The sequence below is a fragment of the Amycolatopsis thermoflava N1165 genome (assembly GCF_000473265.1).
GTDB lineage: Bacteria > Actinomycetota > Actinomycetes > Mycobacteriales > Pseudonocardiaceae > Amycolatopsis_E > Amycolatopsis_E thermoflava.
In genome coordinates this window covers 4,900,629-4,949,776 of record NZ_KI421511.1, presented here as the reverse complement: position 1 = coordinate 4,949,776, position 49,148 = coordinate 4,900,629, and the positions used below count along the sequence as shown (strand labels likewise).

At 70.3% G+C, this 49,148-nt stretch carries 42 protein-coding genes, 3 rRNA genes and 1 pseudogene (2 of these 46 cut by a window edge); 21 read left to right on the top strand and 25 right to left on the bottom strand.

The window, feature by feature from the left end; all coding sequences use genetic code 11:
- From AMYTH_RS0124355 to rrf, 3 genes are all read left to right on the top strand, one after another.
- Positions 1-1,337 (top strand): 16S ribosomal RNA (locus tag AMYTH_RS0124355); it begins 186 nt to the left of the window's first position.
- 277 nt (positions 1,338-1,614) lie between these two features.
- A 23S ribosomal RNA gene (locus AMYTH_RS0124350) occupies positions 1,615-4,729 on the top strand.
- Positions 4,730-4,805: 76 nt separating this feature from the next.
- Positions 4,806-4,922, top strand: a 5S ribosomal RNA gene (gene rrf, locus AMYTH_RS0124345).
- The 16S, 23S and 5S rRNA genes sit together here, the layout of an rRNA operon.
- A 107-nt stretch (positions 4,923-5,029) precedes the next feature.
- Here the strand turns inward: rrf and AMYTH_RS0124340 are convergent.
- From AMYTH_RS0124340 to AMYTH_RS0124330, 3 genes are all read right to left on the bottom strand, one after another.
- Positions 5,030-6,670, bottom strand: coding sequence for a phospho-sugar mutase (locus tag AMYTH_RS0124340; RefSeq protein ID WP_027932496.1), 1,641 nt, complete (start codon positions 6,668-6,670; stop codon positions 5,030-5,032).
- Positions 6,667-7,458, bottom strand: a complete 792-nt coding sequence (locus AMYTH_RS0124335; RefSeq protein WP_027932495.1) for a purine-nucleoside phosphorylase — start codon at positions 7,456-7,458, stop codon at positions 6,667-6,669. Before AMYTH_RS0124335 ends, AMYTH_RS0124340 begins: the two co-directional genes overlap by 4 nt.
- Before the next feature lie 308 nt (positions 7,459-7,766).
- Entirely contained in the window at positions 7,767-9,506 is a 1,740-nt protein-coding gene (locus AMYTH_RS0124330) for a serine/threonine-protein kinase (protein ID WP_037322663.1), read from the bottom strand.
- 127 nt (positions 9,507-9,633) lie between these two features.
- Here AMYTH_RS0124330 and AMYTH_RS0124325 point away from each other — a divergent pair, with 127 nt between their 5' ends.
- From AMYTH_RS0124325 to AMYTH_RS0124305, 5 genes are all read left to right on the top strand, one after another.
- Positions 9,634-11,505, top strand: a complete 1,872-nt coding sequence (locus AMYTH_RS0124325) for a methylmalonyl-CoA mutase family protein (protein WP_027932493.1) — start codon at positions 9,634-9,636, stop codon at positions 11,503-11,505.
- Positions 11,505-13,673: a methylmalonyl-CoA mutase gene (scpA, locus tag AMYTH_RS0124320; protein ID WP_027932492.1), complete on the top strand. Its 2,169-nt coding sequence runs from the start codon at positions 11,505-11,507 to the stop codon at positions 13,671-13,673. The genes AMYTH_RS0124325 and scpA overlap by 1 nt, the downstream gene beginning before the upstream one ends.
- Before the next feature lie 4 nt (positions 13,674-13,677).
- Complete coding sequence (gene meaB / locus AMYTH_RS0124315; protein WP_027932491.1) at positions 13,678-14,661, top strand: methylmalonyl Co-A mutase-associated GTPase MeaB; 984 nt, start codon at positions 13,678-13,680, stop codon at positions 14,659-14,661.
- Positions 14,662-14,703: 42 nt separating this feature from the next.
- Complete coding sequence (locus tag AMYTH_RS0124310) at positions 14,704-14,994, top strand: hypothetical protein (RefSeq protein ID WP_027932490.1); 291 nt, start codon at positions 14,704-14,706, stop codon at positions 14,992-14,994.
- Between the two features lie 164 nt (positions 14,995-15,158).
- A complete protein-coding gene (locus tag AMYTH_RS0124305; RefSeq protein ID WP_027932489.1) occupies positions 15,159-16,454 on the top strand; it encodes a M20 family metallopeptidase in 1,296 nt (431 codons plus the stop codon).
- A 411-nt stretch (positions 16,455-16,865) separates the two neighbouring features.
- On the opposite strand, the gene AMYTH_RS0124300 is transcribed toward AMYTH_RS0124305, so the two are convergent.
- Entirely contained in the window at positions 16,866-17,318 is a 453-nt protein-coding gene (locus tag AMYTH_RS0124300; protein WP_081617741.1) for a gamma-glutamylcyclotransferase, read from the bottom strand.
- A gap of 99 nt (positions 17,319-17,417) precedes the next feature.
- On the opposite strand from AMYTH_RS0124300, the gene AMYTH_RS0124295 reads away from it, so the two are divergent.
- From AMYTH_RS0124295 to AMYTH_RS0124280, 4 genes are all read left to right on the top strand, one after another.
- Entirely contained in the window at positions 17,418-18,821 is a 1,404-nt protein-coding gene (locus AMYTH_RS0124295) for an NAD(P)H-quinone dehydrogenase (RefSeq protein ID WP_027932488.1), read from the top strand.
- Positions 18,822-18,904: 83 nt separating this feature from the next.
- Entirely contained in the window at positions 18,905-19,408 is a 504-nt protein-coding gene (locus tag AMYTH_RS0124290; RefSeq protein WP_027932487.1) for a hypothetical protein, read from the top strand.
- Positions 19,405-19,932, top strand: a complete 528-nt coding sequence (locus AMYTH_RS0124285; protein WP_027932486.1) for a class F sortase — start codon at positions 19,405-19,407, stop codon at positions 19,930-19,932. The genes AMYTH_RS0124290 and AMYTH_RS0124285 overlap by 4 nt, the downstream gene beginning before the upstream one ends.
- A gap of 70 nt (positions 19,933-20,002) precedes the next feature.
- The gene (locus AMYTH_RS0124280; RefSeq protein ID WP_027932485.1) at positions 20,003-20,779 is read left to right on the top strand and encodes a VOC family protein; all 777 of its coding nucleotides are present in this window, start codon (positions 20,003-20,005) and stop codon (positions 20,777-20,779) included.
- Positions 20,780-21,488: 709 nt separating this feature from the next.
- On the opposite strand, the gene glpK is transcribed toward AMYTH_RS0124280, so the two are convergent.
- Together glpK and AMYTH_RS45660 are read right to left on the bottom strand one after the other, a co-directional pair.
- Positions 21,489-22,994, bottom strand: a complete 1,506-nt coding sequence (gene glpK / locus AMYTH_RS0124275) for a glycerol kinase GlpK (RefSeq protein WP_027932484.1) — start codon at positions 22,992-22,994, stop codon at positions 21,489-21,491.
- 51 nt (positions 22,995-23,045) lie between these two features.
- Complete coding sequence (locus AMYTH_RS45660; RefSeq protein WP_051362810.1) at positions 23,046-24,032, bottom strand: MIP/aquaporin family protein; 987 nt, start codon at positions 24,030-24,032, stop codon at positions 23,046-23,048.
- A gap of 152 nt (positions 24,033-24,184) precedes the next feature.
- On the opposite strand from AMYTH_RS45660, the gene AMYTH_RS0124265 reads away from it, so the two are divergent.
- The gene (locus tag AMYTH_RS0124265) at positions 24,185-25,897 is read left to right on the top strand and encodes a glycerol-3-phosphate dehydrogenase/oxidase (protein ID WP_027932483.1); all 1,713 of its coding nucleotides are present in this window, start codon (positions 24,185-24,187) and stop codon (positions 25,895-25,897) included.
- Positions 25,898-27,074: 1,177 nt separating this feature from the next.
- Here the strand turns inward: AMYTH_RS0124265 and AMYTH_RS0124260 are convergent.
- From AMYTH_RS0124260 to AMYTH_RS0124240, 5 genes are all read right to left on the bottom strand, one after another.
- Positions 27,075-27,713 (bottom strand): AMP-binding protein, encoded by a 639-nt coding sequence (locus tag AMYTH_RS0124260; protein WP_228684942.1) that lies wholly within the window; start codon positions 27,711-27,713, stop codon positions 27,075-27,077.
- Between the two features lie 108 nt (positions 27,714-27,821).
- On the bottom strand, positions 27,822-28,157 hold the full coding sequence (locus AMYTH_RS0124255) for a hypothetical protein (RefSeq protein ID WP_027932481.1): 336 nt from the start codon (positions 28,155-28,157) through the stop codon (positions 27,822-27,824).
- A complete protein-coding gene (locus tag AMYTH_RS0124250; protein WP_084022667.1) occupies positions 28,157-28,516 on the bottom strand; it encodes a DUF1707 SHOCT-like domain-containing protein in 360 nt (119 codons plus the stop codon). Before AMYTH_RS0124250 ends, AMYTH_RS0124255 begins: the two co-directional genes overlap by 1 nt.
- The gene (locus AMYTH_RS50940) at positions 28,513-28,974 is read right to left on the bottom strand and encodes a DUF1707 SHOCT-like domain-containing protein (protein WP_027932479.1); all 462 of its coding nucleotides are present in this window, start codon (positions 28,972-28,974) and stop codon (positions 28,513-28,515) included. The genes AMYTH_RS0124250 and AMYTH_RS50940 overlap by 4 nt, the downstream gene beginning before the upstream one ends.
- Before the next feature lie 9 nt (positions 28,975-28,983).
- On the bottom strand, positions 28,984-30,783 hold the full coding sequence (locus tag AMYTH_RS0124240; RefSeq protein WP_027932478.1) for an acetyl/propionyl/methylcrotonyl-CoA carboxylase subunit alpha: 1,800 nt from the start codon (positions 30,781-30,783) through the stop codon (positions 28,984-28,986).
- A gap of 179 nt (positions 30,784-30,962) precedes the next feature.
- On the opposite strand from AMYTH_RS0124240, the gene AMYTH_RS0124235 reads away from it, so the two are divergent.
- Both AMYTH_RS0124235 and AMYTH_RS48085 read left to right on the top strand, forming a co-directional pair.
- On the top strand, positions 30,963-31,586 hold the full coding sequence (locus AMYTH_RS0124235; protein WP_051362809.1) for a hypothetical protein: 624 nt from the start codon (positions 30,963-30,965) through the stop codon (positions 31,584-31,586).
- 23 nt (positions 31,587-31,609) lie between these two features.
- A pseudogene (locus AMYTH_RS48085) lies at positions 31,610-32,531 on the top strand (IS5 family transposase).
- On the opposite strand, the gene AMYTH_RS0124220 reads toward AMYTH_RS48085, so the two are convergent.
- The 4 genes from AMYTH_RS0124220 to AMYTH_RS0124205 form a co-directional block, all read right to left on the bottom strand.
- A complete protein-coding gene (locus tag AMYTH_RS0124220) occupies positions 32,528-33,847 on the bottom strand; it encodes a dicarboxylate/amino acid:cation symporter (protein WP_027932476.1) in 1,320 nt (439 codons plus the stop codon). The pseudogene AMYTH_RS48085 and the gene AMYTH_RS0124220 sit on opposite strands and share 4 nt — an antisense overlap.
- Positions 33,848-33,947: 100 nt before the next feature.
- Complete coding sequence (locus AMYTH_RS0124215) at positions 33,948-34,574, bottom strand: Maf family protein (RefSeq protein WP_027932475.1); 627 nt, start codon at positions 34,572-34,574, stop codon at positions 33,948-33,950.
- A 16-nt stretch (positions 34,575-34,590) separates the two neighbouring features.
- Positions 34,591-36,030: an MFS transporter gene (locus AMYTH_RS0124210; protein WP_084022666.1), complete on the bottom strand. Its 1,440-nt coding sequence runs from the start codon at positions 36,028-36,030 to the stop codon at positions 34,591-34,593.
- Positions 36,014-36,649: a PadR family transcriptional regulator gene (locus AMYTH_RS0124205; protein WP_027932473.1), complete on the bottom strand. Its 636-nt coding sequence runs from the start codon at positions 36,647-36,649 to the stop codon at positions 36,014-36,016. The genes AMYTH_RS0124210 and AMYTH_RS0124205 overlap by 17 nt, the downstream gene beginning before the upstream one ends.
- 375 nt (positions 36,650-37,024) lie before the next feature.
- On the opposite strand from AMYTH_RS0124205, the gene AMYTH_RS0124195 reads away from it, so the two are divergent.
- Positions 37,025-37,267: a dienelactone hydrolase family protein gene (locus tag AMYTH_RS0124195; protein WP_027932472.1), complete on the top strand. Its 243-nt coding sequence runs from the start codon at positions 37,025-37,027 to the stop codon at positions 37,265-37,267.
- Positions 37,268-37,275: 8 nt separating this feature from the next.
- Here AMYTH_RS0124195 and AMYTH_RS0124190 read toward each other — a convergent pair whose 3' ends face one another.
- Positions 37,276-37,923, bottom strand: a complete 648-nt coding sequence (locus tag AMYTH_RS0124190; protein ID WP_027932471.1) for a GntR family transcriptional regulator — start codon at positions 37,921-37,923, stop codon at positions 37,276-37,278.
- 59 nt (positions 37,924-37,982) lie between these two features.
- On the opposite strand from AMYTH_RS0124190, the gene AMYTH_RS0124185 reads away from it, so the two are divergent.
- Positions 37,983-39,227 (top strand): MFS transporter, encoded by a 1,245-nt coding sequence (locus tag AMYTH_RS0124185; protein WP_228684940.1) that lies wholly within the window; start codon positions 37,983-37,985, stop codon positions 39,225-39,227.
- Positions 39,228-39,276: 49 nt separating this feature from the next.
- Here AMYTH_RS0124185 and AMYTH_RS0124180 read toward each other — a convergent pair whose 3' ends face one another.
- The 6 genes from AMYTH_RS0124180 to AMYTH_RS0124150 are packed head-to-tail and all read right to left on the bottom strand — an operon-like array spanning position 39,277 to position 43,828.
- The gene (locus AMYTH_RS0124180) at positions 39,277-39,516 is read right to left on the bottom strand and encodes an acyl-CoA carboxylase epsilon subunit (RefSeq protein WP_027932469.1); all 240 of its coding nucleotides are present in this window, start codon (positions 39,514-39,516) and stop codon (positions 39,277-39,279) included.
- Between the two features lie 9 nt (positions 39,517-39,525).
- On the bottom strand, positions 39,526-41,166 hold the full coding sequence (locus AMYTH_RS0124175) for an acyl-CoA carboxylase subunit beta (RefSeq protein ID WP_027932468.1): 1,641 nt from the start codon (positions 41,164-41,166) through the stop codon (positions 39,526-39,528).
- Between the two features lie 47 nt (positions 41,167-41,213).
- Positions 41,214-42,206: a hypothetical protein gene (locus AMYTH_RS0124170; protein WP_027932467.1), complete on the bottom strand. Its 993-nt coding sequence runs from the start codon at positions 42,204-42,206 to the stop codon at positions 41,214-41,216.
- Between the two features lie 10 nt (positions 42,207-42,216).
- Positions 42,217-42,579: an SRPBCC domain-containing protein gene (locus AMYTH_RS49015; RefSeq protein ID WP_157360659.1), complete on the bottom strand. Its 363-nt coding sequence runs from the start codon at positions 42,577-42,579 to the stop codon at positions 42,217-42,219.
- Positions 42,576-43,517 (bottom strand): SRPBCC family protein, encoded by a 942-nt coding sequence (locus tag AMYTH_RS0124155; protein ID WP_027932466.1) that lies wholly within the window; start codon positions 43,515-43,517, stop codon positions 42,576-42,578. Before AMYTH_RS0124155 ends, AMYTH_RS49015 begins: the two co-directional genes overlap by 4 nt.
- Positions 43,514-43,828 carry an ArsR/SmtB family transcription factor gene (locus tag AMYTH_RS0124150; RefSeq protein ID WP_017986838.1) on the bottom strand — a complete coding sequence of 105 codons (315 nt, stop codon included), beginning with the start codon at positions 43,826-43,828 and terminating at the stop codon, positions 43,514-43,516. Before AMYTH_RS0124150 ends, AMYTH_RS0124155 begins: the two co-directional genes overlap by 4 nt.
- Positions 43,829-43,938: 110 nt before the next feature.
- Here AMYTH_RS0124150 and AMYTH_RS0124145 point away from each other — a divergent pair, with 110 nt between their 5' ends.
- On the top strand, positions 43,939-44,379 hold the full coding sequence (locus tag AMYTH_RS0124145) for a PPOX class F420-dependent oxidoreductase (RefSeq protein WP_027932465.1): 441 nt from the start codon (positions 43,939-43,941) through the stop codon (positions 44,377-44,379).
- On the opposite strand, the gene AMYTH_RS0124140 is transcribed toward AMYTH_RS0124145, so the two are convergent.
- Complete coding sequence (locus AMYTH_RS0124140; protein WP_027932464.1) at positions 44,376-44,984, bottom strand: TetR/AcrR family transcriptional regulator; 609 nt, start codon at positions 44,982-44,984, stop codon at positions 44,376-44,378. The genes AMYTH_RS0124145 and AMYTH_RS0124140 overlap by 4 nt on opposite strands.
- A gap of 72 nt (positions 44,985-45,056) precedes the next feature.
- On the opposite strand from AMYTH_RS0124140, the gene AMYTH_RS0124135 reads away from it, so the two are divergent.
- From AMYTH_RS0124135 to AMYTH_RS0124125, 3 genes are read left to right on the top strand one after another with little or no spacing between them, the layout of a single operon-like run.
- A complete protein-coding gene (locus tag AMYTH_RS0124135) occupies positions 45,057-45,578 on the top strand; it encodes a peroxiredoxin-like family protein (protein ID WP_027932463.1) in 522 nt (173 codons plus the stop codon).
- Positions 45,575-46,558, top strand: coding sequence for an LLM class flavin-dependent oxidoreductase (locus tag AMYTH_RS0124130; RefSeq protein WP_027932462.1), 984 nt, complete (start codon positions 45,575-45,577; stop codon positions 46,556-46,558). Before AMYTH_RS0124135 ends, AMYTH_RS0124130 begins: the two co-directional genes overlap by 4 nt.
- An 8-nt stretch (positions 46,559-46,566) precedes the next feature.
- Entirely contained in the window at positions 46,567-47,739 is a 1,173-nt protein-coding gene (locus tag AMYTH_RS0124125) for a serine hydrolase domain-containing protein (protein ID WP_027932461.1), read from the top strand.
- Here the strand turns inward: AMYTH_RS0124125 and AMYTH_RS0124120 are convergent.
- Both AMYTH_RS0124120 and AMYTH_RS0124115 read right to left on the bottom strand, forming a co-directional pair.
- Entirely contained in the window at positions 47,725-48,711 is a 987-nt protein-coding gene (locus tag AMYTH_RS0124120; RefSeq protein WP_027932460.1) for an NAD-dependent epimerase/dehydratase family protein, read from the bottom strand. The genes AMYTH_RS0124125 and AMYTH_RS0124120 overlap by 15 nt on opposite strands.
- Before the next feature lie 57 nt (positions 48,712-48,768).
- Positions 48,769-49,148, bottom strand: the 3' portion of a protein-coding gene (locus AMYTH_RS0124115; protein ID WP_027932459.1) for a winged helix-turn-helix transcriptional regulator. It continues 136 nt past the right edge of the window; only the last 380 of its 516 coding nucleotides appear in the window; its start codon lies beyond the right edge, outside the window — the gene reads right to left on this strand; it ends in the stop codon at positions 48,769-48,771.

The following is a 49,148-nucleotide window of genomic DNA, read 5'->3' as shown; positions in this document are numbered from 1 at the left end:
GCATNNTGNNGGGTGGAAAGTTTCGGCGGTACAGGATGGGCCCGCGGCCTATCAGCTTGTTGGTGGGGTAGTGGCCTACCAAGGCGACGACGGGTAGCCGGCCTGAGAGGGTGACCGGCCACACTGGGACTGAGACACGGCCCAGACTCCTACGGGAGGCAGCAGTGGGGAATATTGCACAATGGGCGGAAGCCTGATGCAGCGACGCCGCGTGAGGGATGACGGCCTTCGGGTTGTAAACCTCTTTCGCCAGGGACGAAGCGTAAGTGACGGTACCTGGAGAAGAAGCACCGGCTAACTACGTGCCAGCAGCCGCGGTAATACGTAGGGTGCAAGCGTTGTCCGGAATTATTGGGCGTAAAGAGCTCGTAGGCGGCTTGTCGCGTCTGCTGTGAAAATCCGGGGCTTAACTCCGGACCTGCAGTGGATACGGGCAGGCTTGAGTTCGGTAGGGGAGACTGGAATTCCTGGTGTAGCGGTGAAATGCGCAGATATCAGGAGGAACACCGGTGGCGAAGGCGGGTCTCTGGGCCGATACTGACGCTGAGGAGCGAAAGCGTGGGGAGCGAACAGGATTAGATACCCTGGTAGTCCACGCTGTAAACGTTGGGCGCTAGGTGTGGGCGACTTCCACGTTGTCCGTGCCGTAGCTAACGCATTAAGCGCCCCGCCTGGGGAGTACGGCCGCAAGGCTAAAACTCAAAGGAATTGACGGGGGCCCGCACAAGCGGCGGAGCATGTGGATTAATTCGATGCAACGCGAAGAACCTTACCTGGGCTTGACATGCACTGGAAACCGGCAGAGATGTCGGCCCCCTTGTGGCCGGTGTGCAGGTGGTGCATGGCTGTCGTCAGCTCGTGTCGTGAGATGTTGGGTTAAGTCCCGCAACGAGCGCAACCCTTGTCCTGTGTTGCCAGCGCGTAATGGCGGGGACTCGCGGGAGACTGCCGGGGTCAACTCGGAGGAAGGTGGGGATGACGTCAAGTCATCATGCCCCTTATGTCCAGGGCTTCACACATGCTACAATGGCTGGTACAGAGGGCTGCGATACTGTGAGGTGGAGCGAATCCCTTAAAGCCGGTCTCAGTTCGGATCGCAGTCTGCAACTCGACTGCGTGAAGTCGGAGTCGCTAGTAATCGCAGATCAGCAACGCTGCGGTGAATACGTTCCCGGGCCTTGTACACACCGCCCGTCACGTCATGAAAGTCGGTAACACCCGAAGCCCATGGCCCAACCCCGCTTGCGGGGAGGGAGTGGTCGAAGGTGGGACTGGCGATTGGGACGAAGTCGTAACAAGGTAGCCGTACCGGAAGGTGCGGCTGGATCACCTCCTTTCTAAGGAGCAACTCACTTCCATCCCTTGAGGATGGAGTGGCTGAGTCTAGTACCCGAGTGTGGTGCTGCTCAGACGCTCAAGGAATTGTGGACGGCTGGCTGATGCTCATCAGGGGATGGAGTTCCTGGTTTAGTACTGCCGGCAACGGTGTGGAACGACAGGAGCGAAGTCCGCTGGTGGGTGTTCATCTTTACGCTGTTGGGTCCTGAGGCAACACGGTGTGTTGTTTCTGGGTGTGGTGTTTGAGAATTGCAGAGTGGATGCGAGCATCTTTGTGGTCAAGTTGTTAAGGGCACATGGTGGATGTCTTGGCATCAGGAGCCGATGAAGGACGTGGGAGGCTGCGATAAGCCTCGGGGAGCTGTCAACCGAGCTGTGATCCGAGGGTGTCCGAATGGGGAAACCCAGCACCTGTTATGAGGTGTTACCCATACCTGAATATATAGGGTATGTGGAGGGAACGCGGGGAAGTGAAACATCTCAGTACCCGTAGGAAGAGAAAACACTAGTGATTCCGTGAGTAGTGGCGAGCGAAAGCGGAGGAGGCTAAACCGTGCGCATGTGATACCTGTCAGGGGTTGTGTGTGCGGGGTTGTGGGACCTGCCTTTCAGGAGCTGACACTCCTGGCATCGTGCTGCATGGCTAGTGGAACCGCCTGGGATGGTGGACCGGAGTGGGTGAGAGTCCCGTACGCGAAAGCTGTGTTGGTGTGGTGTGGTGGTGTTCCCGAGTAGCAGCGAGCTCGTGGAATTTGCTGTGAATCTGCCGGGACCACTCGGTAAGCCTAAATACTTCCTGGTGACCGATAGCGGACGAGTACCGTGAGGGAAAGATGAAAAGTACCCCGGGAGGGGAGTGAAAGAGTACCTGAAACCGTGTGCCTACAAGCCGTCAGAGCAAGCGTTTGTTTTGTGATGGCGTGCCTTTTGAAGAATGAGCCTGCGAGTTAGTGCTGCGTGGCGAGGTTAACCCGTGTGGGGTAGCCGTAGCGAAAGCGAGTCTGAATAGGGCGTGTGAGTCGCGTGGTCTAGACCCGAAGCGGAGTGATCTACCCATGGCCAGGCTGAAGCGAGGGTAAGACCTCGTGGAGGGCCGAACCCACCAGGGTTGAAAACCTGGGGGATGAGTTGTGGGTAGGGGTGAAAGGCCAATCAAACTCCGTGATAGCTGGTTCTCCCCGAAATGCATTTAGGTGCAGCGTCGCATGTTTCGTGGTGGGGGTAGAGCTACTGGATGGCCTAGGGGCCTTACCGGGTTACCGAAGTCAACCAAACTCCGAATACCATCACGTGAGAGTGCGGCAGTGAGACGGCGGGGGATAAGCTTCGTCGTCGAGAGGGAAACAGCCCAGAACACCGGCTAAGGCCCCTAAGTGTGTGCTTAGTGGGAAAGGATGTGGGGTCGCTTAGACAACCAGGAGGTTGGCTTAGAAGCAGCCACCCTTGAAAGAGTGCGTAATAGCTCACTGGTCAAGTGGTCCTGCGCCGATAATGTAGCGGGGCTGAAGTACACCGCCGAAGCCGTGTCAATAACACAATACATCCGCTTGGTTCTTTGGGAACCTTGTGTAGTGGTGTTGTTGGGTAGGGGAGCGTCCTGCATCCAGGGAAGCGGCCGTGGAAGCGAGTCGTGGAGGGTGTGGGAGTGAGAATGCAGGCATGAGTAGCGAATGCAGAGTGAGAAACTCTGCCGCCGGATGACCAAGGGTTCCTGGGTCAAGTTAATCTGCCCAGGGTAAGTCGGGACCTAAGGCGAGGCCGACAGGCGTAGTCGATGGACAACGGGTTGATATTCCCGTACCCGCGTATGTTCGCCCATGACGAGGCGCATGATACTAACCGCCCTGAACTGTGAGGCTCTTCGGAGTTGATCGGGGACGCGCGGGACCTGAGTGTGTAGTAGTCAAGCGATGGGGTGACGCAGGAAGGTAGCTCCGCCAGTGAGTGGTTGTACTGGTGTAAGCGTGTAGCCTGGGACATAGGCAAATCCGTGTCCCGTGTAGGGTGAGACGTGATGCGTAGCCGTTGAGGCGAAGTAGGGTGATCCTCTGCTGCCGAGAAAAGCCTCTAGCGAGAACATGTGCGGCCCGTACCCCAAACCGACACAGGTGGTCAGGTAGAGAATACTAAGGCGGTCGGGTGAACTGTGGTTAAGGAACTCGGCAAAATGCCCCCGTAACTTCGGGAGAAGGGGGGCCAAAGCACTTGAAGCCCTTCGCGGGCTAGGGTGAGTTGGCCGCAGAGACCAGCGGAAAGCGACTGTTTACTAAAAACACAGGTCCATGCGAAGTCGTAAGACGAGGTATATGGACTGACGCCTGCCCGGTGCTGGAACGTTAAGAGGACCGGTTAGCTCTTCGGGGCGAAGCTGAGAATTTAAGCGCCAGTAAACGGCGGTGGTAACTATAACCATCCTAAGGTAGCGAAATTCCTTGTCGGGTAAGTTCCGACCTGCACGAATGGCGTAACGACTTTCCGGCTGTCTCAACCACAGGCCCGGTGAAATTGCACTACGAGTAAAGATGCTCGTTACGCGCGGCAGGACGGAAAGACCCCGGGACCTTTACTATAGCTTGGTATTGGTTTTCGGTTCGGCTTGTGTAGGATAGGTGGGAGACTGTGAAGCGGGGACGCTAGTTCTCGTGGAGTCGTTGTTGAAATACCACTCTGGTCGGATTGGGAATCTAACCTAGGGCCCTGATCGGGTTCAGGGACAGTGCCTGGTGGGTAGTTTAACTGGGGCGGTTGCCTCCTAAAAGGTAACGGAGGCGCCCAAAGGTTCCCTCAGCCTGGTTGGCAATCAGGTGTTGAGTGTAAGTGCACAAGGGAGCTTGACTGTGAGACTGACGGGTCGAGCAGGTGCGAAAGCAGGGACTAGTGATCCGGCATCTCCTGGTGGAAGGGATGTCGCTCAACGGATAAAAGGTACCCCGGGGATAACAGGCTGATCTTGCCCAAGAGTCCATATCGACGGCATGGTTTGGCACCTCGATGTCGGCTCGTCGCATCCTGGGGCCGGAGTAGGTCCCAAGGGTTGGGCTGTTCGCCCATTAAAGCGGCACGCGAGCTGGGTTTAGAACGTCGTGAGACAGTTCGGTCCCTATCCGCCGCGCGCGTAGGAGACTTGAGGAAGGCTGTCCCTAGTACGAGAGGACCGGGACGGACGAACCTCTGGTATGCCAGTTGTCACGCCAGTGGCATGGCTGGTTAGCTACGTTCGGAAGGGATAACCGCTGAAGGCATCTAAGCGGGAAGCCTGTTCCTAGATGAGGTCTCCCACCCCTTTGTGGGTTAAGGCCCCCAAGAGACGATTGGGTTGATAGGCCAGACATGGACGCACAGTAATGTGTTTTTGAGTGGACTGGTACTAATAGGCCGAGGACTTGCCCACAAAGCTGCTACGCATCCGCTCTGCAACTCTGAAACACCACACCAGTCTGGAACACTCTGGTGTTGTTTCGGAGAGTTTCGGTGGTCATGGCGGCAGGGAAACGCCCGGTCCCATTCCGAACCCGGAAGCTAAGCCTGCCAGCGCCGATGGTACTGCACCCCCGCGGGTGTGGGAGAGTAGGACACCGCCGAACACAACTTGATACTCGAGGCCCCGGTTGAGAACTGTCAAAGGTTCTCCCGGGGCCTCGAGCTTTTTGCGGGCGCGGTGCTGCCCGGACGAGAGGGCAGCACCGCACGGTCAAGCCAGCAGAGCCTCCACATCGGCGCGCAACGCCGCCATCGTCGACGTCGCATCCACTCGCACCTCAGCCAGAGCCGCCTCCTCCGCCACCGGGCGCGTCACCTGCAGGTAGCACTTCAACTTCGGCTCGGTGCCCGACGGGCGGATCACCACCCGCAACCCACCGCCGGCGATGCGCAACGCATCCGTCTCCGGCAACAGGTCCTCCATCTCCACAGCCGCGCCGGCCAGCTCGGTCGGCGGCGACTTCCGCAGGCGTGCCATGAGCTGCCCGCGGACCGACAGATCCGTCACCCGCAACGACACCTGGTCCGTGACGTACACCCCGTGCGCGACGGACAGCCGGTCCAGCTCGTCGAGTAGCGACCGGCCCTCGGCCTTCACCTTCGCGGCCAGGTCACACGCGAGGGTCGCCGCGGCGATGCCGTCCTTGTCCCGCACGAAGTCCGGGTTCACACACAGCCCCAGAGCCTCCTCGTAGGCGAACACCAGCCCGTCGCCGGAGCGGGTCAGCCACTTGAAGCCCGTCAGGGTCTCCGCGTACCGGGCGCCGTGGGCCCGGGCGATGTCCCCCAGCATCGCGGCCGACACGATCGTCGTCGCCACCAGCGGGTCCGGGTTGCTCGTCGTCGACAGGATGTATTCGCCGAGCAGGACCCCGGTCTCGTCCCCGCGGAGCATCCGCCACTCACCGGTCGCGTCCGGCACGCCGACGGCGCAGCGGTCCGCGTCCGGGTCCAGTGCGATGGCGAGGTCGGCGTCGACCTCCGCGGCCAGCGCGAGCAGCAGGTCCGTCGCGCCCGGCTCTTCCGGGTTGGGGAAGGACACCGTCGGGAAGTCCGCGTCCGGGGCCGACTGCTCGGCGACCAGGTGCACGTCGGTGAAGCCGGCGCGGGACAGGGCCTCACGCAGGACCTCGGCGCCGACCCCGTGCAGGGCGGTCGCGGCGACCCGCAGCCCGCGGTGCGGCGACCGCGGGACCTGCGACACCCGGTACAGGTACTCGTCGAGGATCTCGTCGCCGAGCACGGTCGCCCCCGGCTTGCGGGGCACGCTGATCGCGCCGGGGGCCGCGGCGATCGCCGCCTCGATTTCGGCGTCGGCGGGCGGCACGATCTGGATCGCGACGTCGTCGTACAACTTGTAGCCGTTGTCGGCAGGCGGGTTGTGCGACGCGGTGATCTGGATGCCCGCGGCAGCGCCGAGGTGCTTCGTCGCGAACGCCACCAGCGGTGTCGGCAGGGGGCGGGGCAGGACCCGGACGTCGAACCCGGCCGCGTGCAGCACCTCGGCCGCCGCGGTCGCGAACTCCTCCGAGCCGTGCCGGGCGTCCCGGCCGACGACGACGATCCCGCCTGCCTTGCCGTGCGCGGTCAGCCAGGTCGCGACCCCGGCCGTGGTGCGGACGACGACGGCGGTGTTCATGCCGTTCGGTCCGGCCCGGACGGGGCCGCGCAACCCGGCGGTGCCGAACTCGAGCGGACCGGCCATTCGGTCCGCGAGGTCGGTCACCGCATCGGGGGCGCCGTTCATCGCAGCGGCGAGCACGGCCTGCAACTCCTGCCGCGCGGCCGCGTCCACGTCGTCGGCGATCCAGCGGATCGCGCGGTCGCGGAGTTCGGGGGTGAGGCGGCTCATGCGCGCGCGACGAGCCGGCGCAGCAGGGTGCCCATCTTCTCGGCCGACGCGCGTCCGGCCTCCAGGACCTCCTGGTGGCTCAACGGCTCGCCGGTCATGCCCGCGGCCAGGTTGGTGACCAGGGACAGCCCGAACACCTCGACGCCGGCGGCACGGGCGGCGATCGCTTCGAGGACGGTCGACATGCCGACCAGGTCGGCGCCGAGCGTGCGCAGCATGCGGATCTCGGCGGGGGTCTCGAAGTGGGGGCCGGGCAGGCCCGCATATACGCCCTCGGTCAGGCTCGGGTCGATCTCGCGCGCGAGGTCCCGCAGGCGGTGCGAGTACAGGTCGACCAGGTCAACGAAGTTCGCGCCGGTGATGGGGGAGGTCGCGGTCATGTTGAGGTGGTCGCAGATCAACACGGGCTGGCCGACCTGGTAGTCGTCCCGCAACCCGCCGGCGGCGTTGGTGAGCAGAACGGACTTCACGCCCGCGGCGGCGGCAGTCCGCACGTTGTGCACGACGCGGCCCACGCCCTTGCCCTCGTACAGGTGGGTGCGGCCCAGGAGCACCAGGGTGCGCTTGCCGTCCACGTCCACGGAGCGGACGGTGCCACCGTGTCCGACGGCGGTCGGGGTCTCGAAGCCGGGCAGCTCACCGAGCGGGATCTCCGCCTCGGGCTCGCCGATCACGTCCGCCGCGGGACGCCACCCGGAGCCCAGCACCACCGCGATGTCGTGCTTGGCGAACCCGGTGCGCTCCGCGATGGTGGCGGCAGCAGCCGACGCCACATCTTGTTCGGTCATGGAGCCATCTTCCCAGCGGCCTGCCACGGCCGTGCCCCAACCCGAGCTGGATGCCCCCCCCCCGCGCTGTCGCGCGGAAAAGGCGCCTTACGGCGCCGGAAGGTCACCTTTCGACCTCCCCCGCCCCCGATGCCTGATTGTGTTTCAGTCGCCGAGCAGGGTTGTCAAGGCGGGAAAGCGTGCCTTGACAACCCTGGTCGGCGACTAAAGATCGGCTGTGGATCGGGGGCGGGGGAGGTCTGGTTCGATGGTCGGTGCTGTTGCGTTGCCGGGCGGCGGTTGAGGAGTGGGGAAGGGCGGCGGCGCTGTTAGCCGGTCACCTGGAAGGTGGGCAGGATGCGGTCGTAGAGCGCGGTCTTCGCGGTCTCTTCCTGCTCCGTCGGCACCGTCACGCTCACCGCCCACAGGCTGGTGCCGTGCTTGAACACCTTCGCGTACGTCGTGCGGCTCACGGATCCCGCCGGGGCCCTGTCGATGGTCCGGTACATCATCGTCAGCCCGTCCTGCTCGGCGAGCTTCGCCCGGTTGACCAGCTTGAACTCGCCGTTCGAGCGGCTCTTCTCCAGCGCCTTGACGTAGTCGTCGATGTCGTTGCCGGGGAAGTACTTCGGGAAGTGGTTCACCGCCAGCATCTGCGAGCCGTCCGCCGAGACGAACTGGACCAGCGTCGACAGGGGCAGGTCGTCGCCGGCCTGGGAGCTCGTGAACCGCGTCCAGTCGGCGGGCACGTCGACCGTGAAGGTGCCGTCCTGGGCACCCTTGACGCTCGACGCCTCGCCCGTGCGCCGCTCGAAAACCGTGGGCTGCGGGACCGACGGGGCGGACGTCTCGTCCCGCGACGGTGGCGCCACCGGCTGCGCCCCGATCACCCGCGCCGCCACGAAACCGCCGAACGCGGCGGCCACGAACAGCACCAGCGAAGCCACCACGAGCAACACTGTCGCCGTCGTGCTGCGGCCCGCCGCGGCAGGCGCGGCCAGCGTGGCAGCCGGGCGGGGCGCGGCGAGCGTGTCGGTCGGCCGGGACTCCCCGAACGGCAACGGCCCGGGATCGGCGGCCAGCTCGTTGCTCGCCTCCGCGCGGGGCGGGCCGAACGGCAGGGGGCCGGGGTCGGCCGCCAGCTCACCGCTCGCCTCCGCCGCACCGTCCTCCAGCACGGGGCTCGCCGAGATCTCCCGGGTGTCGGTGGCCTCCTCGCGCTGACCGCTCGCCGCGGCGAACATCTCCGGTCCGAACAGGACCCGCGGCGCCTTCTCCAGGATCGGGTACAACTGCCGCCGCACCTGCGCCAGCGGCAACCGGTCCCGCGGCTCCTTCGCCATCAACGCGCTGATCAACGGAGCGAGCGGGCCCGGCGACGGCCGCGGCACCTCGCCCTTCACGACCTTCCCGATCGTCTCCAGCGGGTCGCCGTCCGCGTCGTACGGCGGGTGGCCCTCCACCGCGCAGAACAACGTCGCGCCCAGACCCCACAGGTCAGCGGCCGGGGTGACGGCTTTGCCGGAAGCCACCTCCGGGGCGATGTACGCCGGCGAACCCAGCGTCATACCGGTGCGGGTCATCGACGCGTCGGACACGTTCCGGGCGATGCCGAAGTCGGTGAGCTTGATCCGCCCGTCCTCGGCGACCAGCACGTTCCCCGGCTTCACGTCACGGTGGGTGATGCCCGCGTTGTGCGCGGCCCCCAGCGCCGCGGCCACCGCGTCACCCACCGCGGCGGCCTGCTCGACCGACAGCGGCCCGTGGTCGCGGATCAGCTCGGCGAGGCTGTGCGACGGCAGCAGCTCCATCACGACGAACGGCTCGCCGTCCTGACGTGCGACGTCGTGCAGGGTGATCACATTCGGGTGAGAAAGCACGGCGATGGCCCTGGCCTCGCGCAGCGTCCGCTCACGCAGCTCGTTCGCCTGGCCCGCGGTGACCCCGGGCGGCAGCAGGATCTCCTTCACCGCGACCGGCCGGTGCAGGAACTCGTCGTAGGCCGACCACACCGTGCCCATCGAGCCGGAGCCCAGCACGGAGCGCAGCCGGTACCGCCCGGCCACCACCCTGGTCTCCTCGCTCGAACTCACCACGGCACCATTGTTGCGGATGCGCGCTCGGTGACTGCGGGCGCTGCCGGGCCGCGAGCAGAGTCACAATCGTGCCCCTTGCCCGCCCCCTACCATCAGACCTATGACTCAGGCTGGGACAACGGCGCCCACCCCGGATTCACCGGACGAGCTGGCCCTCGCCGCCGAGTTCGGGACGCCGCGGCACGAGGACTGGCAACGCCTCGTCGCGGGGGTGCTGACGAAGAGCGGAGTGCTGCCGGAGGACTTCGACGGCGCCCCGGAAAGCCTCCTGACCAGCAAGACCTACGACGGCATCGAGATCCAGCCGCTCTACACCGCCGACGACGCCACCGCGCCCGCCGGGTTCCCCGGGCTGCCCCCGTACGTGCGGGGCGCGCGAGCCGAAGGCAACGTCGGCACCGGCTGGGACGTGCGCGTCCTGCACGGCGGCGCCGACGCGGCCGAGACCAACAAGGCCATCCTCGCCGACCTGGAGAACGGCGCCTCGTCGGTGTGGCTGCGCGTCGGTGGTGACGCACTGCCACTGGACGCCCTCGCCGACGCGCTCAACGAGGTCTACCTCGACCTCGCCCCGATCGTGCTCGACCCCGGCGCCGACTACGAGGCCGCCGCCGACGCGCTGCTCGGCCTGCTCGCCGAGAAGAACATCCCGGACAGCGAGGTCACCGGCACCATCGGCGCCGACCCGATCGCCCTGCGTGCCCGCACCGGCCGTCCGCACGACACCGCCCCCGCCGCCGCGCTCGCCGCCCGCCTGTCCGCCAAGCACCCGAAGCTGCGCACGCTGGTCGTCAACGCCCTGCCCTACCACGAGGCGGGCGGGTCCGACGCGCAGGAACTCGGCGCTGCCATCGCCGCCGGGGTGGCCTACCTGCGCGCCCTCACCGGCGCCGGGCTGAGCGTGGACGCGGCCGCCGACCAGCTCGAGTTCCGCTTCGCCGCGACCGCCGACCAGTTCCTCACCATCGCCAAGCTCCGGGCCGCCCGCCGCCTGTGGGCGCGGGTGTGCGAGGTGTCCGGCGCGACCGCCGGCCGCGGCATGCGCCAGCACGCCGTCACCTCGCCCGCGATGTTCACCCGCCGCGACCCGTGGGTGAACATGCTGCGCACCACGGTCGCCTGCTTCGCCGCCGGTGTCGGCGGCGCGGACGCGGTCACGGTCCTGCCGTTCGACTTCGCGATCGGGCTGCCCGACGCGTTCTCCCGCCGGATCGCCCGCAACACCCAGTCGATCCTGCTGGAGGAATCGAAGCTGTCCGGCGTGATCGACCCGGCGGGCGGCTCCTGGTACGTGGAGAACCTGACCGACGCGCTGGCCAACGCGGCCTGGCGCGAGTTCACCGAGATCGAGCGGCAGGGCGGCATCGAGGCGGTGCTGGACTCCGGCGCCCTCGCGGCCCGGCTCGCGGAGACCTGGGAGGCGCGGCAGAAGCGCCTGGCCACCCGCAAGGACCCGATCACCGGCGTCAGCGAGTTCCCGGACCTGCACGAGAAACCGGTCGAGCGCACCCCGGCTCCGTCCGTTGTGGACGAGGGCGGGCTGCCACGCGTGCGGTACGCGCAGGCCTACGAGGAGCTGCGGGACCGCTCCGACGCGCACCTCGCCGAGACGGGGGAGCGGCCGAAGGTCTTCCTCGCCACGCTCGGCCCGATCGCCGCGCACACCGCCCGCGCGACCTTCGCGTCCAACCTCCTCCAGGCCGGCGGCATCGAGCCGCTCAACCCGGGCGCGGTCGAGGACGTCGTCGCGGCCTTCCGGGACAGCGGCGCGACGGTCGCCTGCCTCTGCGGCACCGACAAGCTCTACGCCGAGCACGCGGCGGACACCGCGCGTGCCTTGAAGGAAGCCGGCGCCGCGCGGGTGATCCTCGCGGGCAAGGGGCAGTACCCGGGCGTCGACACGTACGTGCACGCGGGCTGCGACGCCCTCGCCGCCCTGGCCGCCATCCTCGACACGCTGGGAGTGAAGTGATGGCCATCCCCGACTTCACCGACGTCGAACTCGGCATCCCCGACCCGGGCAGCCAGACCGACTGGGCCGAGGCGCTGCACTCGAGCACCGGCAAGGGCGCCGACGCCCTGACCTGGGAAACCCCCGAGGGCATCGGCATCAAGCCGCTCTACACCGCCGAGGACACCGCCGGTCTGGACTTCCTGCGCACGTACCCGGGCATCGCGCCGTTCCTGCGCGGCCCGTACCCGACGATGTACGTGAACCAGCCGTGGACGATCCGCCAGTACGCCGGGTTCTCCACCGCGTCCGAGTCCAACGCCTTCTACCGCCGCAACCTCGCGGCCGGGCAGAAGGGCCTGTCGGTCGCCTTCGACCTGGCGACCCACCGCGGCTACGACTCCGACCACCCGCGGGTCGCCGGTGACGTCGGCATGGCGGGTGTGGCGATCGACTCGATCTACGACATGCGGCAGCTGTTCGACGGCATCCCGCTGGACAAGATGAGCGTGTCGATGACCATGAACGGCGCGGTGCTGCCCGTCATGGCGCTCTACATCGTGGCGGCCGAGGAGCAGGGCGTGCGGCCCGAGCAGCTGGCCGGGACCATCCAGAACGACATCCTCAAGGAGTTCATGGTCCGCAACACCTACATCTACCCGCCGCAGCCGTCGATGCGGATCATCTCCGACATCTTCGCGTACACCTCGCAGCGGATGCCGCGGTTCAACTCGATCTCCATCTCCGGCTACCACATGCAGGAGGCCGGGGCGACCGCCGACCTGGAGCTGGCGTACACCCTGGCCGACGGCGTCGAGTACATCCGCGCCGGGATGGACGCGGGCCTGGAGGTCGACAAGTTCGCGCCGCGCCTGTCGTTCTTCTGGGCGATCGGCATGAACTTTTTCATGGAGGTCGCCAAGCTGCGGGCGGCCCGGCTGCTGTGGGCGAAGCTGGTCAAGCAGTTCTCGCCGAAATCCGAGAAATCGCTCTCGCTGCGCACGCACAGCCAGACCAGCGGCTGGTCGCTCACCGCGCAGGACGTGTTCAACAACGTCATCCGCACCTGCGTCGAGGCGATGGCCGCCACCCAGGGGCACACGCAGTCGCTGCACACCAACGCGCTCGACGAGGCGCTGGCCCTGCCGACCGACTTCTCCGCGCGCATCGCCCGCAACACCCAGCTGCTGCTGCAGCAGGAGTCCGGCACCACCCGCGTGATCGACCCGTGGGGCGGCAGCGCGTTCGTCGAGAAGCTGACCTACGACCTGGCGCGCAAGGCGTGGGGCCACATCAGCGAGGTCGAGTCGGCAGGCGGCATGGCCCGCGCGATCGACGCCGGCATCCCGAAGCTGCGCATCGAGGAGGCCGCGGCCCGCACCCAGGCGCGGATCGACTCCGGCCGTCAGCCGGTGATCGGCGTCAACAAGTACCAGGTGATCGACGACCAGCAGATCGACGTGCTCAAGGTGGACAACGCCGGGGTGCGCGCCCAGCAGCTGGAGAAGCTGCGGCGGCTGCGCGAGGAGCGCGACGAGGACGCCACGCAGGACGCGCTGCGCCGTCTCACCGCGGCCGCGGAAGGCTCGGGCAACCTGCTGGAGCTGGCCGTCGACGCGGCCCGCGCGAAGGCGACGGTCGGGGAGATCTCCGACGCGCTGGAGAAGGTGTGGGGCCGCCACGCCGGGCAGATTCGTACGATCTCCGGGGTGTACCGCGACGAGGTCGGGAAATCCGGGAACGTGGAGAAGGCACGCGCGCGGGTCGAGGCGTTCGCCGAGGCCGAGGGGCGCCGTCCGCGCATCCTCGTCGCCAAGATGGGGCAGGACGGGCACGACCGCGGCCAGAAGGTGATCGCCACGGCGTTCGCCGACCTCGGCTTCGACGTCGACGTGGGCCCGCTGTTCTCCACGCCGGCCGAGGTCGCGCGCCAGGCGATCGAGGCGGACGTGCACGTCGTCGGCGTGTCCTCGCTGGCCGCCGGTCACCTGTCGCTGGTGCCCGCGCTGCGCGAGGAGCTGGCCCAGCTCGGGCGCGAGGACATCATGATCGTGTGCGGCGGCGTCATCCCGCCGCAGGACTACGACGAGCTGCGGGCCGCGGGCGCGTCGGCGATCTTCGGGCCGGGCACGGTCATCGCGGACGCCGCGCTGGACCTGCTCGACCAGCTCGAGCAGCGGGAGTCCTGAACCCTTGCCGCGCAAGATCGACGTCGGTGCGTACGCAAAGGGTGTGCTCGCGGGCGACCGCGGCACCCTGTCCAGGGCGATCACGCTGGTCGAGTCCCAGCGGCCGGACCACCGGCAGCTCGCCCAAGAGCTGCTGGTCGAGCTGCTGCCGCACGCCGGCGGCGCGCGGCGCGTCGGGATCACCGGCGTGCCGGGGGTCGGCAAGTCGACCTTCATCGATCAGCTCGGCACCGACCTGACCGAGTCCGGCCACCGGGTCGCGGTACTCGCCGTGGACCCGTCGTCGACCCGGACCGGCGGCAGCATCCTCGGCGACAAGACCCGCATGGCGCGGCTGGCCAACGACCCGGCCGCGTTCATCCGGCCGTCGCCGACATCCGGCACGCTCGGCGGCGTCGCCCGCGCCACCCGCGAGACGATCGTGCTGATGGAGGCCGCCGGGTACGACGTCGTGCTGGTCGAGACCGTCGGCGTCGGGCAGTCCGAGGTGACCGTGGCGAACATGGTCGACTGCTTCCTGTTCCTGACGCTGGCCCGCACCGGCGACCAGTTGCAGGGCATCAAGAAGGGCGTGCTGGAGCTCGCCGACGTGATCGCGGTGAACAAGGCCGACGGCGAGCACGAGCGCGACGCCAAGCGCGCCGCGCGGGAACTGGCCGGGGCGCTGCGGATGATCTACGGCCCGGACGCCGCGTGGACGCCGCCGGTGCTGACCTGCAGCGGGCTCAACGACATCGGCCTGGACACGGTGTGGCAGCAGATCGAGCGTCACCGCGAAACCCTGGCGGGATCCGGCGAGCTGGACCGCAAGCGCAAGCAGCAGCAGGTCGACTGGACCTGGGCCATGGTGCGCGAACAGCTGCAGGCCCGCCTCGCCGAGCACCCCGGTGTGAAAGCGCTGGTACCCGAGGTCGAGGAGGACGTCCGGGAGGGCAGGCTCACCGCCACGCTGGCCGCGCAGAAGATCTTGGACGCCTTCTCCGCGTGAGTCTCCTTGTTGACGGGTAACCGAACCGGCACACTGGGCAGCATGGTCAAGGTGCGTGCCGTGCTGGCGGGTCTGATGCTGACGACGATGGTCACGTTCGCCGTGCCCACCGCGCCCGCGCTCGCCGCGCCGGTGTCCGTGCACGTCGCCGCCGACGTGGTGGCGCAGCAGACCACGGACCCCGGGCCGCGCATCAACCCCGACGAGAACAGCAAGGCCAACCAGGAGAAGACGAAGAACAAGATCATCGTCGGGGTGCTCGCCGCGGTGCTCGCCGCGATCGTCCTCTGGGGACGGAGCGTGCGGCGCAAGAAGCGCAAGGCCTCCAGCTGACCGCACGCGGCGCATTCGGTTACGCCGTATTCCGTAGTGCCGCTCGCCGCAGATCCACTACCGGCCGTCGCCCAGCGTGAGATCCGGTTCGAAGATTGCTCCTTGCATGGTGCAGGATTGCGTCAAATGGGTTACGTAGTTCTCGGTGTGTATGGAGGTGCGGCGTGACCGTGCTGGACTCCCGCCCGGAGGTGCCCGGTGATCACGGTGGTCGCCCTACCTCGTTCGAGGCGTCGCACGCGCTGATCACGGCGGATGGCGTCAGCATGGCTCCCGTGACCGATCTCGGTGCGGGCCGGGGCCCGTTCTGGCTGGACGAGTGGCTCGAGCGCGGCGGCACGGACCTGGTCGCCTGGCGCCGTCACATCCACGCCCACCCGGAACTGGCGCGCCACGAGTTCGCGACCACCGAGCTGATCTGCGACATCCTGCGCTCGGCCGGGCTGGACCCGGAGATCCTGCCCGGCGGCACCGGTGTGGTGTGCGACGTCGGATCGGGTGACCGCTGCGTCGCGCTGCGGGCCGACATCGACGCGCTGCCGCTCACCGAGGCGACCGGCCTGCCCTACTCGTCGACGGTGGACGGCGCGGCGCACGCATGTGGACACGACGCGCACACGGCGATCCTGCTCGGCGCGGCCAAGGCCCTCGCGTCGGCGCCCGAGCTGCCCGGCCGCGTGCGGCTGATCTTCCAGCCCGCCGAGGAGGTCATGCCCGGCGGTGCGCTCGACGTGATCACCGCGGGTGGTCTGGACGGCGTCGACCGGATCTTCGGCCTGCACTGCGACCCGCGGGTCGAGGTCGGCAAGATCGGCACCCGCGTCGGCGCGCTGACGTCGGCCGCCGACCTGATCGAGCTGCGGCTGACCTCACCCGGCGGGCACACGTCCCGGCCGCACCTCACCGCCGACCTGGTGCACGCGCTCGGCGTCGCGATCACCTCGCTGCCGTCGCTGCTGTCCCGGCGGGTCGACCCGCGCTCAGGCACCGTGCTGGTGTGGGGCGCGGTGCACGCCGGGCAGGCCGCCAACGCGGTGCCCGAGGAGGGCGTGCTGCGCGGCACGCTGCGGACGGCCGACCACGAGGTGTGGAAGGCGCTGGAGCCGCTCGTCCGGTCGTCGGTGGAGTCGCTGCTGACGCCCTACGGGGTCGGTTTCGAGCTCGACTACCGCCGCGGGGTGCCGCCGGTCGTCGGCGACGAGGACAGCACGGCGCTGCTGCGTGCCGGCATCGAGGCGGCCCTCGGCGACGATGCGGTGACCGGTACGGAACAGTCGTCCGGCGGCGAGGACTTCGCCTGGTACCTGGAGCACGTGCCGGGCGCCTTCTGCCGCCTCGGCGTGTGGTCCGGCGAGGGCGACCAGCGCGACCTGCACCGCCCCACGTTCGAACTGGACGAGTGCGCGCTGCACGTCGGCGTCCGCGTCCTGGTCCACACCGCACTGGCCGCCCTGGCCTGACAACCGCGAGTTCTGCGTGCACAGTTGTCCACAGGGGCGCCGAGTTGTCCACAGATGTTGTGTGCCGCCTTCCGGGAGGCACTCTCTGCGACATTGTGGACACATGCAGCTACCGAATGGTGTGGCGAACGAGGTCGCGCGCGGGCAAGGTTGCCAGGCGGTGAGTGTTAGAAGGTCCAGGGCTGGGCGTGGGCGAATTCGGTGAGCAGGCTGCGGTTGAAGCGTTCGGCTTTGCCGGTGGTCCAGGGGCAGCCGGATTCGATGCAGCGGCGGCGGTAGACCAGGGCGTCGGCGCGTGTGATCGCGGCGTGCTCGCGTTCCAGGCAGGTGGGCTCGCGAGTTGAAGCCGAATGTAGAACTCAGCGCCGTGAGCGTGGGACTCGCGAGCTTGAGTGTGGGACGCGGCGGGGGTCAGGATGTGATGCCGCGGCAGGGGCGGGTGCGCAGGTCGTCCACGTAGTCCGTCGGCGCGCCTGCCGCCTCGGCGGCGTCGGCGAGCACGCCCAGGTACCGGGCCGACGGCAGACCGCCCTCGTAGGCGTCCAGCACGTACAGCCAGGCCAGCGCGGAGCCGTCCATCGTCTGCACGCGCAGCCGGATCTTGTTGTGCATGCCCAGCTCGCCGCCTTCCCAGCGGTCGAGCAGCGCCTCGTCGAGCGGCGTCACGTCGTACAGCACGACGAAGACCCGGGAGCCCGGGTCTTCGACGATGGTCGCCAGGGCGCCTTCCCAGCCGAGGTCCTCGCCTCCGAAGGTCAGCCGCCACCCCTCCAGCCAGCCCGTGCCGGCCATGGGCGAATGCGGCGCCCGCTCCATCATCTGATTCGGATCCATGTTGGACCCGTAGGCGGCATACAACGGCACGCGCACAGCCTAGCCGCCCATCGCTCACCCGACCGGACGTACTCCAGGTGTCGCGGCCTAAGGTTGTGGATGAGGTGCGCGTAAGGAGGAGGAGACCACGTGACCAGGATCGTGATCATGGGCGGCGGACCGGCGGGCTACGAGGCGGCGCTGGTGGCCGCACAGCACGGCGCCGACGTCACGATCGTCGAGAAGGACGGGCTCGGCGGCGCGTGCGTGCTCTACGACTGCGTCCCGTCGAAGACGTTCATCGCCTCCTCCGGCGCCCGCGCGAACATGCACGGCCTGGGTGAGCTGGGGATCATCACCGACATGGCCGACACGAGCGTCGACCTGCGCACCGTGCACGGCCGGGTCAAGGGCCTCGCGCTCGCCCAGTCCGCCGACATCCGCGCCCGCGTGCAGCGCGAAGGTGTGAAGATCCTCACCGGTGAGGGCCGGTTCGACGACGACGAGCCCGGCCTGGCCACCCACAAGGTCCGCGTCACGAAGGCCACCGGCGACGTCGACGTGCTCGACGCCGACGTCGTCCTGATCGCCACCGGCGCCACCCCGCGCGTGCTGCCCGGCGCGGTGCCCGACGGCGAGCGCATCCTCGACTGGCGCCAGCTCTACGACCTGCCGGAACTGCCCGAGCACCTGGTCGTGGTCGGGTCCGGGGTGACCGGCGCCGAGTTCGCCTCCGCCTACACCGAGATGGGCGTCAAGGTCACCCTCGTCTCCAGCCGCGACCGCGTCCTGCCGCACGAGGACGCGGACGCCGCCGCCGTGCTGGAGGAGGTGTTCGCCCAGCGCGGCAACACCGTCGTCAAGCACGCGCGGGCCGAGCGGGTCGAGCGCACCGAGAAGGGCGTCGAGGTCCACCTGCAGGACGGCCGGATCATCGAGGGCACCCACGCGCTGATGACCGTCGGCTCGGTGCCCAACACCAAGGACATCGGCCTGGAGCGGGTCGGCATCGAGCCCGGGCCCGGCGGGTTCATCACGGTCGACCGGGTGTCCCGCACCAGCGTTCCCGGCATCTACGCGGCAGGCGACTGCACCGGCGTGCTGATGCTCGCGTCGGTGGCCAGCATGCAGGGCCGGATCGCGATGTGGCACGCACTCGGCGAGGGTGTGGCGCCGATCAAGCTGAAGACGGTCGCCGCGAACGTGTTCACCCACCCGGAGATCGCGACCGTCGGGATCAGCCAGAGCGCGATCGACTCCGGCGAGGTGCCCGCCCGGACCATCATGCTGCCGCTGGCGACCAACGCGCGGGCGAAGATGGAGGGTCTGCGCCGCGGTTTCGTGAAGCTGTTCTGCCGTCCGGCGACCGGCGTGATCGTCGGTGGCGTGGTCGTGGCGCCGACGGCGAGCGAGCTGATCCTGCCCATCGCGCTGGCGGTGCAGAACCAGCTGACGGTCGACCACCTGGCGCTCACGTTCGCGGTGTACCCGTCGCTGTCCGGCTCCATCACGGAGGCCGCGCGGCAGCTGATGCGGCACGACGACCTGGACTGACGTCACGGTTGGGTGTCGGGGGCCAACCCCGGCACCCCGCGGCACGCCTTAAGGGCCATCAGCTCTACCGCCGTGAGGCCGCCATGAGAACAACCGCCATCGCCGCCGGCTTCTTCGCGACCCTGGTCGCCGCCACGCCGGCGTTCGCGCAGACCACCACCACTTCGCCGGAGGAAACCACCTCGGCGGAGGAAACCACTTCGGCGCCGATTCCTACTTGGTTGAAGCTGTCCGCGTACAGCGGGCACGCCGGCGAGCAGGTCTCGGTCGCCGCCGCCTGCGACGCCGAAGCCAGTCCACTCACCACTCGAGCCCTGCGGGTGACGCAACCGCTTGCGGCGAACGCGGAGGGTCATCAGCCGTGGGCGTTGTTCGCCGAAACGGTGATCCGCGATGTGTCGGAAGGCTCCTATCCGGTGTCGTTCCACTGCGGTGGGGAACCGGTGACCGTTTACTTCACCGTGCTCGACCGGGATTCCTCCCCCGCGCCGGGAAAGGTGGACCGGGGCTCCGCGCCGAGCCCGGGGCAGACGCGAGTCGTGCCGCGCGGCGCGCCGCAGACCGGTGACGGGTCGCTGGCGCCGTGATCCGGGCAGCGTTCGCCGCGCTGCTGGGCCTGCTTCTGCTGTGCGGTTGCGCCGCATCGCCGGAGCAGGCCCGGCCGGTCGCGGCTCCCGTTGCCGTGGAGATCCCGGCGATCGGGGCGCGCTCGACGCTGATCCCGTTGGGGCTCAACGAGGACGGGACCGTGCAGACGCCGCCGGTGACCTCGCCCGGGCAGGCCGGCTGGTATTCGCAGGGACCGGCGCCGGGGGAGCGCGGGCCCGCGGTGATCCTGGGCCACGTTGACGGCAACCGGCAGCCGGGGATTTTCGCGCGGTTGCGGGAACTTTCGCCCGGCGACCGGGTTGAGGTGTCGCGTGTGGACGGTTCACGGGCGGGTTTCGTGGTGATCCGCGTGGAGCGGGTGCCGAAAGCGGAGTTCCCGACCGCCGCGGTGTACGGCGACACGGCCGGGCCGGAGTTGCGGCTCATCACGTGCGGCGGCGTGTTCGACCGGGCCGCGCGGAGTTACCGGGACAACGTGATCGTGTACGCCGTTCTCGGCTGACCCGTTTTTGTCGGGGGTGGGTGCCAGACTGTGACCACTGGCACAACTCCTGGTGGAAGGGATGTTCGAGATGACTCTGCGCGACACCGCTTGGCCCGAGGGCACACCGGCGTGGGTCGACCTGATGGTGGCCGATCCGAAGCGGGCGGCCGAGTTCTACGGTGCGCTGCTCGGCTGGCGGTTCGCGGACCAGGGCGAGGAGTACGGGCACTACACGATCGCGACGCTGGAGGGCAGAGCCGTGGCCGCGGTCGGCCCGTTACCACCCGCGGTGGACGATCAGGGCGCGGCGTGGACGACGTACCTGGCGGTCGCCGACGTCGACAAGACGACCGCGAAGATCAGCGAGGCAGGCGGTCAGGTGCTGCTACCACCAGGCGATGTCGGCGATTCGGGCCGGATGGCGCTAGCGGCCGACCCGACGGGTGCGGCGTTCGGCCTCTGGCAGGCGAAGGGGCACATCGGCGCGAGAATCGCGAACGTGCCGGGCACCCTGGTGTGGAACGAGTGCATGACGCGCGACTTCGATGCGGCGAAAGCCTTCTACGGCCGCGTGTTCAGCTATCGCTTCGACGACCTGTCCGGCGACGGCTTCGTCTACGCGGCGCTGAAGGTGGACGACCGGACGGTCGGCGGACTGGGGCAGCTGCCACCGGAGGTCCCGGCGCGCGTGCCGCCGCACTGGTCCGTCTACTTCGGAGTGACGGACACCGACGAGGCGCTGACGAAGGCGGAGTCCCTGGGCGCCCGGCGGTTGACGGAGCCGCGGGACTCGCCGTACGGGCGGATGGCCCAGGTGCTGGACGACCAAGGAGTGCCGTTCACTCTAATCGCGGTGGAGCCCTGAGCGAAGCGCGGTAGGAGGTTCGGTCAGGGAGGGGATGCCGAGGATTTCGACGAGCTGAGGGGTGGAACTGCACCCGCGGGGGTTGCGCCGTGCTGCGTGAGGGCGCTTCGCGCGAGACGGCGGCGCTGCGGTGGTCGACAACAGGCCGCGCTCGTCGCGCGATCTTGCGGTTCAGGCCGAGCGCACTGTGCGACAGCGCGCGAGGTTCCTCTGCGTCGAGCCGCAGCCTCGTGCTGGGCTGCGCGGCCGCTTCGCGCCGAGCGGCAGCGCTTGGGTGGGCGGGAGGCGTGCCGGGCTGCACCGCCGCGCTTGGGGTGCGCCGTGCCGTGGCGTCGTGCCGCCCCGCCCCGCTGCGCCGCGCTGGGCGGGAGCGCTGCCGGGCGGGTGGACCGTGCCGGGCCGTAGCGCTATACAAAACGGCGGCGCGGTGCTGAGCCGCACGCGCGGCACAGCGCAGCCCTTCGCGGTGCCGCCCTGCGGCTCTGCGGCGCCTGCCGCCGCGCCGACCCGGGCCCCTGCGTCGGCTCGGCGCCGGCCCGCCCTGCGGCTCTGCGGCGCCGCCCGCGGCTCGGCGCCGCCCGCGGCTCGGCGGCGGTCTGCGGCCTGCCGCCGCTGGCCGAAGGGTGTGGCACCCGAGCGCGCCGGGGGTGAGGCGCGCGCCTCCCGCCGCAACCCTCACAGGGCAACGGAAAGCGCGCGCCGCGATCCGTCACTCCACCCAGTCGAAGGTCTTCGTCACCGCCTTCTTCCAGTTGTGGTACTGCGCCTCGCGGTGCTGGGCGTCCATCGACGGGTTCCACTCCTTGTCCTGGGCCCAGTTGTTGCGGATGTCGTCCTCGCTCGCCCAGAAACCCACCGCCAGGCCGGCGGCGTACGCGGCGCCGAGGGCCGTCGTCTCCGCCACCACCGGGCGGATCACCGGGACGTCCAGGATGTCGGCCTGGAACTGCATCAACAGCTCGTTCACCACCATCCCGCCGTCGACCTTCAGCGACTTCAGCGGCACACCCGAGTCCGCGTTCATCGCCTCGATCACCTCGCGCGTCTGGAACGCCGTCGCCTCCAGGACGGCCCGCGCGATGTGCCCCTTGTTCACGTAGCGCGTCAACCCGGCGATCACGCCACGCGCGTCCGACCGCCAGTGCGGCGCGAACAGGCCCGAGAACGCCGGCACGAAGTACGCCCCGCCGTTGTCCTCCACCGTGCGCGCCAGCTCCTCGATCTCGGCAGCGTTGCTGATGATCCCGAGGTTGTCCCGCAGCCACTGCACCAGCGAACCGGTCACCGCGATGGAACCCTCCAGCGCGTAGATCGTGTCGTTCGACCCGATCTTGTAGCAGACCGTCGTGAGGAGGCCGTTCTCCGACATCACCTTCTCCGTGCCCGTGTTCAGCAGCACGAAGTTGCCGGTGCCGTAGGTGTTCTTGGCCTCGCCCGGCGACAGGCACGCCTGCCCGAACGTCGCGGCCTGCTGGTCGCCCAGGATGCCGGCGATCGGCACACCCGACAGCACCCCGCGCGGGCGCACCTTGCCGTACTCCTCGGACGACGAACGGATCTCCGGCAGCATCGACATGGGAATCCCCATGTCCGCTGCGATGTCGGCGTCCCAGCTCAGCGTGTCCAGGTCCATCAGCAGCGTGCGCGACGCGTTCGTCGGGTCCGTCACGTGCACCCCGCCGTCCGGGCCGCCCGTCATGTTCCACACGGTCCAGGTGTCCATGTTGCCGAACACCAGATCACCGGCCTCCGCGCGTTCCCGCGCGCCCTCGACGTTGTCCAGGATCCACTTGACCTTCGGCCCGGAGAAGTACGTCGCCAGCGGCAGACCCGTCTTCGGCCGGTACCGCTCCTGGCCGCCGCCGAGCTCGCCGAGCTGGTCGACGATCCGGTCGGTGCGGGTGTCCTGCCAGACGATCGCGTTGTAGACCGGCTTGCCTGTCTTCCGGTCCCACACCAGCGCCGTCTCGCGCTGGTTCGTGATGCCCACCGCGGCGATGTCCCCGGCCTGCAGGTCGGCCTTGGCGAGCGCGCCCGCGGTGACCGCGCGCGTGTTCTCCCAGATCTCTTCCGCGTTGTGCTCGACCCAGCCGGCCTGCGGGAAGATCTGCTCGTGCTCCCGCTGGTCGACGGCGACCACCCGCCCGGAGTGGTCGAAGATCATCGCCCTGGTGGACGTCGTGCCCTGGTCAATGGCGGCGACATATGAGGCCATGGGACTCCTCCCGTTGATTTGCCTGCCTTTGGGCTATTCGGATCGCTGCACCTACCGCCCGGACCGGGTCTGGTCCGTCTCGGGCAGGACGTCCCCCTCGGCCCGGGTGCCGTCGCCCGCCTCGCTGTCGGCGGAGCCGGGAACGCGGCCGGGCGGCGGCGTCGGCTCGGCACCCGGCGCCGGCCGGACGGCCAGCACGCTGCCGATGAAGAAGTCGTAGACCAGCACACCGACCACCCCGCCGACGAGCGGTCCGACTATCGGAATCCACCAGTACCAGCTGAACCAGTCCCCGTTGCCCGGGAAGGCCGCGTCCCCCCACCCGGCGACGAACGCCAGCAGCCGGGGCCCGAAGTCGCGGGCCGGGTTGATCGCGTACCCGGCGTTCGTCCCGTAGGTGAGGCCGACCGCGACCACGACCAGGCCGACCACGAACGGGGCGAGGTTGGCCGACGGTGGTTGGTTGCGGGCGTCGATGAGCGCCGCGATGATGGCGACGAGGATCGCCGTCCCGACGATCTGGTCGACCAGCGGCCCCCACACCCCGTCGCCGAAGTACTTCGCTGGGAACGTCGCGAAGATCGAGAACGTGCCCACCGAACCGTCCCGGCCCGTGGGCGGGTTCTGCGACGCGAGGAACGCGTCGATCGCGTCGTGGTACACCCCCAGGACCAGTGCCGCGCCGGCGAACGCGCCGACCACCTGGGCCGCCCAGTAGGGCAGGACCTTCGCCCAGGGGAACTGGCGGCGGACGGCCCAGGCCAGGGTCACCGCCGGATTGATGTGGGCCCCACTCACCCCGCCCGCCACGTAGACGGCGAAGACCACCGCGAGGCCCCAGCCCCACGCGATGATCAGCCAGTTGGCGGGCCCGAAGTCGACGCTTTGCCTGCCCGAACCCGGCAGGCCGACCACGGCCACGGCCACGGATCCGCAACCGAGGATGATGAGGATCGCGGTGCCGAGGAACTCCGCCAGTAGTTCACCCGCCGTGGTCTGCCGCATCCTCGTCCAGGGACGGGCTGTCCGGTCGGTCATGACACACCTCCCAATGCGCGAGACGACGTTGTCCCGAACGTCACATGGTGCTCGCCCGTCGACCGAACGACAAGCGCTTGCGCGGTGAGGACGTGCGGAAACGTGTCATGCTGGGTGGGTGCAGCGGACGTTCACGAGGGAGGGGAACCGGAGTGACTGAGGCGAAGCTGGGGCCGGAGGCGAGGGAGGAGACCTGGCGGCGGCTCGGTGCGGAGACGTTCGACCTCGTGGTGATCGGCGGCGGGGTGGTCGGCGCGGGCACCGCGCTTGACGCGGCCACGCGCGGCCTGCGGGTCGCCCTGGTCGAGGCCCGTGACCTGGCGTCCGGCACGTCGAGCCGGTCGAGCAAGCTCTTCCACGGCGGGCTGCGGTACCTCGAACAGCTGGAGTTCGGCCTCGTCCGCGAGGCGCTGCGCGAGCGCGAGCTGATGCTCACCCGCATCGCGCCGCACCTGGTGAAGCCGGTCAGCTTCCTGTACCCGCTGCAGCACCGCGTCTGGGAACGTCCCTACACCGCGGCCGGCCTGTTCCTGTACGACACGATGGGCGGCGCGCGGTCGGTGCCGGGGCAGAAGCACCTCACCCGTGCGGGCGCACTTCGACTGGTCCCCGCGCTCAAACGCGACGCCCTGATCGGGGGAATCAGGTACTACGACTCGCAGGCCGACGACGCCCGCCACACCATGACCGTCGCCCGCACCGCGGCGCACTACGGCGCCGTGGTCCGGACCAGCACGCAGGTCGTCGGTTTCCTGCGGGAGGCCGACCGGGTGTCCGGCGTGCGCGTGCGCGACGTGGAGGACGGGCGCGAGACGGAGGTCCACGCGAACGCGGTCATCAACTGCACCGGGGTCTGGACCGACGAGCTGCAGCGCCTGTCCGGCAGCCGCGGCCGGTTCCGGGTGCGCGCGAGCAAGGGCGTGCACATCGTGGTTCCGCGCGACCGGATCGTGTCGGAGTCCGGGCTGATCCTGCGTACCGAGAAGTCCGTGTTGTTCGTGATCCCGTGGCGCAACCACTGGATCGTCGGCACGACCGACACCGACTGGCACCTCGACCTGGCGCACCCCGCGGCCACGAAAAACGACATCGACTACATCCTCGAGCACGTCAACTCGGTGCTCGCGACGCCGCTGACGCACGACGACATCGAGGGCGTCTACGCCGGACTGCGGCCGCTGCTGGCCGGGGAGAGCGAGGAGACGTCGAAGCTGTCCCGCGAGCACGCGGTGGCGCGCGTGGCGCCCGGGCTGGTCGCGATCGCGGGCGGCAAGTACACGACGTACCGGGTGATGGCAGCGGACGCGGTCGACGCCGCGGCGCCCGACCTGCCCGGCCGGCTGCAGCCGTCCATCACCGACAAGGTGCCGCTGCTCGGCGCCGACGGCTACCACGCGCTGGTCAACCAGGCCGACCACCTCGCCGCGCAGCACGGCCTGCACCCGTACCGGGTCCGGCACCTGCTCGACCGGTACGGCTCGCTCGTGCACGAGGTGCTGGCGCTGGGCGACGGCAAGCCGGAGCTGCTGCGGCCGATCGAGCATGCCCCGGACTACCTCGGGGTCGAGGCGGTGTACGCGGCCAGCCACGAGGGCGCGCTGCACCTGGAGGACGTCCTCGCGCGGCGCACTCGCATCTCGATCGAGTACCCGCACCGCGGCGTGGACTGCGCCGAGGGGGTGGCTCGGATGGTCGCCGACGTGCTGGGCTGGTCCGAGGAGACGGTGCGGCGCGAGGTCGAGGTGTACACCGCGAGGGTGGCCGCGGAGCGGGACTCGCAGACGCAGCCGAGCGACGAGGCAGCCGACAAGCGGCGGTCGAGCGCGCCGGAGGCGCGGGCCCTGTTGACCGCGCCGGTGGGGTGAGCTTTCGCGGCTGAGGTGCACCGCTGGGGCGACTGCCGCCGAGCCCCGGCCCGTCGCGGCTGGGCTGGCGGTGCGGCTGAGCGGTGGGGCGCGGATGACGAGCATGGCCGGGCGTTGGGGCTACGGCTTGCTGTGGGAGGCCCGGGCGCCGCTGGTTGGTGGGAGTCGGTGGTCGTGCCGCGAGTGCGGCGGGTGAGTGCGGGCGTGTGGCCGCGGGCAGGTTGGCGGCTGTGGTTCGCGGCCTCGTCGTGATGGGGCTGGTGGCTGGTTGGTGGGGGTTCGTGGTCGTGCTGCGAGCGCGGCGGGTGAGTGCGGGCGTGTGCCCCCCCGGGCAGGTTGGCGGCTGTGCTTCGCGGCCTCGCCGCGACGGGGGCTGGTGGCTGCTTGGTGGGGGTGGGCGCGCGGCATGCGTGGCGTGTGCGTGCGGTCAGGTCGGTTGGGTGCGCTGGGGGCTGTGGCTCGCGGCCTCGCCGTGATGGGGGTTGCCGGCCGCTTGGTGGCAGGCTCGCGATCGCGCGAGAGGCGCGGCGGGCGGTGGCCCGCGTGGCCTTGCCGCGAACGGGCCGAGTAGGGGCGCTTGGTGGCGGGCGCGCGATGGCTGCGGGCCGCGGGCAGGGCGGCTGCGGCGGTAGCTCGTGGCGCGGCCCCGAGAAGGGCCGCGGCCTGATCGTTGCCGGGGCTTGCCCGCCGCTTTCTGGAAGGCGTGCGGGCGTGCACTGCGAAGTCGCGGGGCGGCGGGGCGCGAGCGTGCCGAGGCCCGGGGCCGTGGCCGCGGCCTGTCGCGGGGTGGGTGCCTGCCGCGGCGCAGCCTGAGCGGGCCGCGGCCTGCTGCGAGCGGGCTTGCCCGCCGCGTGCGACAGGCGTGTGGGGCGCGCTGTGCCTGCGCGGCGGTGACCTGCGTCGCGGGGTGGGGGTCTGCCGCGTCGCAGGACGAGCGGGCCGCGGCCTGCCGCGAGCGGGGCTTGCCCGCCGCGTGCGACAGGCGTGTGGGGCGCGCTGTGGCTGCACGGCGGTAACCTGCGTCGCGGGGTGGGGGCCTGCCGCGTCGCAGCTCGTGCGGGCCGCGGCCTGCCGTGAGCGGGGCTTGCCCGCCGCGTGCGGCAGGCGTGCGGGGCGCGCTGTGCCTGCGCGGCCGTAACCCGCGTCGCGGATCGAGCGGGCGCGAACGAGAGGTCTGTCAGGCTTCGCCGGCGAGGTTGGCTGCTGCGAAGCTTCCGGTTCCCGTCGCGCGCTCGTGCAGGACCACCGTGTCGCCGGCGAGCAGGGCTTTGCACGTCAGCCGGTTGCCGATCGGGTGCGACAGGGGCGCTATCAACAGCACCCGCTGCGGTCCGTCGGCGTTCGGCTTCGTCGTGCGGGCCATCTCCTCGTACACGTCCCGGTAGCAGACCAGGTTCGTGCCGTCGCCGGAGAACATCGTCTCGATCGAGCGCGGCAGCGGGGTCTCCTCGTCCCGCCGCGTGGCTCGCGCGTCGCGGGACGTCACCAGCGGGCCTGCCGGGTCAGTGGTCAGCACGTGGTCGACCTCGAGCAGCTCCAGCAAATCGGAACGACCCTCGTCGATGTGCACCACGCGAGCCCCGAGCAACTGGGAGGCGAACTGCAGGAGAATTGTTTCCGGCGCGTTTCCGCCGGTAATTGCGACCAGCTGCCCGGGGACGATCCCCTCGGATTTCAAAGTCGCATGCAGCCGCCGTAATGTGTCAAAGGTCTCCCGATACGTCATCGACCGGCCACGATGGGCGAAAGCGATCTGGTCGCCGCCATCTAACAGCACGTCGAGGATGCGGGTCAGAAAGACGCTGGACTCGCCCACGTTCCCCCCGTTCAGCGCTGAATCGGAATCTGAATCCAGATCACCACAACCCGCGACGGCGCGCGAGGAATTGTGTCAGCGAGCACAAGAGGACTGGGCCACATCCGGCTACGGACGCCGGACCGCCAGCCCGAGCGCGCCCGCCGCGAACCGGGCGACGGCGGCCACGGCGTCCCGCTCGGCCACCTCGTCGTCCGGAGAGGTCCAGACCTCGATGGTGCCGTCGGTGCCGAGCACGACCTCGCCCAGCATCGCGCCGGTGCGCGGCTCCGCGATCACCCACGCGTAGCTCTCGTCCCGCGCCCACTCGCGCGCCCGCCGCGCGACGTACTGACTCGGCGCGGTCACCCCGGCCGCCGTCAGCGCAGGGCGGTCGTCCAGCTGGTCGTCGGACCGCAGCTGCCGCAGGTAGTACCGGCCCGCGTTGATCTCCACCGGCTCCATCAGCGCCGCCAGCTCAGCACGACCGCCATCACCACCGGCACCAGCAGCACCACCCACATGCCGCGGGTCAGCACGAACGCCGCCACCGCCGCGATCACCAGCAGCGGAAGCAGCCCGAGCCCGACCTTCCGCGCGGGCGGCCGGGCGGGCACAGGCCGGTCGAGCACCCGTGGCCGGGGCGCCGGCAGGTCGGCGAACAGCGGCACCAGGTCCGACCGGGTCCGGGCCGCGGCGACCTGCGCCGAGCGCCGCCCGAACTCGTCGATGTCCAGCCTGCCGGTGCGGACGTGCTCGGACAGGGCGTCCATGGCCTCCGTGCGCTCGGCGTCGGACAGCCGCAGGTCCGGCTCGTCGCTCACCGGCGCCGGTCCCGCCGGTCGTAGGCGCCGTGCCGGTCCCGCTCCCAGTCCTTGCCCCAGAACGCGCTGGCCGCCGCGGTGAACACGAACGGCAGGGCGATCCACCACCAGACACCGGTGACGATCGACAACGAGACCGCCGCGACCCACAGGAACGGCACCGCGGCCGCCGCCACCCGTTGCGACGTCGGGCGCTCGGTCCACTGCGGCGGCCGGTCCGGCTTCTTCTCCACCGCCTTCGCCTGCCGCGGCTGCTCGAACACCGGGTGCGGCTCGGGCAGGTCCGCGAACAGCTCGGCGAGGTCCCGCCGCGTGCGGGCGGCGGTGACCTTCGCCGAACGGTCGCCGTACTCGTCGAGGTCCAGGCGCCCGGCGCTCAGGTGCTCGCCGAGAGCCTTCAGCGCGGACTCCCGGTCGTTGTCGCCGATGCGCAGATCGGGCGAGGGAACCTCGGTCACCCCGTCAGATTAGTCCTTGATTTCGAGCAGGGAAGCGCCTTGCGTGACAGCGGCGCCGACCTCGACGGAAAGTCCGGTCACGGTGCCCGACTTGTGGGCGGTGACCGGGTTCTCCATCTTCATCGCCTCGAGCACCACGAGCAGCTCGCCCGCCTCGACCTGCTGGCCGTCCTCGACCGCGACCTTGACGATGGTGCCCTGCATCGGCGCGGCCACGGTGTCACCGCTCGCCGCGGCCTTCGTGCCACCGCCCCGCTTGCGCGGCTTGGCCTTCGCGGCGCCGCCGCCCTTGCCGCCGCCGCTCGCCAGCGCGAGGTCACCGGGCAGGGACACCTCCAGGCGACGCCCGCCGACCTCGACGACCACCGTCTGACGCGGCTCGGCGTCCTCCTCGGCCTCCGCGGCCGCGGTGAACGGCTCGATCTGGTTGTCGAACTCGGTTTCGATCCAGCGGGTGTGCACCGAGAAGCCGTCCTCGTCGCCGACGAACGCCGGGTCGCGCACGATGACGCGGTGGAACGGCAGGACCGTCGCCATGCCCTCGACGACCATCTCGTCCAGCGCGCGGCGGCTGCGCTCCAGCGCGTTCTGCCGGTCGGTGCCGGTGACGATGACCTTGGCCAGCATCGAGTCGAACTGACCGCCGATCACGCTGCCGGTGACCACGCCGGAGTCGACGCGCACGCCGGGACCCTCGGGGAAGACCAGCTTGGTGACGGTGCCCGGCGCGGGCAGGAAGTTGCGCCCGGCGTCCTCGCCGTTGATGCGGAACTCGATGGAGTGGCCGCGCGGCTCGGGGTCTTCGGTGAACCGCAGCTTCTCGCCCTGCGCGATGCGGAACATCTCGCGCACCAGGTCGACGCCCGCGGTCTCCTCGGACACCGGGTGCTCGACCTGCAGGCGGGTGTTGACCTCCAGGAACGAGATCGTCCCGTCCAGGCCGACCAGGTACTCGACCGTGCCGGCGCCGGAGTAGCCGGCCTCCTTGCAGATCGCCTTGGCCGACTCGTGGATCGTGCGGCGCTGCTCGTCGGTGAGGAACGGCGCGGGCGCCTCCTCGACCAGCTTCTGGTGGCGGCGCTGCAGCGAGCAGTCCCGGGTGCCGACGACCACCACGTTGCCGTGCAGGTCGGCCAGCACCTGCGCCTCGACGTGGCGCGGCTTGTCGAGGTAGCGCTCGACGAAGCACTCGCCCCGGCCGAACGCGGCGACCGCCTCGCGGGTGGCCGACTCGAACAGCTCGGGGATCTCCTCCTTGGTGCGCGCGACCTTCAGGCCGCGGCCGCCACCACCGAAGGCCGCCTTGATCGCGACGGGCAGGCCGTGCTCGTCGGCGAAGGCGATGATCTCCTCGGCGCCTCCCACCGGGTCCTTGGTGCCCGGGACCAGCGGGGCACCGGCCTTGAGCGCGATGTGCCGCGCGGTGACCTTGTCGCCGAGGTCGCGGATCGCCTGCGGGCTCGGCCCGATCCAGGTGAGGCCCGCGTCGATGACCGCCTGCGCGAAGTCGGCGTTCTCGGAGAGGAAGCCGTAGCCGGGGTGGACGGAGTCGGCGCCGGAGCGCTTGGCCACGTCGATGAGCTTGTCGATGACGAGGTAGCTCTCCGCGGCCGTGGTGCCGCCGAGGGCGAACGCCTCGTCGGCGAGCTGGACGTGCGGCGCGTCCCGGTCGGGCTCGGCGTACACCGCGACACTCGCGAGCCCGGCGTCCTTGGCCGCTCTGATGACGCGGACCGCGATTTCACCCCGGTTGGCGACGAGGATCTTCGTCACCGGTCCGCCCTGGGTCGCGCTGGCCTGCTCGGGCACGCCCTTACCTCCATCTGGTCCTTCACGCAATCCCCCCGGAGCGTCGCGCGGCGCTTCCGCGGGCCTTTCCCGGAGTTTACGGTGGAGTAGTCGTGCTGCGGTGAGACCCGGCTCACGCTTACCCTGAAGGGGAAAGGGGTGGGCACGTGGGCAGGGGACGCGCGCCTCGATCGGTTGTCGTGACCGCGGTCGTGGCAGCCGTCGTGGCGTTGTCGGCGCTGGTCACCGTGCGGTTGCTGCGCGAGGACGGGGCGAGTGCGCAGGCGCCGGTCGGAGGCGCCGGGAGCACCGCGGTGACAGCGGGCGCGGACTGCGGCGAGGGCCCCTGCCAGGTGGTGGCGCGGGCGACCGTGGACGGCAAACCGGTCGAGCTGCTCGCCGATTCCCAGGGCGGCAACGGGCGATTTCAGGCGGGCGCGAACGCGATCGAGGTGACAGTGACCGCGCTGGGCGGGCGGCTGGACGCGAACTCGTTGTCCTGCGTGAGCGGCGCGGTGTCGGCCTGCCTGGTGCACGCGCGGCAGGAAGGCGCTTCGATCGCGCAACTGCTCGTCGACCGCGCCGGGACCTGGCGCTCGGTGGACAAGCCCTACTACTCCAGCGGCGGGGTCGTGCGCCTGGACGACGTCACCGGCGACACCGCGCCCGAGGTGGTGGTCGTGCAGACGTCGCCGGTGCTGGCGCGGGTGTTCGCGCTCGACGGCAGCGCACTGGGCTGCACCCGGCGCTACACCTCGGTCAGCCAACTGCGTGGCTGGCCCGAGGTGCAGCTCAACCCGGGCGACCTGCGCGCCTGCGGCTAGGGCGTGTCTGACAAAGATCGCGGTTGGTGGCTGGGATGCTGCTGGTCGTGTCGCGGTTTCGGATGCTCTCGGATGAGCAGTGGGTGTTGATCGAGGATTTGTTGCCGGCGCGGACGGGGAGGCCGGGGCGTCCGTTTTCGGATGCGCGGGCGATGGTGGAGGGGATCATCTACCGGTACCGCTGTGGGCTGGCGTGGCGGGATGTGCCGGGAGTGTTCGGGCCGTGGCAGACGATCTGGACCTGGCACCGGCGGCTGGCCCGGGAAGGCATCTGGGATGTGGTGCTGCAGCGGCTCCAGGCCTTCGCGGACGCGGCTGGGTTGATCGACTGGTCGGTCTCGGTCGACTCCAGCATCGTGCGGGCGCATCAGCACGCCACGACCATCACCCGCCACACAGGGGGCTGGATCGAACTACACGAAACCCGGGATCGAGCCGCCTGACCACGCCATCGGCCGCTCCCGCGGCGGCTGGACTACCAAGATTCACCGTGTCGTCGACGGGAACGGGCGGGGACTGGTCACCCTGCTGACACCAGGCCAGGCCGGGGACTCACCGATGTTCGAACCGCTGATGGCCCACCTGCAGGTGCCCCGCTTGGGCGGCGGGCGAGCACGGACCCGCCCCAACCGGGTGCGCGCAGACAAGGCCTACTCCTCCCGCGCCATCCGCAACCACCTACGCAGGCGGGGAATCCAGGCGGTCATCCCCGAACCGGCCGACCAAGCAGGACACCGCAAACGCCGCGGTTCCCGCGGCGGACGACCACCCGCCTTCAACGAGGTCGACTACCGCGGACGCAACGTCATCGAACGCAGCTTCAACCAGCTCAAACAATGGCGCGGCATCGCCACCCGCTACGACAAGTTGGCCACGCTCTACCGCGCCGCCATCCTCATCCACGACGTCATCACCTGGACAAAGACATTGTCAGACACGGTCTAGGCGTGCGCCGGCTGCGGGGCGTCGAGCAGGGGCGCCGCCGTGGGGGAGTTCAGGACCTCGTCGTCGAGGAGGCCCTCCGTGCGCGCGATCCACGTCGGGATCGCGATCTGGCCCGCCACGTTCGTCGCCGTGCGCATCATGTCCAGGATCGGGTCGATGCCGTAGATCACGGCGATCCCGGTGGCGATCACCTCGGGCGGCAGGTTCAGCGTGCTCAGCGTCAGCGTGAGCATCGTGAACCAGCCGGTCACCCCGGCGGTGGCGATCGCGCCGAACACCGCGACCACGACGATCAGCAGGTAGTCGCCGAAGGACAGCGAGATGCCGAACAGGTTCGCGATGAAGATCGTCGCCACCGCGGGGTAAACCGCGGCGCAACCGTCCATTTTGGTCGTCGTGCCGAGCGGGACCGCGAAGCTCGCGTAGCCGGGGTCGACGCCCAGGTTCACCGCGGTCTGGCGGCTCAGCGGCAGCGTCGCGCCGGACGAGCGGGACACGAACGCGAACTGCAGCGCCGTCCACGACTTGCGGAAGAACACCGCCGGGCTCACCTTGCCGACGAACCGCAGCAGCAGCGGGTACACGCCGAACAGCACCAGCAGCGTGCCCGCGTAGACGGCGACGATCAGCGACAGCAGCGGCCGCACGAACTGGTCGCCGTAGGTGGCGAACGCGTTGCCGATCAGGCCGAGCACACCCAGCGGCGCGAGGCGGATGATCCAGCCCAGCACCTTCTGCACGATGTCGAACACCGCGCGGTTGAAGTTCACGAACGGCTCGGCGCGGTCGCCCAGCGCGTACGCGGCGAGGCCGACGGCCAGCGACACGAGCACGACCTGGAGGATCTCGCCGTCGGCGAAGGCCTCGAACAGGTTGCTCGGCACCAGGTTGTTGATCAGGTCAAGCCACGAGCCCTGGTCGCGCGAGGCGAGCTTCTCCACGGTCGATGGCTGGGGCTGCAGCGAGACGCCGCTGCCCGGGTTCACGATCTTGCCGATGACGATGCCGATGAGCACCGCGATCAGCGAGGTCGTCGCGAACCACAGCACCGTCTTGCCGCCGAGCCGGGCCGCGGTGCGGGCGCCGCCGAGGCCGCGCAGGCTCACGATGCCCAGCACGATGGCGGTGAAGACCAGCGGCAGGACGGTGACCTGCAGCAGGTTCGTGAAGATCGACCCGATCGTGTCGAGGGTCGTGACGAGCCAGTCCTGGCCGGTCTGCTTCGCGAGGACGCCGAGCAGGGCGCCCACGACGAGGGCGACGACCACGATCAGGCCGAAGACCTTGGGTTTTGTGTAGGTCCGTAACAGGGACACGAGTTCGCTCCGGGGCGTGAAAGTCACTGGTTGTGCCGCGTGTGGTCAACACGTGGCGTCACCGGACTCTTCCCCATGCCCCCTTCGTGTGGGGGAGTTCTCAGGATGTGGGAGACCAGAGGTCGGTCACGCTGACCCCGACCTCCGCGAGCAGCCGCCGGGTCAGCGGCAGGCTGATCCCGATCACGCTGGACGGGTCGCCGTCGATGCCCTCCACGAACCACCCGCCGAGCCCGTCGAGCGTGAACGCCCCGGCCACTCGCAGCGGCTCGCCGGTGCCGACGTAGGCGTCGATCTCGGCCTCGGACGGCGACGCGAACCGCACCCGCGTGGTCTGGGTGCCGACGGCCTGCTCGACCTTCTCGCCGCCCTTGACCAGCAGCACCGCGTGGCCGGTCAGCAGGTCGCCGGTGCCGCCCGCCATCTGGGCCCAGCGCTTGCGCGCGGTCTCCGCGTCGCCCGGCTTGCCGAGCATCTCGCCGTTGAACGAGAGCATCGAGTCGCAGCCGACGACCACCGCGTCCGCGTGCGTGCGGGCGACCTCGGCCAGCACGGCCTCGGCCTTCGCGAGCGCGAGGGCGGTGACGAGCTCTTCGCGCGACGGGTCGGTCAGGGCCGCGGCCACGGCGTCCTCGTCGACGCCGGAGACCACGACACTCGGTTCGATGCCCGCGGCGCGGAGCACCGCCAGGCGCGCGGGGGACTGTGAGGCCAGAACGAAGTGCACGTCGGGAGGGTATCCGTCAGGCTCGCGTGGCGGCTGGGGCGGGCGCGGGCCGCGGAGCCGGGCGGCGCATGGCGGCCGCCGCGATGATCCCCAGCAACAGCACGGCCACCGGCAGCAGCAACGTCTCGCGCGCCGCGTCCGTCAGCGCTTGCGGGGAGTTCCCGCCGCTGCTCGCCAGGCCCGCGCTGATCCGGGCCTGCAGCAGCACGCCGCAGGCCGCGCTGCCGAGCACGCCGCCGACCTGACGGGCCGTGTTGAAGATGCCCGACGCGGTGCCTGCCAGCCGCGGCTCGACCGAGCTCATCGTCACGTTGCTCATCGGCGCGAACACCGAGCCGATGCCCACCCCGCACAGCAGTAGGCCGGGGAAGGTCACCCACCAGGTGCTCGTCTCGCGCGCCATCAACGCGATCAGCCCCAGGCCGGCGACGAGCGCGACGATCCCGAAAAACACCAGGTACTTCGGGTTCGTCCGGTCCGACAGGCGGCCGATGAACGGCGCGATGATCCCGGACAGCAGCGACATCGGCGCCGTGACCAGCCCGGCCTCGGTGGGGGAGAGCAGCAGCACGTCCTGCACGTAGATCACCAGCGGCAGGAACATCGCGGTCATCGAGAAGCCGATCGTGACGGCCGTCAGCGTGCCCGCGGAGAAGTTGCGGTTGGCGAACACCCGCAGCGGCAGCAGCGGCTCCCGGCGGTTGTAGCGCTGCCACACCACGAACCCGGCCAGCAGCAGCACCCCGGCGGCGATCACCTCGGCCACGTTGACCGGGCCGGCGACCGTGCCCCAGTCGTAGTGCTGCCCGTTCTGCAGCCCGAAGACCAGCAGCGACAGCCCGGCGACCGACAGCACGATGCCGGGCAGGTCGAACGAGTGCGAGTTGCGCGGCTGCCAGTCCGGCACCAGCAGCGCCGCGAGCACCAGGCCCACCACGCCGACGGGCACGTTGACGAAGAAGATCCACTCCCAGCCCAGCTGGTCGACCAGCACGCCGCCGAGCAGCGGCCCGGCGATCGTGGCCAGGCCGGCCACCCCGCCCCACATGCCCATCGCCGGGCCGCGCTTGGCGGGCGGGAACAGGTGCGTGATGAACGCCAGCGTCTGCGGCGTCATCAGCGCGGCGCCCAGCCCCTGCACGGCGCGCGCCGCGATCAGCATCTCGGCGGTGCCGGACAGGCCGCACCACAGCGACGCGAGCGTGAACACCGCGAGCCCGGCCAGGTACAGGCGCTTCGGACCGAAACGGTCGCCGAGCCTGCTGGTGAACAGCATCGGCACGGCGTAGGTGAGCAGGTAGACGCTCATGACCCAGACGATGGCGTTGAGGTCGGTGTTCAGGCCCTTCACCATCGAGGGGATCGCGATGGACACGATCGTGGTGTCCAACAGGATCATGAAGAACCCGATGCACAGCGCGATCAACGCCGCCCACGGGTTAGCTCGCTCGGTCATCGGATCTGTCCTCAGTGGATTCGGCAGGGACCGCGTGGAGGCGGTCCGGGTGGCAGTCGCCCGTCCAGTCGAGACGGCCGCTGGTGATGTCGTCCACCAGCTGCCGGGTCCACTCCAGTTCGAAGCGAACCTGCGCGGTCGTGTAGCGCCAGTCGACCCAGTGGATCGCGGGCACCTCGTCGACCAGCCTGCGCGTGATGACCTCCTGCGCCGCGGCCTTCGCCTCCAGGTGCAGCAGGCGCATCTGCAACTGCTCCAACGCGGCTTCGCGGCCGAGGTCGTCCATCGCGCCGAGGCCGCTGAGGAACTCGGGGTGCTCGTTGGCGATCGTGCCGAGCATCGTCTTGGCGCGGTCGACGAACGCGTCCCGGCCCTGTTCGGTCAGCGCGTAGACGGTGCGCTCCGGGCGACGGCCGGCGCGCTGGGTCTCGACGATCTTGATGTGTCCGGCGGCCAGCAGGCGGTCGACCGTGTGGTACAGCGAGCCCGCCTTCACCGCGACCCGGTTGTCCAGGTGGCGGTCGCGCATCAGCTGGGTCATTTCGTACGGGTGCATCGGCCGCTCGTGCAGCAGTTCCAGTACGGCCATCGCCATCGGAGTCAGTTTCGGGGAAGCCATGATCGCTCCAGACCGGTTATTCCATGTGGACTATATTGTGTGGAAGTCTGGCTGGGCAAGCTGGGCCGACTGGTACTCAGAACGCTCGCGACGAAGAACATACGAGCGGTGCGGCCGTAGAACCGTTCCTCGATCGCCCGGACCGGCCGCGTGCACCACCTGGAGCAGCCCGCCGGTCGTGAGGACCTGCACGTGATGGGCGACCGTGCTCTTGGGGCGTTACCACGCGGCCGCGAACTCGCTCACGGTCGCGGCTCGCTCGCGCAGCAACTGCAGGATCCGAGTGCGCAACGGGTGCCCGATCGCCTCCACCTGGGCCGGGCTGGTCAGCGCCCATCCGATCGTGACGCCGAACGAGAAACCCGGCGTACACGAGTGCCGGTCCCAGCGCCTCAGCCTCGGCGATCCCCGGACTACGAGCCGGCCGAAGCCGACGAGTACTTCGAGGAGGACCTGCCCTCGGCGCGTGAGCTCGCCAGTTCCACCCCGCACGCGGAGTTGTTCGTCTACCCCGGCGACCAGCACCTCTTCGCCGACTCCTCGCTTCCCGCGCACGCCGCCGAAGCGGCGGGGACGCTCCTGGACCGCGTGCGGGCTTTCCTCGCGTCGGTGCCTTAGCGGCGGGGTCAGTGCGCGGCTTCGTCCCGGACGGCGGCGATGTGGTTGCCGATCAGCGCCTGCAGGGGCTCGGCGTCGCCGTCGGCGAGCAGGTCGCAGATGCGCTCGTGCTCGGCCAGGATGATCGGCGGGCGCACCGTGTTGTCCCGCAGCGCGGTGTTGACCATCCGCAGCTGGCGGTCGCGCAGGCCGGAGTAGAACTCGGCGAGCAGGGCGTTGCCCGCGGCCTCGACGAGCGTCGCGTGGAACTCGCGGTCGAGCTGGGTGAAGCGGGCGGTGTGCTCGGGCATCGACACGGCGCGCTGCTCGTCGAGCACGGCGCGCATCTTCGTGGCGACCTCGCGGTGCGTCCCGGCGGCGATGATCTTCGCGGCCGCGTGTCGCTCCAGGAAGATCCGGGCCTCGGCGATGTCGTGCACCTCGTTGGGTGACACCGGGACGACCAGCGCGCCGCGCTTCGGGTAGAGCCGGAGCAGGCCTTCGGCGGACAGCCGCAGGAACGCCTCGCGGACCGGGGTGCGGGACAGCTCCAGCGCCTCGGCGACCTCGCCCTCGCTGATCAGCCGTCCGCCTTCGAGGCGGCCGTCCAGGATGCGGTCCTTGGTCCACTGGTAGGCCCGGTCGCCGGCCGCCTGTGAGCGGTCCCTCGTTGACATGCGCGCATCGTAGCCAGGAGGCTGATAGATACAAGATAGATGCAACAGGAGGTGATCCGGTGGCCGCGGGCAGGGCTTGGCTGATGTGGGGGCTGGGGGCGCTGTGCTACCTGACTGCGTTGTTCCACCGGATGAGCCTCTCGGTCGCCGGTCTCACCGCCCAGGAGCGGTTCTCGATCGACGCGACCGGGCTGGCCGCGTTCTCCGTGGTGCAGCTCGTGCTCTACGCGCTGCTGCAGGTGCCCGTCGGCGCGGCCGCCGACCGGTTCGGGCCGCGGCGCCTGCTGGCGCTCGGGATGGCGCTGATGGCCGCGGGGTCGATCGTGTTCGCGCTGGCCACGGCCTACCCAGCCGCGATGGCGGGCCGCGCGCTGATCGGCGCCGGTGACGCGTTCCTGTTCGTCAACGTGCTGCGGCTCGCGCACAACTGGTTCCCCGGCCGCCGGTACGCGCTGGTCGCGGCGCTCACCGGGATGATCGGCGGGCTCGGCCAGCTGATCGCGACCGCGCCGCTGGCCGCACTGCTCACCGGGTTCGGGTGGACGCCCGCGTTCCTGGTGGCCGGCGTGATCACGGCCGTGCTGCTGGTCGCGGTCGGCGTCGCGCTGCGGGACGGCCCGTCGGTGGCGGTGCGCGAGGAGCCGCGGGAACCGTTGCGGGTGAGCCTGCGGCACGCGTGGCGCAACCGCGGGACGCGGCACGCGATGTGGACGCACTTCACGTTGATGGGCGCGTTCGTCACGTTCACCGCGGTGCTCGGGCAGCCGTACCTGGTGCACGCGCAGGGCCGCACCCCGGCGGCGGCGAGCGCGCTGCTGACCGTGGTGGTGGGCGGCTTCGTACTGGCCGGGACGTTCGCCGGGCAGCTGGCGTCCCGGCGTCCCGGCGTGCGCGGGCCGATGGTGGCCTGGGCCGCGGTGGTGAGCGTCGCGTGCTGGGCGGTGCTGGTCGTGGTGCCCGGACCGCTGCCGGTGGCCGTGCTCGGGCCGGTGCTGTTCCTGATCGGCGCGGCGGGCGCGGTGAGCATGCTCGCCTTCGACCTGGCGCGCTCGGCCAACCACGGCCACCAGGCCGGGGTGGCGAGCGGCGTGGCCAACATGGGCGGATTCACCTTCGCGGTGGTCGCCGAGCTGGGGGCCGGCCTGCTGCTGGACGAACTGCTGCGGCACGGGGTGGCCGGGCCGCTGGCCTACCGGCTGTCGTTCCTGGTCGCGCTGGTGATGGGACTGGCAGGCACCGTGCGGCTGCTGACGCTGCACAAGCACGCCGGAGTGCGCCCGCGCGAGCTGGAGCTGGCCGCCTAGCCGGAGGTTCTGCGCCGGTGGGCGGGCCCACCGGCGCAGAACTGAAAACTCAACGCGGCCAGGCCGAAGCCCGCCACGCGCCGGAACCCGGCTGCGGCAACGGCCGCCGCACCAGGGCGGCGCGGTCGGCCCAGAACGAGGTCCGCTCCGGCTTCTCCGGCTCCTCGCCCGGCGCGGACGCGGCCGCGGCCACCACGGCGGTCAGCGCCGCCAGCTCGGCCTCGCTCGGGTCGCCGCGCACGATGCGCAGCAACGGCCGGGCGGGCGGGGTTTCCTCGGACTCGCTCATCGCTCCCCCTTACAGCGGGATGTTGCCGTGCTTCTTGGGCGGCAGCGTCTCGCGCTTGTCACGCAGCATGGACAGCGCGCGGGCCACGTGGCCGCGCGTGTGCGACGGCACGATCACCGAGTCGACGTAGCCGCGCTCGGCCGCCTCGTACGGGTTGAGCAGCGTGTCCTCGTACTCCTGGATCAGCTCGGCCCGCAGCGCCTCGACGTCCTTGCCTTCCTCGGCGGCCTTGGCGAGCGTCTTGCGGTGCACGATGTTCGCCGCGCCCTGGGCGCCCATCACCGCGACCTGCGCGGTCGGCCACGCCAGGTTGATGTCCGCGCCGAGGTGCTTGGAGCCCATGACGTCGTAGGCGCCGCCGTAGGCCTTGCGCGTGATGACCGTGACCAGCGGGACCGTCGCCTCGGCGTAGGCGTAGATCAGCTTCGCGCCGCGACGGATGATGCCGTTCCACTCCTGGTCGGTGCCCGGCAGGAAGCCCGGCACGTCCACGAACGTCAGCACCGGCACGTTGAACGCGTCGCAGGTCCGCACGAACCGCGCCGCCTTCTCGGAGGCGTCGATGTCGAGGCAGCCGGCGAACTGCGTCGGCTGGTTGGCGACCACGCCGACCGCGTGCCCGTCGACCCGGCCGAACCCGACGATCACGTTCGGCGCGAACAGCTCCTGGACCTCCAGGAACTCGCCGTCGTCGAGCACGCGGGTGATGACCTCGTGCATGTCGTAGGGCTGGTTCGGCGAGTCCGGGATCAGGGTGTCCAGCTCGAGGTCGGACTCGGTGACGCCGTCGGCGATCGACCCGTCGGTCGGCTCCGGCGAGTCGAACACCGGCGGCTCGGACAGGTTGTTCGACGGCAGGAACGACAGCAGCTCCTTGACGTAGGCGATCGCGTCCTCCTCGTCGGTGCCGAGGTAGTGCGCGTTGCCCGACTTGGTGTTGTGCGTCCGGGCGCCGCCCAGCTCCTCGAACGTCACCTCTTCGCCGGTCACCGTCTTCACGACGTCCGGACCGGTGATGAACATGTGCGAGGTCTGGTCGACCATCACGATGAAGTCGGTGAGCGCGGGGGAGTAGACGTGCCCGCCCGCGTTGGCGCCCATGATGAGCGAGATCTGCGGGACGACACCGGAGGCCTTCACGTTGCGGGTGAAGATCTCGCCGTACAGGCCGAGCGAGACCACGCCCTCCTGGATGCGCGCGCCGCCGCCCTCGTTGATGCCGATGATCGGGCGGCCGGTCTTGATGGCCAGGTCCATCACCTTGACGATCTTCTCGCCGTAGACCTCGCCGAGCGAACCGCCGAACACGGTCACGTCCTGGCTGAACACGCACACCGGGCGGCCGTCGATGGTGCCGTACCCGGTCACCACGCCGTCGCCGTACGGGCGGTTGCGCTCCTGCCCGAAGTTCGTCGACCGGTGCCGTGCCAGTTCGTCGAGCTCGACGAACGAGCCGGGATCGAGCAGCAGGTCGATCCGCTCGCGGGCGGTCTTCTTGCCCTTCGCGTGCTGACGCTCCACGGCACGGGCGGACCCGGCGTGCACCGCCTCGTCGTTCCGGCGGTACAGGTCGGCCAGCTTCCCGGCCGTGGTGTGGATGTCCGGCTCCTCCGCCGGAGGCGTCCCGATCGGCTCCGTCGCGCTGCTCATGACGGGAGCCTATCTACTGCGCAAGGGGCGCGTGTGTGGCGTGAACCTCACCTGGCGAACCGCGACCACGCGTCGAGCAGCCGCCGGGCCGATCCGCCGACCGGCCCGACCGCGTCGGCCAGGGTCTGCGCGTCCGGCAGCTGAGCCGAGTCGATCGCCGCCACCGCCTGCGCGGCGTCCGAAATGGTCGACGAGCAGACCGACAGCAGGTAGTCCGGCACGGTCAGGGCCGGGTCGGTCACCCCGACCACGGGCGTGCCGACCGCGGTGACCAGCGGGAACACCGTGCCCGGGATGCCGATGGCGGCTTCGGCGCGGGCCGCGGCCTGCACGGACGCGACGTCGCTGATCTCGTACCGGTCCCACAGCGTGCGGTCCTCACGCGGGTGCAGGCCGACGAGGATCCGTTTGCCTGCCGCCGCGAGTTTCTCCGCCGACGCGAGCAGCAGTTCGGTGCCGGGCGCCGCGGAACCGGTGCCGTCCGGGTGGGTGACGCTGGTGAGCACCAGGACGAGACCCGGCTCCGGCTTGCGCTCGGGCAGGCCGTCGGTCTGCGGCGAGCCGACGACCTCGATGCGTCGGCGCGTGCCGAGGTAGGCGCCGAATGCGCGGGCCTCGGCCGGGGAGGACGAGGTGACCAGCCGCGGGTGCAGCTCCTTCGCGCGCGGAGCTTCGACCGCCTGCTGGTAGGCGAGCGAACTGGCGACGAGCGGCAGCTTCCGGAAGCGGGCCGCGCAGTCGGCGGGCCAGTCCCCGGCTCCGGTGACGACGAGCAGGTCCGCCCGCGGCGCGGTGTCCGGCGTCGCGACCGGCACCAGGTCGCCGGGGGTGATCCGGCTGAGGTCAGGTACCAGCTGCGTCAGCCGCCAGCCGCGCCGCGCGGCCTCGGTCAGCAGCGGTTTGACGTGGTAGGTGCCCCACGGCTCGTTGGTCGCGATCAATACCCGCGGCGCATGCGAAGCGGCCGCGGTCCCACCCCCGAGGGCGGCGAGCGCGAGGCCACCACCGAGCACCGCGCGCCGGGTCACCGGATTCGTCATGATCGACAAGCTAGGCCGCGCGGACGGCGGGCGGGTGAACAGCGAGCGAACGCTGTCGCTGCTCGCTGCGCTCCGGCACTTCACTTTCGTGACGTTGCCGAGGTCGAGGCGGCCTTGAACACGAGGCGCAGCCCGCGCCGGCCGGGACAGTTCCCACCGCAGCAGCTCGAACCGCAGCCGGGGCCCCACGCTCCGCCGCGAAGCGGAGCACGTGCACCGCGAAGTCGAGCACGTGCACCGGGAACCAGGTGGCCAGCTCGCCGGGCTCGGTCAGTGCCTGCCAGACCTTCTCCGGCGGGTGCTTCAAGTGGCGCTCGAAGACGAGCGCGGCGAGGCCGTCCGGCTGACGGCGCAGTTCACCGAGATCGGTCACCGCACCTTCTCCTCGTAGCGCTTGGTCAGCAGGGCCGTGCGCTCCTCGGGCCACGGGCAGCGGATCTCGCCGAAGGTGGCGGCGAAGAACAGCTCCAGGTGGGTGTGCCAGGCGGCCAGCAGCTCGGCCCGCAGGTGCTGCAGCGCGAACGGGACCGTCTGCGTGAGTTCGATCCGGGTGCCGAGTTCGGCGTCCGCGACGATCTCGAACCGGACCCGGCCCGCGGGCGCGCCGTCGTGCAGCCACTCGTACTCCAGCACGTGCGGCGCGGACGCGGTGACGATCTTCCCCGCGGGCACGTAGCCGTTGGTGGCGCGCAGTGGTGGCGGGCCGCCGGGTTCGACCGGGGAGTCCTCGGTGAGCAGCTGCCAGATCTCGGCGCCGGGCTTCCAGACCAGATCACGGGCGAACCGCAAGTCGTACCCGGCGGCCGTTTCGTGCACCGAGCCGTCGCCGAGGCCGAACTGGTCGATGTAGTGCTCCATCGCGGGCAGCCAGTCCGGCGGCGGGGGCGCGTCGGCGCCGTCCAGCCGCGCGGTCAGTGCGCCGAGGCAGGTGTCCCAGCCGATCGCGTTCCGTCCGGCGGCCAGCCGCCCGATGTCGCCGCCGCCGATCGTCTGGGTGAACACCAGCAGGCAGCCGTCGCCGTCCGGCACCAGCTCGAACCGCAGCACGTCGAGGTTCCAGGTGAAGGCGAACACCTTCGGCGGGTCGAATTCGAGGACCTCGCCGGTGCCGCCGTCGTCGACGGGCGCGTCGCCGGGGAAGACGAACCGGATCGGCGCGCCGATCCGCGCCTCGGTTTCGACGCGCGCCGGGAACCAGTGCGCCAGCTCGGCCGGGTCGGTGACGGCTCGCCAGACCTTCTCGGGCCGGTGCCGCAGCCGCCGTTCGAAGCGCAGCACGGGTTTTCCGGCGATGGTGCGGAATTCGGTCACCTCGGGTCCTCCATCGAGTCCAGGTGGCGTTCGAGGGCGTCCAGGCTTGCGTTCCACATGCGCCGGTAGGGCGCCAGCCAGGCGTCGATCTCGGCGAGCGGCTCCGGGCGCAACCGGTACCAGCGGCGTTGCGCGTCCTGCCGGACCTCCACCAGCCCGGCTTCGCGGAGCACCTTGAGGTGCTTGGACACCGCGGGCTGGGTGAGGCGCAGGCGCTCCACGAGGTCCCCGACCGGGCGCTCCGACGTGCGGAGCAGGTCGAGGATCTCGCGCCGCCGCGGCTCGGCGAGTACCTCGAACGTTGATGCCATATAAGGAATATAACCCGCGAGGAATATAAGTCAAGCTGTCACATCGGTGTGCCCCGGGCACGTTGAAGTGCCTTCTTCCGCGGCTGCGCCGGCCGGGACAAGATCGGCTCATGAGCGAAGAACTCCTCGACCTCGTCGGTGGCCGCCAGTTCGGCACGCTGGCCACGATCCGCCGCGACGGCAGGCCGCAACTGTCCACAGTGGTCTACGGCTGGTACCCGGCGGAGAAGCTCATCCGGATCAGCTCGACCGCGGACCGCGCGAAGGTGCGGAACCTGCGCCGGGACCCGCGCGCGGTCCTGCATGTCGCGGCGCCGGACGGGTTGGCGTACGCGGTCGTGGAGGGCGACGTCGACGTGTCGCCGGTCAGCGCTGAGCCGGGGGACGCGACCGGACGGGAAATGGCCGAGCTCGCCTCGCGGTTCGAGGATCCGTACGCCGATCTCGACCGCTTCTACCAGCGGATGGTCGACGAGCGGCGCGTGGTGATCCGCCTCCCGGTGTCCCGCGTGTACGGTCTCCCGCCCGGCGCGCTTCCCGTGCCGGACTAGAGCCCGAGGCCGCGCAGCAGGATGTCGAACCCCTGCCGGAACTCCTCCTCCGGCGGGATCGACCGGGCCTGCGCGGCGGTTTCGGACAGGATCGGGAACTCCTCCGGCGGCAGGTCGGCCAGCGCGGCGGTGCCCGCGCCGGACAGCGCTCCGAAGTGTTCCACCTGCAACGCGCCGAACACGTAACCCACGATCGTCCGGAACGCGATCGCCCGGCGCTTGCCGGTGAGGCCCGCGTCCGTCAGGACGGTCAGCATCGTCTCGCCCCAGCGGATCGAACTGGGCACGCGGTGGCGGTGCATCAGCAGCAACGGCACCACCGCCGGGTGCCGCGAAACCGCGATCCGGACCCGGTCGGCCAACACGCTCAACCGCTCCGCGGCCGAACCGCGCGGCACTGTCACGTCGATCGCCTGCAGCACCAGGTCGACCACCAGGCCTTCGAGCTCGTCGCGGTCCGACACGTAGCGGTAGAGCGACATCGTGCCCATGCCGAGCTCCTTGGCGACCGTGCGCATCGACAGCGCGTCGAGCCCCTCGCGGTCGAGCACGGCCAGTGCCGCGGTGGCGATCTGCGTGGTGGTCAACGAGCGGGGTCGTGGCATGGCGTTTGACAGCGTACAGCATACGCGCATACGTTCGTAGGCGTACACCACACGCTTACGAAGGGGTCCACCATGCGTGAGTTCGAACTGGACGCGGTCGGCGGCGAGCGCGTCCGCGTTCCCGACCCGGAACGCCTGGTCCACCTGCAGTTCCGGCGCTTCGCCGGCTGCCCGATCTGCAACCTGCACCTCCGCTCGGTCGTGCAGCGGCACGCCGAGATCGAAGCCGCCGGCATCCGCGAGGTGGTCTTCTTCCACTCGCCCGCCGACGAGCTGCGCGGCTACGACCTGCCGTTCGCCGTCGTCGCCGACCCGGACAAGCGGTACTACCGCGAGTTCGGCGTCGAGTCCGGCCGCCGCGCGCTGCTGCACCCGCGGACGTGGGGCGCGATCGTGCGGGGCTCGGCCCTGACGCTGCTCGGCAAGTACCGCCCGCCCGCGGTCCGGCAGGAGGGCGGACGGCTCGGGCTGCCCGCGGATTTCCTGATCGACTCCGGCGGCCGCGTGGTGGCGCGGAAGTACGGCGAGCACGCCTACGACCAGTGGTCGGTCGACGAGCTGCTGGCCCTCGCGCGGACGGCGGTGGTCCGGTGAAGCGCGGGCTGATGCTGTTCACGGATTCCTTCGGCAGCGGCGCTTCCTCGGCGGAGGTGTTCGGCTGGGCGCTCAGCTACGCGGCGGAAGCCGAGCTCGCCGGGTGGGACGAGGTGTGGACCACCGAGCACCACTTCACCAGCGCCGTGCACACCCCGTCGGCGGTGGCGATGGCGGCGTTCCTGCTCGGGCGCACCGGTCTCGGCGTCGGCACCGCGGTCGCGGTGCTGCCCAACCACCACCCGGTCGCGCTGGCCGAGCAGGCCGCGCTGCTGCACCACGTCGGCGACGGGCGGTTCACACTCGGCGTCGGGCGCGGCCAGCCCCGCGTGGACCTGGAGGTCTTCGGCGACGGGCTCGCCGGGTACCGCGACATCTCGGGACGGCTCGCCCAGTTGTCGGAAGCCTTGCGCACCGGCGAGTTCGACGACTTCCGGATCGTGCCGGACGTGCCGGGGCGGTCGCCGCTCGCGTTGTCCGCGGCCTCGGTGCCGACCGCGCGGATGGCCGGCCAGTTGGGGTTGCCGATCATCCTCGGACCGTTCGTCGGCATCGCCGACAAGCGCGCGATGATCGAGGCGCAGGCGGAGGCGGCGGCTGAGCACGGGCACCGGATCGACCCGGCCGACAACGTCGATTCGAGCTACTTCGCGATCGCCGACACCTCCGACGCGGCACAGGAGTCGCTGGTCGACGGGCTGCGGGCGATGCTGCTGCGCGGCGCGCCGGGCGCGCGGTGGCTGGTCGAGCAGCCGGAGATGACGGCCGACCGCGCGGATGCGATGGCGCGGCAGCTCGTGCGCAACGTGATCGCCGGCGACCCGGACGAGTGCGCGCGGCAGTTGCGTGAGCGGGAGGAGCTGCTCGGCGCGGGCCGGATCATCCTGATGCCCGAGGGAGCGGGCTCGGCCGGCGCGGTGCTGCGCACGGTGCGGCGGGCGGGCGCCGAAGTCTTCACAGGGGCTCGCTGCTCCGCTTGAATCGGACGATGAGCACAGGTGGCTTGTCGAAAGCCCGGCTGGGGCGGCTCCACGACGTGATGGCCGGTTACGTCGAACGCGGCGAGGTCCCCGGGGTGATCACGCTCGTCGAGCGCCACGGGGAAGCGCACGTGGACGTGCTCGGTTCGGTCGCGTTCGGCGGCCCCGCGTTGAGCCGGGACAGCCTGTTCCGCATCAGCTCGATGACCAAACCCATCGCCGCGGCGGCCGCGATGGCGCTCGTCGAGCAGTGCCGGCTCCGGCTCGGCGAGCCACTGGACGAACTGCTGCCGGAGCTGGCGAGCAGGCGGGTGCTCGCGAGGATCGACGGGTCGCTCGACGAGACGGTGCCCGCCGAGCGGGCCATCACGCTGCGGGACCTGCTCACGTTCCGGATGGGGTTCGGCCAGCTGTACCTGCCGGAGGAGCCGCCGATCGTGCGGGCGGCGAACGAGGCGGGCATCGGGATGGGCCCGCCGAGGCCGTCGGAGATGCCGGGGCCGGACGAGTGGATGCGGCGTCTCGGCTCGTTGCCGCTGATGTGCCCGCCCGGCGGCCGCTGGCTGTACAACACGGGTTCGGACGTGCTGGGCGTGCTGCTGGCGCGGGTGGGCGGTTCGCTGGAGGAGGTGCTGCGCGAGACCGTGCTGGACCCGCTGGGGATGGACGACACGCGGTTCACCGGGGACGCCGGCCGTCTGGTCACCGCGTACGGGGGTGACCAGACGGTCTACGACCCGCCGGACGGCGAGTGGTCCCGCCCGCCCAGCTTCCCGTCCGCCGCGGCCGGCCTCGTGTCCACAGTGGACGACCTGTTGCGCTTCGGCCGGATGATGCTCCACTTCGGACGTTGTGGCAGCGGGCGGGTGCTGGCGCGGCCCACGGTCGAGGCGATGGTCACCGACCAGCTCACGCCGGGGGACAAGGCGGTGTCCGGCTTCTACCCCGGCTACTTCGACACGCGCGGCTGGGGCTTCGGCCTGTCGATGACCACCGCGCGCGACGACATCGCGTCGGTGCCCGGCCGTTTCGGCTGGGACGGCGGGCTCGGCACGTCGTGGTTCTCCGATCCGAAGGAGGACCTGGTCGGGATCCTGCTGACGCAGAAGGCCGGGTTCCCGCAGTACAACAACCTGTACCTGGACTTCTGGACCTCGGTGTACCAGTCAATCGCGGATTAGCGCGGCCTCCTCGTCGGGGGTGAGCCCGGCCTTGCGCGGGCGGTCCAGGCCGCGGGCGCGTTCCTCGTCGAGGGCCGCGTGCACGGTGTCGGCGAGCGGGCGGATCTCCAGCCCGGCCGCCTGCGCCGCCGACGCGTCGTGCGCGGCGAGGCCGTGGTGGCTCGCCGGCAGCCACAGCGGCAGCGACTTCGGGCCGAACCACGGTTGGACGCCCGCTGCGGTCAGGGTTTCCTCGGTGACCGGGACCAGTTCGGTGCCGGGCGGGGCGACGAGGTCGGCGATCTCCTCCAGCACGGGGCCGAGCGGAGCGACCGGGCTGACCGCGTCGAAGGCGCCGGTGAGGCGCTGCTCGCCCGCCGTCACGATCCACGCCGCGAGGTCGCGGACGTCGACGTGCTGGAACGGCTGCTTCGGGGTGTCCGGCACCACCACGCGGCCGCCGCGGCTGAAGCGGGACGGCCAGTAGCCGAAGCGGTCCATGTAGTCACCCGGGCCGGTGATCTGCCCCGGCCGCACGATGAACAGCCGGTCACCGAGGGCGTCCCGCGCCGCGTGCTCGCAGGCGACCTGCACGCCGCCGTAGACCTCGGGCGTCATCTCGGCCAGGTCGATCCGGTCGCGTTCGATCGGTTCGTGCTGCGGGGCTTCCGCGGTCTGGCCGAGCGTCGCGGTGTCCGCGTAGGTGTTGATCGTGGAGACGTACGTCCAGTGCCGGGTGGTGATGGTGCGCAACGCGTCCCGGACCCAGCGCAGCCCGGTGTACGCGATGTCGACCACCGCGTCGAAGCGCTCGCCCGCCAGTACGTCGATGGAGCCCGGCTCGTCCCGGTCGACACGCACGTGCCGCGCGCCGTCCGGCACGCTCCCCGACACGCCGCGCGCCGCGCACACGACCTCGTGCCCGCGCCGGACCGCTTCGGCCGCAACGGTTTTCGAGAGGAACGACGTCCCGCCCAGTACCAGCACCCGCATGTGATCGACTCTGCCCGAGTCCGTCCGCGGCGGGCCAGGGATTTCGCGCAGAGCGGATCAGGCCAGCGGGGTCAGCAGCCGGTGCGGCTCCCGCAGCGCGACGCTCACCGGGTCGTCCCGGAGGCCGGGCTTCGCGCCGGGGCCGAGGCTCACCATCAGGTCCGCCGGGCCCGGGACGGTCCGGCAGCGCGGGCAGAGCCCGGACTCGGTGACGGCCGTGCCGCAGTCCGCGTGGCTGAAGACGCGCCGCGGCCCGGCGGGCGGCCCGAACTCGTGCTCGCCCCACTGCGCCAGCGCGAACACCGCGGGCCACAGGGCGATGCCGCGCTCGGTGAGGACGTACTCGTGGCCGGACGGCCGCGGCCGCCGTTCGAGCAGGCCCGCGGCGACCAGGGACTTCAGCCGGTCGGTGAGGACGGCGCGCGGGATGTCCAGGT

Coding starts and splice junctions, on each gene's coding strand:
- AMYTH_RS0124180 (WP_027932469.1), bottom strand. CDS start 39,516: ATGAGCGAGTCCGAGGAAACCCCGCCCGCCCGGCCGTTGCTGCGCATC.
- AMYTH_RS0124120 (WP_027932460.1), bottom strand. CDS start 48,711: ATGCGGGTGCTGGTACTGGGCGGGACGTCGTTCCTCTCGAAAACCGTT.
- AMYTH_RS0124210 (WP_084022666.1), bottom strand. CDS start 36,030: ATGACCGAGCGAGCTAACCCGTGGGCGGCGTTGATCGCGCTGTGCATC.
- glpK (WP_027932484.1), bottom strand. CDS start 22,994: ATGGCCTCATATGTCGCCGCCATTGACCAGGGCACGACGTCCACCAGG.
- AMYTH_RS0124145 (WP_027932465.1), top strand. CDS start 43,939: ATGAGCGAAGAACTCCTCGACCTCGTCGGTGGCCGCCAGTTCGGCACG.
- AMYTH_RS0124135 (WP_027932463.1), top strand. CDS start 45,057: ATGCGTGAGTTCGAACTGGACGCGGTCGGCGGCGAGCGCGTCCGCGTT.
- AMYTH_RS0124290 (WP_027932487.1), top strand. CDS start 18,905: ATGAGAACAACCGCCATCGCCGCCGGCTTCTTCGCGACCCTGGTCGCC.
- AMYTH_RS0124340 (WP_027932496.1), bottom strand. CDS start 6,670: ATGAGCCGCCTCACCCCCGAACTCCGCGACCGCGCGATCCGCTGGATC.
- AMYTH_RS0124310 (WP_027932490.1), top strand. CDS start 14,704: ATGGTCAAGGTGCGTGCCGTGCTGGCGGGTCTGATGCTGACGACGATG.
- AMYTH_RS0124125 (WP_027932461.1), top strand. CDS start 46,567: ATGAGCACAGGTGGCTTGTCGAAAGCCCGGCTGGGGCGGCTCCACGAC.
- AMYTH_RS0124255 (WP_027932481.1), bottom strand. CDS start 28,157: ATGGAGCCGGTGGAGATCAACGCGGGCCGGTACTACCTGCGGCAGCTG.
- AMYTH_RS0124190 (WP_027932471.1), bottom strand. CDS start 37,923: ATGTCAACGAGGGACCGCTCACAGGCGGCCGGCGACCGGGCCTACCAG.
- AMYTH_RS0124205 (WP_027932473.1), bottom strand. CDS start 36,649: ATGGCTTCCCCGAAACTGACTCCGATGGCGATGGCCGTACTGGAACTG.
- AMYTH_RS0124150 (WP_017986838.1), bottom strand. CDS start 43,828: ATGGCATCAACGTTCGAGGTACTCGCCGAGCCGCGGCGGCGCGAGATC.
- AMYTH_RS45660 (WP_051362810.1), bottom strand. CDS start 24,032: ATGACCGACCGGACAGCCCGTCCCTGGACGAGGATGCGGCAGACCACG.
- AMYTH_RS0124140 (WP_027932464.1), bottom strand. CDS start 44,984: ATGCCACGACCCCGCTCGTTGACCACCACGCAGATCGCCACCGCGGCA.
- AMYTH_RS0124175 (WP_027932468.1), bottom strand. CDS start 41,166: ATGAGCAGCGCGACGGAGCCGATCGGGACGCCTCCGGCGGAGGAGCCG.
- AMYTH_RS0124170 (WP_027932467.1), bottom strand. CDS start 42,206: ATGACGAATCCGGTGACCCGGCGCGCGGTGCTCGGTGGTGGCCTCGCG.
- AMYTH_RS0124325 (WP_027932493.1), top strand. CDS start 9,634: ATGACTCAGGCTGGGACAACGGCGCCCACCCCGGATTCACCGGACGAG.
- AMYTH_RS0124335 (WP_027932495.1), bottom strand. CDS start 7,458: ATGACCGAACAAGATGTGGCGTCGGCTGCTGCCGCCACCATCGCGGAG.
- scpA (WP_027932492.1), top strand. CDS start 11,505: ATGGCCATCCCCGACTTCACCGACGTCGAACTCGGCATCCCCGACCCG.
- AMYTH_RS0124280 (WP_027932485.1), top strand. CDS start 20,003: ATGACTCTGCGCGACACCGCTTGGCCCGAGGGCACACCGGCGTGGGTC.